This window comes from Streptomyces sp. NPDC002835 (assembly GCF_053591995.1).
In genome coordinates this window covers 114,502-172,172 of sequence record NZ_JBSFUW010000008.1, presented here as the reverse complement: position 1 = coordinate 172,172, position 57,671 = coordinate 114,502, and the positions used below count along the sequence as shown (strand labels likewise).

Here is a 57,671-nt window from a genome sequence, read left to right as displayed (position 1 = left end):
CACCGTCCAGTCCTGCAGATATCCCCACAACTTCCCGGCCAGCGGCAGCGTCTCCCGGCGGCGCCGGTTCTTGGCCAGCAGCACCTCCCGGGCGTCCGCGTCCTCCCCGCTGTTGCGCAGCACGGTCGCGAGCCGTTCGTACGGCTCCGGTGAGTACTCCGGCGTCGCGGACGCCACCCACTCCAGCCGCCGAGACAGCGGGAACTCCTCGTACGGCACCAGGTTCTCGTAGACGAAGCCGCCCATCGCCAGGCCACCGGGGCCGGGCCAGCTCGCCGCCAGGTCGATCAGGGTCACGACCTTGGCGCCGTTGAGCACGACCCGTCCTTCCTCCGGGCGCTCCGCGTTGAACCGCAGCTCGGGCGTGGAGATCCGGCGCAGCGACAGCTCCTCGCGCGGACTGAGCACGAACCGCGCCCGCTGGAGGTCGACGGCGTCGCCGAACCGGCCGTCGTCGAGGCGGACGCCGCCGTGGCACTCGAAGGGCTGGAGCCGCGAGCCGCGCTCCGGGTTGCCGTACGACGTGGTGGTGCCGAACGGGGGAGTGGCGCCCTGGTTGCCGGTGGCCACGCTCACCCAGGCCCCCGTCATGTAGAGCGTGCGCTCCACGCTCAGCTGCGGCGCGTTCAGCGCGCGGCGCTCCGCCGCGGCCCGCAGCCGGCTGCCGCGCAGACTGAGGGACACGCCGACCTTCGCCCCGCGGAGGCTGAACTCGCCGTATGTCTCGATCAGTTCGGCCTGCAGGTCCTGGGCGACCGACAGGCCGTCGGCGGTGATGGCCCGGCCCCGGCGGTCCGGCCGCACATGGATCTGGTTGATCAGCAGGTCCGTGCCGATCTGGGCGTCCGTGAGCCGGATGCCGTGGTCGACGCGGCAGCGCGGCAGATGGAGATCGCCCTCCGTGCGCAGCCTCGCCGCCTCGATCCTCGGTATCGCGCAGCCGACCATGCGCACGGTGGTGAAGTGCGCCTCCGGCATCAGCAGCTCGTTCTCGAAGCGGCAGCCGTGCAGCTCCACGTACGGGGCGATGCTGCCGCCGGCCAGTTTGAGGGTGCCGGTGATCTGCACCCCGCGCAGTTTGAGCGCGGCGACCCGGCCCGGCCTGGCGGCCGGGGCGTTCAGCAGCAGCCGCGCCACGATGGACGCGCGGACGATGCGCTCCGGGCCCCAGGGCAGGGGCGAGAAGGGATCGTTCAGCAGGGGATCGGTGTCGCTGAGGTCGTGCGTGCTTCCGTTTCTGAAGGCGTTCCACATGTGCAGCTCGGTCGGGCTCAGCCCGTCCGGAGGCCCGTCGTCCAGCGGCTCGGTCACTGCCGCCCCTCCGCTTCGTTGGCTCGTACAGTTGTTCTTTCCCGCTGAGTGACGGCCTGAACGCTAGTGGTGATGGTCAACTCCTGGGTCCTGTATCAGCCACTGATACGGGAAACAAGCGTTGGTTCCGGTCTGCGAGAATTGGTTGCGTGATCTCTAGAATCGATCTGCGTGGCGACGCCCTCCCCGAGGGTGGCGCTCTGCGCGACCTGCTGCCCCGTGCCGAGTTCGACGTGGAAGCCGCCCTGGAGAAGGTGCGGCCCATCTGCGAGGACGTGCATCATCGCGGCGACGCGGCGCTGATCGAGTACGCGGAGAAATTCGACGGCGTGGCGCTGGACCAGGTGCGGGTGCCCGCCGCCGCCCTGACCAGGGCGCTCGACCAGCTCGACCCCGAGGTCAGGGCCGCCCTCGAGGAGTCCATCCGCCGTGCCCGCATCGTCCACCGCGCCCAGCGCCGAAGCGAGCACACCACCCAGGTCGTACCGGGCGGCACCGTCACCGAGAAATGGGTGCCGGTCGACCGCGTCGGGCTGTACGCGCCCGGCGGCCGGTCGGTCTACCCCTCCTCCGTGATCATGAACGTGGTCCCGGCGCAGGAGGCGGGCGTCGAGTCCATCGCGCTGGCCTCCCCGGCGCAGAAAGAGTTCGCGGGCCTGCCGCACCCGACGATCCTCGCCGCCTGCGCACTGCTCGGCGTCGACGAGGTGTACGCGGCCGGCGGCGCGACCGCCGTCGCGATGTTCGCGTACGGCACCGAGTCCTGCCCGCCCGCCAACATGGTCACCGGCCCCGGCAACATCTGGGTCGCCGCCGCCAAGCGCTACTTCACCGGCCGCATCGGCATCGACGCCGAGGCCGGCCCGACCGAGATCGCGGTCCTCGCGGACGGCACCGCCGACCCCGTGCACGTCGCCGCCGACCTGATCAGCCAGGCCGAGCACGACCCGCTTGCCGCGGCCGTGCTGGTCACCGACTCCGAGGAGCTGGCCGCCGCCGTCGAGCGGGAGCTGGCGCCGCAGGTCGCCGCGACCAAGCACGTCGAGGACCGGATCAAGCCGGCGCTCGCCGGCCGGCAGTCCGCGATCGTGCTCGTCTCCGGCATCGAGGACGGCCTCAAGGTCGTCAACGCCTACGGCGCCGAGCACCTGGAGATCCAGACCGCCGACGCCGCCGCCCTCGCCGCCCGGGTGCGCAACGCGGGCGCGGTCTTCGTCGGCCCGTGGGCCCCCGTCTCCCTGGGGGACTACGCGGCCGGGTCCAACCACGTCCTGCCGACCGGCGGCTGCGCCTGCCACTCCTCCGGTCTGTCGGTGCAGTCGTTCCTGCGCGGCATCCACATCGTGGACTACACGCGGGACGCGCTCGCCGAGGTCACCCACCACGTGGTGACGCTCGCGGAGGCGGAGGACCTGCCGGCGCACGGCGCGGCCCTCAAGGCCCGCTTCGGATGGAAGGTCCCGGGCCAGTGACCGACATCGGCATTGACGACCTCCCCATCCGCGACGAGCTCCGCGGCAAGTCCCCGTACGGCGCCCCCCAGCTCGACGTGCCCGTCCGGCTGAACACCAACGAGAACCCGTACCCGCTGCCCGAGCGGCTGGTCGAGCGGATCGCCGAGCGGGTGCGCGACGCGGCCCGCGAGCTCAACCGCTACCCCGACCGGGACGCGGTCGAGCTGCGCACCGAACTGGCCCGCTACCTCACCCGTACCGGCGGCCACCCGGTCGCCCGCGAGAACGTGTGGGCCGCCAACGGTTCCAACGAGGTCATCCAGCAGCTGCTGCAGACCTTCGCCGGACCCGGCCGCATCGCGATGGGCTTCGAGCCGTCGTACTCGATGCACGGCCTGATCTCGCGCGGCACCGGCACCGGCTGGATCTCCGGCCCGCGCGGCGACGACTTCACCATCGACACCGCCGCGGCCCGTGCGGCCGTCGCCGAGCACCGGCCGGACGTGGTGTTCATCACATCGCCGAACAATCCGACCGGCACCGCCGTCGACGCCGCCACGGCCCTCGCCCTGTACGAGGCCGCCCAGGTGGCGAAGCCGTCGCTGGTCGTCGTCGACGAGGCGTACGTGGAATTCAGCCACCGTCCCTCGCTGCTGCCCCTGATCGAGGGCCGCCCCAACCTGGTGATCTCGCGGACCATGTCCAAGGCCTTCGGCGCCGCCGGACTGCGCCTCGGCTACCTGGCCGCGCACCCCGCCGTGGTCGACGCCGTCCAGCTGGTGCGCCTGCCGTACCACCTGTCCGCCGTCACCCAGGCCACCGCGCTCGCGGCCCTGGAGCACACCGATACGCTGCTCGGGTACGTCGAGCAGCTGAAGACCGAGCGGGACCGGCTGGTCGCGGAGCTGCGGGCCATCGGCTACGAGGTCACGGAGTCCGACGCCAACTTCGTGCAGTTCGGCCGGTTCGACGGCGAGGGCGCCGCCCACGCGGTCTGGCAGCGGATCCTCGACCGCGGGGTACTGGTCCGCGACAACGGCGTACCGGGATGGCTGCGGGTCACCGCGGGCACGCCCGAAGAGAACGACGCGTTCCTCGATGCGGTTCGCGCGATCAAGAAGGAGCACAGTTCATGAGCGGCCGCGTAGGACGGGTCGAGCGGACCACCAAGGAGACCTCGGTCGTCGTCGAGATCGACCTCGACGGCACCGGCAAGGTCGACGTCGCCACCGGCGTCGGCTTCTACGACCACATGCTCGACCAGCTCGGCCGGCACGGCCTCTTCGACCTCACCGTCAAGACCGACGGCGATCTGCACATCGACACGCACCACACCATCGAGGACACCGCCCTCGCGCTGGGCGCCGCCTTCAAGCAGGCACTCGGCGACAAGGTCGGCATCTACCGCTTCGGCAACTGCACCGTGCCGCTGGACGAGTCCCTCGCCCAGGTCACCGTCGACCTGTCGGGCCGCCCGTACCTGGTGCACACCGAGCCGGAGAACATGGCGCCGATGATCGGCGCCTACGACACGACGATGACCCGGCACATCTTCGAGTCGTTCGTCGCCCAGGCCCAGATCGCACTGCACATCCACGTCCCGTACGGGCGCAACGCCCACCACATCGTGGAGTGCCAGTTCAAGGCGCTCGCCCGCGCCCTGCGGTACGCATCGGAGCGCGACCCGCGCGCGGCGGGCATTCTGCCCTCCACGAAGGGCGCCCTGTGACAGGCCTGTCGACCGTTCTCATCGTCGTCGGGCTGTTCCTGGCCGGCGGTGTGTACTCGTTCTCCAAGCAGAAGATGCCGAAGGGCCCGGTCGTGCTGCTCGCCGGGGCCTCCGTGATGTGTCTGGTCGCCGGCGTGATGCGGATTCAGGGGATCTGGGGATGACCACAACGACTCCACGCAAGAAGGTCGTCGTCTTCGACTACGGGTTCGGCAACGTCCGCTCCGCCGAGCGCGCGCTCGCCCGGGTCGGCGCCGACGTCGAGATCACCCGTGACTACGACCGGGCCATGAACGCCGACGGGCTGCTCGTGCCCGGCGTCGGCGCCTTCTCCGCCTGCATGGACGGCCTGAAGAAGGCCCGCGGCCAGTGGGTGATCGACCGCAGGCTGTCCGGCGGACGCCCCGTCATGGGCATCTGCGTCGGCATGCAGATCCTCTTCGCCCGCGGCATCGAGCACGGCGTGGAGACGGACGGCCTCGACGAGTGGCCCGGCACCGTCGGCCCGCTCAAGGCGCCCGTCGTGCCGCACATGGGCTGGAACACCGTCGACGCCCCGGCCGGCAGCGAGCTCTTCGCCGGACTGGACGCCGACGCCCGGTTCTACTTCGTGCACTCCTACGCCGTGCACGAGTGGGGTCTGGAGGTCACCAACCCGGCCATGCGCGCCCCCCAGGTCACCTGGGCCACCCACGGCGAGCGGTTCGTCGCCGCCGTCGAGAACGGCGCCCTGTGGGCCACCCAGTTCCACCCCGAGAAGTCCGGCGACGCCGGCGCCCAGCTGCTGACGAATTGGATCGAGACGCTCTGATGCCGAAGCTTGAACTCCTCCCCGCAGTCGACGTCCGCGACGGCCAGGCCGTCCGCCTCGTCCATGGCGAGTCCGGTACCGAGACGTCCTACGGCTCCCCCGTCGAAGCCGCGCTCGCCTGGCAGCGCGCCGGCGCCGAGTGGCTGCACCTCGTCGACCTGGACGCCGCCTTCGGCACCGGTGACAACCGCACGTTGATCGCGGAGGTCGCCGGGGCCATGGACATCAAGGTCGAGCTGTCCGGCGGCATCCGCGACGACGCCTCGCTGGCGGCCGCGCTCGCCACCGGCTGCCGCCGCGTCAACCTGGGCACCGCCGCCCTGGAGACCCCCGAGTGGGTCGCCAAGGTCATCGCGGAGCACGGCGACAAGATCGCCGTCGGTCTCGACGTACGCGGCACGACCCTGCGCGGCCGCGGCTGGACCCGTGACGGCGGCGACCTCTACGAGACCCTGGCCCGTCTCGACTCCGAGGGCTGCGCCCGGTACGTCGTCACCGACATCGCCAAGGACGGCACCCTCCAGGGCCCCAACCTCGAACTGCTGAAGAACGTCTGCGCGGCGACCGACAAGCCGGTCGTCGCCTCCGGCGGCGTCTCGTCCCTGGACGACCTGCGGGCCCTCGCGTCCTTGGTCCCCGACGGCGTCGAGGGCGCCATCGTCGGCAAGGCCCTGTACGCCAAGGCGTTCACGCTCGAGGAGGCCCTCGCGGCGGTGTCCGCATGACCGGTTCCGTGCGCCGGGTGAGCTCGGGCGGTCCCTGGGAGGAGTCCTTCGGCTACTCCCGCGCCGTCCAGCTCCCCAACGGTCTGGTCCTGGTCTCCGGCTGTACGTCGACCGTCGGCGGCGAGATCGCCGCCGACAGCCCGTACCAGCAGACGATCACCGCGTTCGGTGTGGCGATCGACGCGCTGAAGGAGCTCGGGCTCGGCGTCGAGGACGTCGTACGCACCCGGATGTACCTCACGCACGCCCGCGACGTGGAAGACATCGGGCGCGCGCACAAGGAGATCTTCGACGCGGTCCGGCCGGCCGCGTCGATGCTCGTGGTCTCCGGCTTCGTCGACCCCTCGCTGGTCGTCGAGGTCGAGGTCGAGGCGTACCGGCCGGCAGAGACCGATGGAGGTGCCGCATGACTCTCGCGGTACGGGTGATCCCCTGCCTGGACGTCGACAACGGCAGGGTCGTCAAGGGCGTCAACTTCCAGAACCTGCGCGACGCGGGCGACCCCGTCGAGATGGCCAAGCTGTACGACACGGAGGGCGCCGACGAGCTGACCTTCCTCGACATCACCGCCTCGTCCGGCGACCGGGAGACCACCTACGACGTGGTGCGCCGCACCGCCGAGCAGGTCTTCATCCCGCTCACCGTCGGCGGCGGCGTGCGCAGCGCGGAGGACGTCGACAAGCTGCTGCGGGCGGGCGCCGACAAGGTCGGCGTCAACACCGCGGCGATCGCGCGTCCCGAGCTGATCCGGGAGATCGCCGAGCGGTTCGGCCGCCAGGTGCTCGTCCTCTCCGTCGACGCCCGGCGCACCCCCGCGGGCACCTTCGAGGTGACGACGCACGGCGGCCGCCGCGGCACCGGCATCGACGCGGTCGAATGGGCCCACCGGGCCGCCGAGTTGGGGGCCGGCGAGATCCTGCTCAACTCGATGGACGCCGACGGCACCAAGGACGGCTACGACACCGAGATGATCGCCGCCGTGCGGGGGCACGTGACGGTTCCGGTGATCGCCTCCGGCGGCGCCGGCCGGCTCGCGGACTTCCCGCCGGCCGTCGACGCGGGTGCGGACGCGGTGCTCGCGGCCTCGGTGTTCCACTTCGGTGACCTGCGGGTCTCGCAGGTCAAGGACGCGCTGCGGGAGGCGGGCCACCCGGTCCGCTGAGGGTTTCCCGGCGACCCGGCCGCCGCGCGGCCGGGTCGCCAAGACCGGTGAACTTGCCGATGTGCGCCGACCGGGTGCGCCACGACGGTGGTACCGCCATCAACACGGCGGTATCCACCCGGTGCATCCCCCCGGCCCCTGGCGACGACGGGCCGGTCACTCCGGTGTGGCTCCGCCACGACCGAGAGGACCACCCTCGTGCAGCACCCCCACACCTCCCGGAGCCGCACCCGGAAGCTCCGTCACGCACTGGCCGCGGCAGCGGTGGCCGTCGGCCTGTGCACAGCGCTGGTCCCCGGCGCGCAGGCCGCCGACAGCGCGGGCGCCGCCACTCTGGCCGCCGACAACCCGTACGAGCGCGGCCCGGCCCCGACCGAGTCGAGCATCGAGGCGTCCAGGGGCCCGTACTCCGTCTCGGACACGTCCGTCTCCTCGTGGCTGGTCAGCGGCTTCGGCGGCGGCACCATCTACTACCCGACGTCCACCTCGGACGGCACGTTCGGCGCCGTGGTCATCTCGCCCGGCTTCACGGCCAGGCAGTCCAGCATCGCCTGGCTCGGCCCGCGGCTGGCCTCGCAGGGCTTCGTGGTCTTCACGATCGACACCAACTCGATCTACGACCAGCCCGACAGCCGGGGCCGCCAACTCCTCGCCGCGCTCGACTACCTGACGGAGCGCAGCTCCGTCCGCGGCCGGATCGACAGCTCCCGGCTCGGCGTCATGGGCCACTCCATGGGCGGCGGCGGCTCGCTCGAGGCCGCCAAGGACCGGCCCTCCCTGCAGGCGGCGATCCCGCTGACCGGGTGGCACACGGACAAGACCTGGCCCGAACTGCGCACGCCCACGCTGGTGATCGGCGCCGACGGCGACACGGTCGCCCCGGTCTCCTCGCACTCGGAGCCGTTCTACGAGTCGCTCCCCGGCTTGCTCGACAAGGCGTACCTGGAGCTCAACAACGCGAGCCACTTCACGCCGAACACCTCCAACACGACCATCGCGAAGTACAGCATCTCGTGGCTGAAGCGCTTCATCGACAATGACACCCGCTACGAGCAGTTCCTCTGCCCGCTGCCGCGGCCGAGCCTGACCATCGAGGAGTACCGGGGCAACTGCCCGCACACCTCGTAACGCCGACGGGTAACGGGGGGCTGCCGGTGGCGGGTTACCGCCACCGGCAGTGTGCTGTCCGGGGCCGGCCGCCACCGCTCGGGCCGCGCGGGGCCCCACCGGCAGCGCTGTGCGGGCGCACAGCGCGGAGCGGTCACCGCTGGGGCCCGGCCCAATGCGGCGGACGCGGCTCTTCCGGACCGTGTTTACGCGGCAGTAAGTTGCTCGCCGTGACCCCATCGACGACCGTGCACAGTCCCCACCGGCTGTACGGCCGGAACGGTGAACTCGCCTTACTGGACCGGATGCTGTCCCTCCTGCGACAGGGCTGCGGCAGCACCCTCGTCGTCACCGCGCCGCCCGGCCTCGGCCGCAGCGCGCTCGCGCGCCACGCCGTCGGGAGCCGTCGCGGCGGAGCGGTCCTGCACACCCGGGCCGCCCCCGCCGAGGCCACCCTGCCGTACAGCGGACTGCACGCCCTGCTCTGTTCCGCGACCGGACCGCTGCCGCCCGAGGCCGACGACGCGACCCTGCCGGGGCTCGCACCCATCGCGCTCCTCGGAGTGCTGCGGGCGCTGGGCGCCCGCGACCCGCTGCTGGTCTGCGTCGACGACGCGCACGCCTGGGACCACGACTCCCGCGTCGCGCTCGGCTTCGCGGCCCGCCGCCTCGCACTGGGCGACCGCGTCGCGGTCCTGCTCACCGCCACCGACGAACCCGGCGGCCACGACGCCTTCACCGGACTGCCGAGGCTACGGCTCGGGCCCCTCGACGACACGGCCGCCACCGCGCTCTTCGACCGGCTGACGGGCGACGACCGGACCGACCCCGTCGTACGGGACGAACTGTGCCGGGAGGCCGGCGGCAACCCGCGGCTGCTCACCGTGCTCACCCGCGGCCTCACCCCCGACCAGCTCGCCGGCCACGCGCCGCTGCCGCACCCCCTGCCGGGCGCGGAGGACGTCCTCGACGCGTACGCCGCCCGCGCCCGGGCGCTGCCCGCCGACACCCGCTTCCTGCTGCTGCTCGCCGCGGCGGCCCAGGAGCACGAACCGGAAGGCGCCGGCGCCGACGCGGCCCTGCTGCTGCGCGCCGCCCGGCCGGCCGGGCTCGACGCGGAACGGCTGCGGCCCGCGGAACGCGCGGGCGTCCTCCACGGCGACGGCGCGCGCATCCACTTCACGCATCCGCTGCTGCGCACCGCCGTGCTGCGCGGCGCGCAGCCGGCCGGCCGGCGCGCGGCACACCGGCTGCTGGCCGCCGCACTGGACGGGCCGCACCTCGTCCGGGCCAGGCTGGTCCAGCTGGCCTGCGCCTCGGGCGGCCCCGACCCGTCGCTCGCCGACGCCCTGGACCGGGCGGCCGCCGCGCCCGGGCCGCACCCCGACCGGGCCACGGCCCTCGCGCGGGCCGCCGAGCTCACACCCGACGACACCCTGCGCGACGTGCGCTTCGCGACGGCCGCCGAGCACGCCTGGCTGGGCGGTGACCCGGTCAGGGCCCGCGCCCTGCTGACCCGCGTCCGTGCCGCACCGGCCCTGGGCCACGCCCCGTACGTACGCGGCCTGCTCGCCCTCTGCGACGGCCCGGTCGCCGACGCCCACGAGTTCCTGCTCGCGGCCGCCGCGCTCCTGTCCGACCACGACACCGCCCGCTCGACCGCCGCCCTCCTCGCGGCGGCGGAGGCCGCCTGGTCCATGGGCGACGCCCCCGCCTACGCGGCGGCCCTGGCCCGCGTCCCGGCGGTCGCCGACGACGACACGAACCCCGGCCCGGCGACGGGCGCCGGTGATACCCAGGCCGCACGCCCGGCGACGGGCGACCGGGCCGCCGCGCCGGACACGTGCGCCGCGGTGCTGCCTTCCGGCGTGCGCCGGCCCGGGGGGCGGACCGCTCCCTGGCCCGTCCCGACGCCGGCCCGGAGGCCGGACCCGGCCGAGGGCGGCCCGGCTGTCGGCGGGGCGGATCGGGAGGGCGGTGCCCTGGCGGGCGCACGAGGTGTCGCGGCGGACCCGGCCGAGGCCGGGCCGGAGGCGCGGGGCGCCGGCCGGTCCGGGCCGGGGGCGGGCCCGGAGGCCGAGGGCGCCGCACCCGCCCGAGGCGTCGCCTCCGGCCCCGCCGCCCGGCCCGAGGGCCAGGACACGCTCAGCGTGTACGTCGCCGGGGTACTGGCGCTGTTCGCCGGGCGGTTCGACGAGGGGCACGGGCTGCTGCGCAGGTGCGTCGCGGCGGCGGAGCGGGGCGAGGAGCCGGTCGGGCTGCTGCGGTCCGCGGCCGCCGCGCTCGTCGTCGGTGACGTGGACGCCGCCTGCCGGGCCGGGGCCAGGGCCCTGGCCGCCGTACAGGTGCACGGGCCCCGGATGCTGCTGCCCCAGGCGCTGGAGCACCTCGCGTACGGGGAGTTGCGTGCCGGACGGCATCCGCGCGCCCGGGTGCACGCGGAGGAGGGGCTGCGGGCCGCCGGCCGGCTGGGCCGGCGCAACGCCGCCGCCCACCTGCATGCCGTGCTCGCCCTGACCGCGTCCGTCGAGGGCGATGCGGAGGCCTGCGCGCGGCACGCCGACGCCGCGGCGGCCGCCGCCGTGGCGCACGGTCTCGCCCAGGCCGGGAGCCTCGCCGTCTGGGCGGTCGGCCGCGCCGACCTGGCGGCGGGCAGGTGCGCGGAGGCCGCCGCCCGGCTGGGCCCGCTCGTCGTGCCCGGGCCGAGGCAGGGCCACTTCGCGGTCCGGATGCTCGCCGTCCCGTGCTTCGTCGAGGCCGCCGTTCTCGCGGGGCGGCCGGGCGGCGCGGCGGTGGCGGTGGGGGAGTTCCGGATGTGGGCGGCGAGCACCGCGGACCCGCTCGCCCCCGCCCAGCTAGCCCGCTGCCGCGCTCTCCTCGCACCGCCGGAGGAGGCCGCCGCGTGCTACGAGGAGGCGCTCGCGCACCACGACCGGGCGGGCGGCGACTTCGAGCGCGGCCGCACCCTGCTGCTGTACGGGCAGTGGCTGCGGCGCCGCCGCAGGACCAGGGAGGCCCGCGGCCCGCTGCGGGACGCGCTCGTCGCGTTCGAACACTGCGGGGCCCGCGGCTGGGCCGAGCGAGCCCAGGGCGAGCTGCGGGCGGCCGGCGAGGCGGTGACCGGTGACACCGGGAGCGGGCCGCTGGACCGGCTCACCCCGCAGCAGCGGCGCATCGCCCACCACGTGGCGGAGGGCGCCACCAACCGGGAGGTGGCCCTGCGGCTGTCCGTCAGCACCCGGACCGTCGACCACCATCTGCGGAACGTGTTCGCCCTGCTGCAGGTACGCTCCCGGACCGAGCTCGCCCGTCTCCTGGAACGCTCCGGATCCTGACCCCGCGGGGTCGCGTTGCTGGACCGTGATGAGAAGAATGCCGTAAACCCCTGGGTACCGACCGGGCGGTATGCCATTCTGCGAGCGTCAGGTAGATCCGGCGTGCCCGAGGTCAGGGTTCGCCGGAGCGAGCCGACTCTTGGTGGAGGCCGCCCATGTCGAATCTCGTCCGTTCGCGCGTCAGAGCGGTGCCCGCCCCTCATGCGGCCCCGCACCGCACCCGCTCCCTGCTGGACGCGGACGCGCTCGCCGTACTGCACCGTGCCGCACAGGTGCTGCTGGACGACGTCGTCGGTCTGACCACCACCCTGGTCGGCGAGCTGCGCGAGCAGGAGCCCGCGTACCGGGCGGCGATCGACGCCGACGCGTCCGAGGTGTGGCAGGAGGTGCACCAGTCGCTCCGGCACAACGTCGCCTCGCTGATCCGCCCCCGGGAGTGCCGGGAGATCGCCCGGCGCACCTCGCGGTCGATCGGCGCCTACCGGGCCGAGCAGGGCATCCCGCTCGACGCGGTGCTGCACGCGTTCCGGATCGGCGGTGCGATGGTCTGGCAGGGACTGGTGGACGAGACCGCCCGACGCCACCCGGAGGACGTACGGCTGCTCGTCCATGTCGCGGCGGACGTCTGGAACTTCGTCGACGAGCACTGCGCCGTCGTCACCGACGCCTACCGGGAGACCGAGCGCCGGATGGAGTGGCGCCGCGAGAACCGGCTGCGGCTGACGACCTCGGCGCTGCTCGACGGCACGGCCCGCATCACCGACCTGCCCGACGCCTCGGCGCTGCTCGGCGTCCCGCAGGACGGCCGCTTCGTGGTGATCGCGGCCGCCGCCCCCCACCCGCACCCGGCGGGCCCGCCGGTCACGCTGCCGCCGGGCGTCCCCGTGGTGTGGCACTCCACGCCGGAGGCGGAGCTGGGCATCGTCCACCTAGCGGACCCGGACCGCCGGCCGCCGTCCGGTGCCCCCGAGGGCGAGGAACCCGCCGCCGCATCCGCGGGGCCCCTGGACCCCGCCGCGCTCGCGGCGGGCGTGGAGGCCGCGCCCGGCGTCCGCGTGGGCATCGGCTCGGTCGTCGTCGGGCTCGCCGCCGTCGGCGAGGGCCGCAGACTTGCCGCCACCGCCCTGCGGGCCTGCCCCCGCACCGGCGGAGTGGTCCTTCTCGACGACCACCTCCCCGCCGCCGTCGTCGTCTCCTCCCCGGACCTCGGCCGCGCGCTCACCGAGCGCGTACTGGGACCGCTGTACGGGATCGACTCCGCCGACCGCGACCTCCTCGTCGACACGCTCACCGTCTGGCTCGACGCCGAGGGATCCGCGCAGCGCGCGGCCACCCGGCTCTATTGCCACCGCAACACGGTCCTCAACCGGCTCCGCCGCTTCGAGCAGCTCACCGGCCGCTCACTGTCCCGGCCGTCCGACGTCGTCGAGGTCTCCCTCGCCCTCACCGCCCGCCGACTGCTGGAGCCCTAGGGGCAGTTGGGGTGTGACGCCGCACACCCCCGACTGCCCGCGGCTGTGTACGGGCACCGAAGCCGGACCGGCCGCTGTACGCGGTACCGGCCCCACTGGTGATCTACCCGGCATGTCATCTGATATCCACCTGGTCGGACCCATGGCGTCGGGTGCCGGGTTCGAGGGCCGCTCCCTCGCCCTCGTCGTCTTCCTCGCGTTCGTCACGGTCTCGCTGCTGCTGTGCGGCCTGGCCGCCGCCGACCAGGACGACCCGGAGCACTTCTACGCGGGCGGCGCCACCCTCGGCCCGGTCGGCGGCGGCCTCGCCGTCGCCGGGGACTACGTCTCCGCCGCCACCCTGCTCAGCACCACCGGCTCCGTCGCCCTCGTCGGCGCGGACGGCATCCTCTTCGCCATGGCCACCGTCGCCTCGCTGGTCCTGGTGATGCTGGTGCTGGCGAAGCCGCTGCGCGGCGGCGGGATCTACACGCTCGGCGACTTCCTCACCGAGCGGCTCGCCGACCGCTCCGTCCGCGTGCCCCTCGGGATCGCCGCGATCGTCGTCCTGTTCCCGCTGCTCGTGGTCCAGCTCGCCGTCGCCGGCAAGATCATGACGTCCATGTTCGGCCTCCCGCCCGGCGCCCTCATCGGATGCACCGTCGCCGGCGGCGCCCTGATGATCTGCTACTCGGCCTTCGGCGGGATGCGCGGCACCGGCTACATCCAGATCCTCAAGACGGTCGTCGTGGTCGCCGTGGTGGTGCTGCTCGCGGGCATCGTGCTCAACCGCTTCGGCTGGTCGCCGTTCTCGCTGTTCGACGCGGCCCGGCAGAACAGCCCGGGCAGCTCGTACGCCCTGCCGGGTCTGCAGTTCGGGCGCGGCTTCTTCGGCTGGCTCGATCTCACCGGCTTCATGCTCACGCTCGTCCTCGGCGCCGCCTGTATGCCGCACATCACCATGCGGCTGCACCCCATGCGCGGCGCGCGCAGCGCCCGCCGCGCCGCCGGCTGGGCCGTCGGGCCCGTCGCCGTGCTGTGCGCCGGCGTCGTCGTCATCGGTCTCGGCGCGGCCGCTCTCGTCGGTCAGAAGAACATCGCCGCCGTGGACCCGGGAGGCAGCTCGGCGCTGCTCATGGTCACCACGGCACTCGACCCCGAGGCCGGCGGCCCCCGGCACAGCCTGCTGTTCGCCGTGGTCGCCTGCGCCGTGTTCATCACCACCCTGTCCACGGTCGCCGGGATCACCCTCGCCGCCGCGTCCGCCTTCACCCGCGACCTCGCCGGGCAGACGCGCATCGGCGGCCGGGGGCGGCGCTCCATGGCCGGGGAGGTGCGCCTGGCGCGCTGGGCGGTCGCCGTCGTCGGCGCCCTCGCGGTGTTCGCCGCGACGCAGACGATCGGACGCAACCCGCAGGTGCTGCTCTCGTTCGCGTTCGCCGGGGCCGCGTCCGTGCTGCCGCCCGTACTGCTGTACGCGATCTTCCGCCGGCACTTCACGGCCGGCGGGGTGCGCTGGGCGGTGTACGGGACGCTGCCGCTGATCGCCGTGCTGATGGTCTGGTCACCGGCGGCGTCGGGCACGCCGACGTCGCTCTTCCCCGACATGGACTTCCACTGGTTCCCGCTCCACACGCCGGGCCTGGTCACCATCCCGGCCGGCTTCCTGCTGGCGCTGGCCGGCTCGGGACTCCTGTGGCGGCGCCCCGCGCCACAGGCCGTACCTCCGGCGCTTCCGGCCACGGCCCCCGAACCGCAGGACGCGTACGCCGAGTGGGCCAGGGGCCGCTGACGGCACGGGAGCGGGGTGACCGGCTGAGCGGGGTCGCACTAGAAGCCGAGTGCGGCCCCGCTCAGCCGGGTGATCGCGTCCTTGTCGCCTTCCAGGTCGACCTGCGCGGCCTCCTGCCGGCCGAACGCGAACAGGGTCAGCTCACCCGCCTCGCCGGTCACCGTCACCACCGGAGTGCCCTTGTGGGCCACCACCGTCTGGCCGTTCGACCTGCGCAGCACCAGACCGACGGGCGACTTCCGGCCGAGCAGCCTGGCGGCCTTCTCCAGCCGCGACCACAGGGCGTTCTCGAAGACACGGTCCAGGGAGCGCGGCGTCCACTCCGGCTGCGCCCGGCGCACGTCCTCCGCGTGCACGAAGAACTCCACCGTGTTCGCGGCCTCGTCGATCTGCTTGATCCCGTACAGCGACATCCGCGGCGGGCCCGTCCGGATGAGATGGACCAGCTCGTCGTAGGGCTTCTCGGCGAACTCCGCCTGGATCCGCGCCGCCCGGTCCTTCAGCGCGTCGAGCAGTATCCCGCCCGCCGCGTCGGGCCGGCGCTCGCGCATCACCACATGGGCGGCGAGATCCCGGGCGCGCCAGCCGTCGCACAGGGTCGGCGCATCCGGGCCGACCGCCTCCAACAGGTCCGCGAAAAGGAGCCGTTCACGCTTGGCATGGGTCGACATGGCCGCCAGCGTACGGCGGGGGCACCGGGTCCGCCCAGTGGACGCACCGCCCGCCCACCGACTTCGGCACGGCACAATGGCGGGTATGACCAGCAGTGTCCCCGCCAGCAGCCTCGACCCGGCCGTCGCCGCCCGCCTCAAGCGGAGCGCCGACGGGCTGATCCCCGCCATCGCCCAGCAGTACGACACCGGTGAGGTGCTGATGCTCGGGTGGATGGACGACGAGGCGCTGCACCGCACCCTGACCACCGGCCGCTGTACGTACTGGTCCCGCAGCCGCCAGGAGTACTGGGTGAAGGGCGACACCTCCGGGCACGTCCAGCACGTCAAGTCCGTGGCCCTCGACTGCGACGCCGACACCGTGCTGGTCAAGGTCGACCAGGTCGGCGCCGCCTGCCACACCGGTGCCCGCACCTGCTTCGACACCGACGTACTGCTCGACAAGTAGGGTCTGGCGCCATGGATCTCGAGACGTTCCGCAAGCTCGCCGCCGACCGCCGCGTCATCCCCGTCAGCCGCCGGCTGCTCGCGGACGGTGACACCCCCGTCGGTCTGTACCGCAAACTCGCGGCGGAGCGCACCGGCACGTTCCTCCTCGAATCGGCGGAGAACGGCCGCTCGTGGTCCCGGTACTCCTTCATCGGCGTACGTTCCGACGCCACCCTGACCGTCCGCGACGAGCAGGCGCACTGGCTGGGCAACCCGCCGGTCGGCGTCCCCACCGGCGGTGACCCGCTGCGCGCGCTGCGCGAGACCGTCGAGACCCTGCACACCCCGCACGACCTGGCCTCCGGGATGCCGCCCTTCACCGGCGGCATGGTCGGCTACCTCGGCTACGACATCGTGCGGCGGCTGGAGCGGATCGGCCCCGGCGAGCGCGACGACCTGAAGCTCCCCGAGCTGACCATGCTCCTCACCTCCGACCTCGCGGTCCTCGACCACTGGGACGGCACGGTCCTGTTGATCGCCAACGCGATCAACCACAACGACCTCGACACCGGCGTCGACGAGGCCTACGCCGACGCGGTCGCCCGGCTCGACGCCATGGAGGACGACCTCGCCCGGCCGCTCGCCTCCCGGCCCGCCGCGCTGCCCGCCTCCGAACTGCCGGAGTTCTCCGCGCTGTGGGGCGGCACCGACTACCAGGCGGCCGTCGACGACATCAAGGAGCGCATCCGGGCCGGCGAGGCCTTCCAGGTCGTCCCCTCGCAGCGGTTCGAGACCCCGTGCACGGCGAGCGCGCTCGACGTCTACCGGGTGCTGCGGGCCACCAACCCCTCGCCGTACATGTACCTCTTCCGCTTCGACGGCTTCGACGTCGTCGGCTCCAGCCCCGAGGCCCTGGTCAAGGTCGAGGACGGGCACGCCATGGTCCACCCCATCGCCGGCACCCGGCCGCGCGGCGCCACGCCGCAGGAGGACAACGACCTCGCGGACGAACTGCTCGCCGACCCCAAGGAGCGCGCCGAGCACCTGATGCTCGTCGACCTGGGCCGCAATGACCTGGGCCGCGTCTGCGAGCCCGGCAGCGTCGAGGTCGTCGACTTCATGTCGATCGAGCGGTACTCCCACGTGATGCACATCGTCTCCACCGTCACCGGCAGGGTCGCGGACGGCCGTACCGCATTCGACGTGCTCACCGCCTGCTTCCCCGCGGGCACCCTCTCCGGGGCGCCCAAGCCGCGCGCCATGCAGATCATCGACGAGCTCGAACCGTCGCGCCGCGGCCTGTACGGCGGCTGCGTCGGCTACCTGGACTTCGCCGGCGACTCCGACACCGCCATCGCCATCCGCACCGCCCTGCTGCGCGACGGCACCGCCTACGTGCAGGCCGGAGCCGGTGTCGTGGCCGACTCCGACCCGGTCGCCGAGGACACCGAATGCCGCAACAAGGCGGCCGCGGTGCTGCGCGCCGTCCACACGGCCAACCGCCTGAGTGATCGGGCGGCCCGTAAGGGATAGTGGGGAGCGTGACTGCTGTACCCGTACCCCAGCCCCGAGCCGCAGCCGCGACGGCCGCCACGAGCAGCCGCCGCAGCCTGGCCGCCACTCTGTTCCTCGGCGCCGCCGGCGCGACCGTCGTCCTGCTCGCCGCCGGCCGGGTCTGGGCGGAGGGCACCGCGTCGGTGGGCGGCGGGTCCGTCCCCCTCGACGCCAGCGGCTCCGACGTCACGGGTGTCCCGACGGCGCTCGCGATCGTCGGCCTCGCCGCGCTGGTCGCCCTCTTCGCGGTACGCCGCGCGGGCCGTCTCCTCGTGGCCGTGCTGCTCTCCCTGAGCGGCGCCGGCGCCGCCACGGCCGCGCTGCTCGGCGCGTCCGGCTCCGGCGCGCTCGACGAGCAGGCCGCCCGCACCACCGGCGACGCGGCCGCCACCGTCGAGGCCCTGTCGCACACGGTCTGGCCGTACGTCACGGCCGCCGGCGGTGCGCTGATCCTGCTCGCCGGACTCCTCGCCCTCCGGTTCGGCCGTGCCTGGCCGTCCATGTCCGGCCGCTACGAACGCGACGGCACCCCCCGCGCCCGCAAGGAGCGTCCGGTCGACCCCGACCGCCCCGAGGACCTGTGGAAGGCCCTGGACCGCGGCGAGGACCCGACCCGCGAACGATGACCCCGGTTCCGGCGCCGCACCGCGGCCCGAACCGACCCCGGATCGGCCGACGCCCCGGCGTACGGAAGAATGACGGCGAGCGTCCGGCTCGGTACGAGCACCGGCTCACGACATCGCACTGGAAACGAGGAGCAACTCATGGCGGGCAGCAGCCACGGACACACCCCGGCCGCCTGGACCGGCAGCATCATCGCCTTCACCGGCTTCTGCGTCGCAGGCGTCTTCATGGTGGTGAACAGCCCGGTCGGCTTCTGGGCAGGCTGTGCGCTCATCCTGCTCGGCGCGGTCGCCGGCGGCGCCATGAAGATGGCCGGCCTCGGCACGCCGAAGGAGCCCACCGAGGTGGTGGAGGCCCGCAACCGCGCGGCGGCCCGTGAGAGCGAGAAGGCGACGGCCTGAACCACGCAGGGCGGATGTCGCACGACGGCGCAGCACGGCACGGCCGGGCTGCGCCGCTGCCGTTGAACGTGGACAATCAGCGCGTGGACGCCATGCCTTCTTCTCCCGCCCCCGTTCCCGTGGATCCGGCCCCCGCGCCCGGCGGGGCCGCGCCGCCCGTCAGCGCCGTCCCGCAGCCGTCCGGCCCGGGGACCGCACCCGGAGAGTCCCCGCCCGGCCCGGCGGGACCGTGGGCCGGTTGGGCCCCGCCCGGCGGACCCACCGGCCGCCCCGCGCTCCCACCGCCGCACCCGCCCCACGCGTCGCTCGCACGCCGCCTCGCCGCCCCGCTCGGCATGCTCGCCGGCATCGCCGCCGCCTTCGCGTACGTCGGGACCGTCGACCCGAACGAACCCGGCCACTACCCCGCCTGCCCGCTGCTGCGCTACACCGGCATCTACTGCCCCGGCTGCGGCGGACTGCGCAGCGCCCACGCGTTCATCCACGGCGACCTGGGCACCGCGTTCGGCGCCAACGCCGCCGCCACCGCCGGCTACCTCGTCTTCGCCCTCGTGTGGGTGGCGTGGCTGATTCGCTCCGTACAGAACCGCCCGCTGCGGATCAACGTCGCCGCCGGCTGGTGGTGGGCCCTCGGCGGGGTGCTGGTGATCTTCAGTGTGGTGCGGAACCTGCCGTTCGGCTCCGCGCTCGTGCCATGAAGTCCCAGGTAGTGGGACAGGCCGCGACCGGATGCGGGCCCTGGGCCCTGCTGCGGATACCATCGACATGGCTGATCCTGATCCATCAACACCGTCCCGGAAGGGGGCCGCTCGCGTGAGTGTGCTCGACGAGATCATCGAAGGTGTGCGCGCCGACCTGGCAGAGCGGCAGGCGCGCGTCAGCCTCGACGACCTCAAGGAGCGCGCCGCCAAGGCCCCGGCTGCCAAGGACGGCGTCGCCGCACTGCGCGGCGAGGGCGTCAAGGTGATCTGCGAGGTCAAGCGCTCCAGCCCGTCCAAGGGCGCGCTCGCCGCGATCGCCGACCCGGCCGGACTCGCCGCCGACTACGAGGCGGGCGGCGCGGCCGTCATCTCTGTGCTGACCGAGGAGCGCCGCTTCGGCGGATCGCTGGCCGACCTGGAGGCCGTGCGCGCCAAGGTCGACATCCCGGTGCTACGCAAGGACTTCATCGTCACCGCGTACCAGCTGTGGGAGGCGCGGGCGTACGGCGCCGACGTCGTCCTGCTGATCGTGGCCGCCCTCGACCAGGAGGCCCTGGTCTCGCTGATCGAGCGCGCCGAATCGATCGGCCTCACCCCGCTGGTCGAGGTGCACGACGAGGACGAGGCCGAGCGGGCCGTCGACGCCGGGGCGAAGATCATCGGTGTCAACGCGCGCGACCTCAAGACCCTCAAGGTCGACCGCTCCACCTTCGAGCGGGTCGCCCCCGAGATCCCGGCGCACATCGTCAAGATCGCCGAGTCGGGCGTCCGCGGCCCGCACGACCTGATCGCCTACGCCAACGCCGGCGCGGACGCCGTGCTCGTCGGCGAGTCCCTGGTGACCGGCCGCGACCCCAAGTCGGCGGTCGCGGACCTCGTGGCCGCGGGAGCGCACCCGGCCCTGCGGCACGGCCGGAGCTGATCCCGACATGACCACCGCCCGCCGCCGCCGTCCCGGTCAGACCCCGGGCTCCGCGCTGCGCCGGGCGGGCACCGGAGCTGTCTCCGGCGCGCCCCGCGACCCGTACGCACGCCTCGCCCGCGGCTGCCGCCCACGCGGCTGCCGCGCGCCGGCGCGGCGGGTGCACGGGCGGCGCGTGCGGTACGTCATCGGGGACGAGCCCGGCCAGGTCAACGGCATGCGATGGCGCGGCGCGCTTGCGCGCACTGGCCGCTAGGCCTTCAGGCGGGGGTGTTTCCCCTCCTCGCCCCTTCCCGCTGTACCGGACATGCGGCTCCGCCGCGTGGCGGGGCAGGCCCCGGACCCCGTACGGCCTTCGGCCGTGCCCTCAATCGCCGGGCGGGCTTGAGTTGCCCGGCAACTTCAGCCTCGCCGGCGATTGAGGCGCGGGTTCGGGGCGGAGCCCCGACGAGACCGGCCAGTTCCAGCCCCGCCTGGGGGCACCTCCCACGGCCGCCAGGCCGTAGGGGGAGTTTGAGGCGCGGGTCCGGGCAGAGCCCGGTCTCGGGAAGGGGCGGGTAGGGGAAGACGCCCCGCCCGCACACGCTTCGCTTCCGTACACCCGACACGTCCCGGGCCCACCGGCCCGACAAGGAGCTGCGTCGCCATGTCCAGCGACTACTTCATCCCCGACCCGGAGGGTCAGGTCCCGAACACCGACGGCTACTTCGGCGCCTTCGGCGGAAAGTTCATCCCCGAGGCCCTCGTCGCCGCCGTCGACGAGGTGGCCGTCGAGTACGACAAGGCCAAGTCCGACCCCGCCTTCGCCGCCGAGCTCGACGCACTCATGGTCGACTACACGGGCCGGCCGAGCGCCCTCACCGAAGTGCCCCGTTTCGCCGAGCACGCCGGCGGCGCGCGGATCTTCCTCAAGCGGGAGGACCTGAACCACACCGGCTCGCACAAGATCAACAACGTGCTGGGCCAGGCCCTGCTCACCCGGCGGATGGGCAAGACCCGCGTCATCGCGGAGACCGGCGCCGGCCAGCACGGCGTCGCGACCGCCACCGCCTGCGCCCTCTTCGGTCTCGAGTGCACCATCTACATGGGCGAGATCGACACCCAGCGCCAGGCCCTGAACGTCGCCCGGATGCGGATGCTCGGCGCCGAGGTCGTCGCCGTGAAGTCCGGCAGCCGCACCCTCAAGGACGCCATCAACGAGGCGTTCCGCGACTGGGTCGCCAATGTGGACCGTACGCACTACCTCTTCGGCACGGTCGCCGGCCCGCACCCCTTCCCTGCCATGGTGCGCGACTTCCACCGGGTCATCGGCGTCGAGGCCCGGCGCCAGATCCTGGAGCGGGCGGGGCGCCTGCCCGACGCGGCCGTCGCCTGCGTCGGCGGCGGGTCGAACGCCATCGGCCTGTTCCACGCCTTCATCCCGGACTCCGGCGTCCGGCTGGTCGGCTGCGAGCCCGCCGGCCACGGCATCGAGACCGGAGAGCACGCCGCGACCCTGACGGCAGGCGAGCCGGGCATCCTGCACGGCTCCCGTTCCTACGTCCTCCAGGACGACGAGGGCCAGATCACCGAGCCGTACTCGATCTCGGCCGGACTGGACTACCCGGGCATCGGCCCCGAGCACTCGTATCTGAAGGACTCGGGACGCGGCGAGTACCGCGCGGTCACCGACGACGCGGCGATGCAGGCCCTGCGGCTGCTGTCCCGCACCGAGGGCATCATCCCCGCCATCGAGTCGGCGCACGCGCTGGCCGGCGCGCTCGACCTCGGCCGTGAGCTCGGGAAGGACGGGCTGATCCTGGTCAACCTCTCCGGCCGGGGCGACAAGGACATGGACACCGCGGCCCGTTACTTCGGGCTGTACGACACCGACGCCCAGGTCGAGGCCGACGCCTCCGCCGACAACGGCGCCGCCGAGATCCAGGGGGACGCGAAGTGAGCGGCAACATCCGGCTGCTGAGCGACACGCTCGCCGCGGCGAAGAACGAGAAGCGCGCGGCGCTCGTCGCGTACCTGCCCGCCGGCTTCCCGACCGTCGACGTCGGGATCGAGGCGGTCAGGGCCGCGTTCGACGGCGGCGCCGACGTCGTCGAGGTCGGTCTGCCGCACAGCGACCCGGTCCTCGACGGGCCCGTCATCCAGACCGCCGACGACATCGCGCTGCGCGGCGGAGTCCGGATCGCCGACGTCATGCGCACGGTCCGCGAGGCCCACGCCGCCACGGGCAAGCCGGTCCTGGTGATGACGTACTGGAACCCGATCGACCGCTACGGCGTCGAGCGGTTCACCGCGGAGCTCGCCGAGGCGGGCGGCGCCGGGTGCATCCTGCCCGACCTGCCCGTCGAGGAGGCCGGACTGTGGAGGGAGCACGCCGAGAAGCAGGGCCTCGCCACCGTCTTCGTCGTCGCGCCCAGCAGCAAGGACGCCCGCCTCGCCAGGATCACGGAGGCGGGATCGGGTTTCGTCTACGCGGCGTCGCTCATGGGCGTCACCGGCACCCGTGAGTCGGTCGGCGAACAGGCCCAGGACCTGGTGCGCCGCACCCGGGCCACGACCGACCTGCCGGTCTGCGTGGGCCTCGGGGTGTCGAACCCGGCACAGGCCGCGGAGGTCGCGGCGTTCGCCGACGGTGTGATCGTCGGCTCGGCGTTCGTCAAGCGGATGCTCGACGCGCCCGACGACGGCGCGGCCGTCGCCGCCGTCCGGGAACTGGCGGGCGAACTGGCGCGGGGTGTGCGCGGCACGGCGTAGCTCGTACGAGTGGATCAGGGACCGGGGAGGCGCATGGGCGCCTCCCCGGTTCGTTTGCGGGGTGTGAGCGAGAACCAAGAGCCAAAGCGGGTCGCCCGCGAGCGACTCCAGCAGGAACGGGCGCGGGAGAAGGCGCGCGAGAAGCGACGCAGGACCCTCATCGTGGCGTCGGCCGTCGTGGCGGTACTCGGCCTGGCCGCGGTGATCGGCCTGATCGCCGCCAACAGCGGCAAGGACGACGACGGCGCGCCCGAGGCCGGGCCACTGCTCGCGCCGAGCGGTGCGCAGGGGGAGGAGCAGCTCGCGATCCCGGTCGGCGCGACCGACGCCCCGTCCACCCTCACGGTGTGGGAGGACTTCCGCTGCCCGGCCTGCGCCCAGTTCGAGAACGCTCTGCGGGAGCCGATCCACGAGCTGGAGCAGGCCGGCCAGATCAAGATCGAGTACCACCTCGCCACCATCATCGACGGGAACATGGGCGGCAGTGGTTCGCTGCGCGCGGCGAACGCGGCGGCGTGTGCGCAGGACGTCGGAAAGTTCGTCGAGTACCACGACGTGCTGTACATGAACCAGCCGCCGGAGCCGGACGACGCCTTCGCCGACAACGGCAGGCTGATCGAGCTCGCGGGGAAGGTCGAAGGGCTCGACACCCCCGCGTTCCGCAGCTGTGTCGAGGAGGGCAAGCACGACGCCTGGGTCGAGAAGTCGAGCGCGGCGTTCCAGGCGGGCGGCTTCCGGGGCACGCCGACCGTGCTGCTCAACGGAGAGTCGATCTTCCCGACGAAGGGCGAGGAGCAGATCTCCGTCGCCAACTTCAAGAAGTGGGTCAAGGAGGCCAACAAGAACAAGCCGCCGGGCAGCCGGCGCCCGGCGACGCCCGGCACGGACGGCGGGAGCCCGTCGGCCCCGGCCTCCTGACTCCAGGCCGGGGTCAGGGGCCGGCCCCTGACGGGCACGGGCTCGTTACCCAGAAGTTGCCGGGCGGGTTGCCGTCGGTCCCGCCCGGCAGGGTAGCGTCGGACCTGCCATGGACATCGCCTACATTCCCAGTCCGTCGACCGGAGTGATCCATCTTGGACCGCTTCCGCTGCGCGGCTACGCGTTCTGCATCATCATCGGCGTCTTCGTAGCCGTCTGGTACGGCAACCGGCGCTGGGTCGCCCGCGGCGGCAAGGCCGGGACGGTTGCCGACATCGCCGTCTGGGCCGTGCCGTTCGGCCTGGTCGGCGGTCGGCTCTACCACGTGATCACCGACTACCAGCTGTACTTCAGCGAGGGTGAGAACTGGGTCGACGCCTTCAAGATCTGGGAGGGCGGCCTCGGCATCTGGGGCGCGATCGCGCTGGGCGCGGTCGGCGCCTGGATCGGCTGCCGCCGGCGCGGCATCCCGCTGCCCGCGTGGGCCGACGCGCTGGCTCCCGGTCTCGCCTTCGCTCAGGCGATCGGCCGCTGGGGCAACTGGTTCAACCAGGAGCTGTACGGCCGCGAGACCGACCTGCCCTGGGCGCTGAGGATCACCGAGGGCGCGAACCGCGAGCCGGGCCTCTACCACCCGACGTTCCTGTACGAGTCCCTGTGGTGCATCGGCGTCGCCCTGCTGGTCATCTGGGCCGACCGGCGCTTCAAGCTCGGCCACGGCAGGGCGTTCGCGCTCTACGTCGCCGCGTACTGCGCGGGCCGCGGCTGGATCGAGTACATGCGCGTCGACGACGCCCACCATATCCTCGGCCTGCGGCTGAACGTCTGGACGTCCATCCTGGTCTTCATCCTGGCGGTCACGTACATCGTGATCTCGGCGCGGCTGCGGCCGGGGCGCGAGGAGATCGTGGAGCCGGCGGCGGTGGAGTCGTCCAATGAGGACGACGGCGCTTCGTCTTCGGAGACGGACGAGGCCGGTACGGCGCAGTCCGAGGACGCGCCTGCGGACGCGGCGGAGTCCCCCGGCAAGCCATAACGCCTGCGGCGGGCGTGTTCCCCGAACCGGGCTCCGCCCGGACCGCGCCTCAAACGCCGGCCGGGCTGACACAGTCAGCCCGGCCGGCGTTTGAGGCCACCGCGCGGAGCGCGGTACGAGGTTCGGGGCGGAGCCCCGACAAGACCGGAAGACCCAGCCCCGCCTGGGGGCACCTCCCACGGCCGCCAGGCCGTAGGGGGAGATTGAGGCGCAGGGGTCCGGGGGCAGCGCCCCCGGTTCGCGAAGGGGCGGGTAGGGGAACACGCCCCGCGCAGCGGCCCCACCCCCGTCACCCCACCTCCCGTTCCGCCAGCGCCAGCGTCCGCCGCGCCGTCGCGACCACCGCCGCGTCGACGAAGCGCCCGTCCGGCAGCGCCAGCGCACCCGCGTCGGACGCCGCCGCCTTGACGATCTCCTCCGCCGCCTGGATCTCGTCCCGCGTCGGCCTGAAGGCCCGTTCGATGACGGGCAGCTGACGCGGGTGGATGGCGGCGCGGCCCAGGAAGCCGAGGGACCGGCCGTGGGAGCAGGAGGCGTAGAGGCCGTCGAGGTCGAGGATGTCGGGGAAGACGGACTGGGACGGCGGCGCGAGACCGGCGGCCCGGGCGGCCATCACCAGGCGGGTGCGCGGCCAGTCGAGACCGGCGTCGCCGCGCAGGCCGAGGTCCGCGCGCAGGTCGGACTCGCCGAGCGCGATGCCGGCGACCGCCTGGTGCGCGGTGGCGATCGCGTACGCGTGCTCCACCCCGAGCGCCGACTCGATGAGTGCGTACAGCGGGACACCCGGTGCGCGGCCCGCGATCTGCTGGATGTCAGTGGCGTATGCGACCTTGGGGATACGCAGTGCACTGAGGCCCGGCAGCTCCGCGAGGGCCTCGACGTCATGGGGGGAGTTGATGCGGACATGGACGGGGAGAGGCTGCGGGTCCGACAGCAGGTCGACGGTGGCGTCCAGGGCGTAGGGCTTGCGCCCCTGGGCGACGGCGTCCTCCAGGTCGACGATCACGATGTCGGCGTCGGAGGCGAGGGCCTTGCGGACCGTTTCCGGGCGGTCGCCGGGGGCGTAGAGCCAGGTCAAAGGGATGGTCACAGCGCTCCCTGGGTGCGTAGTGCGGCGATGTCCGAGGGGGTCATACCGAGTTCGGCCAGGACGTCCTCTGTGTCGGCGCCGTGCGGCCGGCCGGCCCAGCGGATGGAGCCGGGCGTCTCCGACAGCCGGAAGAGCACGTTCTGCATACGCAGCGGGCCGAGCTCCGGGTCCGGGACCTCGGTGATGGTGCCCAGCGCGCGGTACTGGGGATCGTCCATGACGTCGCGGATGTCGTAGACGGGAGCGATCGCGGCCTCCGCCTTCTCGAAGGCACAGGTCGCCTCCTCGCGGGTGCGGCGGGCGATCCAGCCGCCGACGGCGGCGTCGAGTTCGTCGGCGTGTTCCGCGCGGCCGCTGCCGGTGGCGAACCAGGGTTCGTCGACGAGCTCGGGCCGGCCCACCAGGCGCATGACGCGTTCGGCGACGGACTGGGCGGAGGTGGAGACGGCGAGCCAACTGCCGTCGGCGGTGCGGTAGATGTTGCGCGGGGCGTTGTTGCGGGAGCGGTTCCCGGTGCGCGGCTGCACATATCCGAGCTGGTCGTACCAGAGCGCCTGCGGTCCGAGCATCGCCAGGATCGGTTCGATGATTGCCATGTCCACGACCTGCCCGCGGCCGGTGGTGGTGCGGGCGGCGAGCGCGGTCATGACGGCGTAGGCGGAGGCCAGCGCGGCGACGGAGTCGGCGAGACCGAAGGGCGGCAGGGTCGGTGGGCCCTCCGGTTCGCCGGTGGCGGCGGCGAAGCCGCTCATCGCCTCGGCGAGCGTGCCGAAACCGGGCCGGTGGGAGTACGGGCCGAACTGCCCGAAGCCGGTGATCCGGGTGAGGACCAGCCGCGGGTTGGCCGCGCTCAGCTCGTCCCAGCCGAGCCCCCATTTCTCCAGGGTGCCGGGGCGGAAGTTCTCCACGACCACGTCCGCCGTCGCCGCGAGCCGCAGCAGGGTGTCCCGGCCGCCGGGGGCGGACAGGTCGAGGGTGATGGTCCGCTTGTTGCGGCCGAGGACCTTCCACCACAGGCCGATCCCGTCCTTGGCGGGGCCGTGGCCGCGGGAGGGGTCCGGGCGGGTGGGGTGCTCCACCTTGACGACGTCGGCGCCGAAGTCGCCGAGCATCGTGGCGCACAGCGGACCGGCGAAGAGGGTCGCGAGGTCGAGGACGCGCAGTCCTCGCAACGGAAGGGAGGAGGACGAGGGCGCGCTCATGAGGCGGCGTCGATCTCGGACCGGTACGGCATGGAGGAGGACGCTCCCGGGCGCTGGACGGACAGGGCGGCGGCCGTGCTTGCCCAGGCCAGGCACTGCGCGACGGGCTTCTTCTCGCCGAGCGCCACGGCCAGGGCGCCGACGAAGGTGTCACCCGCCGCGGTGGTGTCCACGGCGGTCACGGAAGGAGCGGGCACGGTGATGGGTTCACTGCCGCGGGCCGCGTACAGACAGCCCGCCGCGCCCAGGGTGATCACCACCTCGGGGACCTGCCGCAGCAGTTCCTGCGCCGCGGAGTGCGGGTCGGCGACGCCGGTGAGGGTGGCCGCCTCGTGCTCGTTGGGGACGAGGAGGTCGGTGGCGGCGAGGAGTTCGGGCGGCAGCGGCTGCGCGGGGGAGGGGGTGAGGACGGTCCGCACCCCGTGGCGGCGGGCGGCCTCCGCGCCGTCGAGCACGGCGCTGAGCGGGAGTTCGAGCTGGAGGAGGAGGGTGTCGCCGCCGGCGATGAGGGCCTCCTCCCCGGGGGCGAGGGAGGTGACGGTGCCGTTGGCGCCGGGGATGACGACGATCGCGTTGCCGCCCTCGTCGTCGACGACGATGTGCGCCGTGCCCGAGGGGCCCTCCGCGGTCCTGAGCAGGTCGGTGTCGATGCCGCAGGATTCGAGCGTGTGCCGCAACTGCTGGCCGAACGGGTCGGAGCCGATCGCCCCGATCATGGCGACCTCGCCGCCGGCACGGGACGCGGCGACGGCCTGGTTGGCGCCCTTGCCGCCGGGGATCGTGCGGAACTCGCGTCCGGTGACGGTCTCCCCGCGCTGCGGCGCGTGCGCGACGAAGGCGACGAGGTCCATGTTGGTGCTGCCGAGCACCACGATGCCGGTCATGGGCGGAGGGCCTCCTTGAGCGTGAGTCGGGCGAGGGTGTCGAAGCCGACGCCGTCGAAACCGGCGACCGAGGTCGACAGCCGGTTCTTCAGCGGGGCGGTCCAACGGTCGGGCAGGGCCTCGGGGTGTCCGGCCAGCAGCCCCGCGAGGGAACCGGCCGTCGCGCCGTTGGAGTCGGTGTCGAGCCCGCCGGAGACGGCGCGGCAGATGGAGCCGGAGAAGTCTCCGTCGGCGTGGGTGAGGGCGGCGACGAGCAGCGCGGCGTTGGGCAGCACGTGCACCCAGTGGTAGGCGCCGTACGCGCGGTGGAGGCTGTCGACGGCGTCGGCGAAGTCGGTGTGCGTACGGGCCGCTTCGACGCCGAAGCGTACGGCCGCGGCGAAGCGCGAGCGGGGCGGCACGACGGTGAGGCCGGTGGCGATCGCCTCATGGACGTCCACGGCGCCGCTCGCCGCGGCGGCGAGGGCGGCCGCGATGAACATGGCGCCGTACACCCCGTTCGCCGTGTGGGTGAGCGCCGCGTCCCGGTACGCCTGGGCGGCGGCGGCCGTGGGGTTGCCGGGATTGGTCCAGCCGTGGACGTCGGCGCGGATGGCGGCGCCGATCCACTCCCGGAACGGGTTGCGGTGAGCGGCGGTGAGCGGAGGCTCGATGCCGCTGAGCAGGTTGCGGTAGGCGACGCGTTCGGCGGTGAACGTCCGCCCGGCGGGCAGCTCGTCCAGCCAGAGCCGGGCGAGGTCGGCGGTGGCGAAGTCCCTGCCGTGGCGGCGGAGCAGCAGCAGACCGAGCAGGGGGTGGTTGAGGTCGTCGTCCTCCGGCATCCCGTCGATGTTCTCAGCGAGCGAGTTCGCGGCGCTGCGCCGGTTCCAGGGGTGCGCGGCCGCCAGGTCCGCGGGCAGGCCCCTGGCGGTGAACCAGGTGGTGAGCGGCCAGTTCCCGGTGGCGCGGGCGATGTCGCGGATCGCGTGCAGCGGCAGCTTCTCGACGGGCTTGCCCAGCAGACAGCCGGCGGCGCGCCCGAGGCAGGAGGCGTGCAGCGCATCCTGCGACACCGGGACCGCGGCCGGGGCGGTGGGCCGCATCTTCTCCTCCGGCAGCCCGGCGGGCGCGGTCGCCCAGGCGGGGGCGGCGGCCCTGATCGCGGCGAGCGACGTGGGTTCGTCGCACGCCAACGGAGAGGGAAGGGCGTCCAGTTCGGACAGCAGCGTCTCCGCCAGCGCCCGCAGCGCCGGGGTCGCCCCGGCGGGCGAGGCGCCCGCGCGCTCCGGAGCGGGCGCACCGCCCGCCGCCAGCCAGCGGTCGCGGACGGCTGCCGCGTCCCTGCCGTCCTCCTCGGCCTGGCGCAGTTCGTGGCCGATCAGATCCTCCGGCTGCACCCAGGTCACCCGCAGCGCGCCGGTCATCGCGCGGTGACCGTCAGGGACGCGAACGCCGCCTCGTGGGCCCGGCGGCGTTCTGTGTCACGGGCGTAGATCTCCCTGGTCACTGCCGCCAGTTCGGCCGCCGGGGCGTGCAGGTCGACGCGGCTCGCCCCCGCGACCCGCTCCGCCCACTCCGCGGGCACGGCCGCCGCGCCGTGCAGGGCCCCGGCGATCGCGCCGGCCATCGTCGCGATGGAGTCGCAGTCCCGGCCGTAGTTGACGGAGGCCAGGACCGTACGCCGGTAGTCGCCGTCGCCCACCAGCAGCATGCCGAGCGCGATGGGCAGTTCCTCGATGGAGTGGAGACGCGAAGGGCGGCGGGCGCCCAGGGACGGGTTCCGGTAGTCGGAGCCGACGGTGTCGAACGGCGCGACCGCCGCCCGCAGCGGTGTCAGCGCCGACTCGAAGTCGGTGTACCGCGCGGCCGTTTCCGCGACCGACTCGATCGCCGCCTGGGTGCCGTCCTTCGCCAGCGCCGCCGCCGTCTCGACGACCGACGCGGGCGTGGCGCCCGGCAGGCACGCCGCGGCGACGGCCGCCGCGAACACGCCCGCCGCCTCCCGCCCGTACGACGACTGGTGCGCGCCCGCGACGTCGACGGCCTCGGCGTACGCGGCCGCCGGGTTGGCCGCGTTGACCAGCCCGACCGGCGCCATGTACATCGCCGCGCCGCAGTTGACGATGTTGCCCGAACCCGCCTCGCGCGGGTCGTGGTGCCCGTAGTGCAGCCGGGCGACGAGCCACTTCTCGGCGAGGAACAGCCGCTGCAGGGGGATCGCCTCGGCCTCGAGCTCCGGGATCCAGCGGGGGTTGGTGATGAGGTCGGGGACGAGATGGTCGGCCACGGCGTACGCGTCGAGGTGGTCGCGGACCGTGGCGTACACCCCGATCAGCGCGTGCGTCATCAAGGTGTCGTCGGTGATGTGGCCGTCGCCCTTGTGGTACGGGGCGATGGGGCGGGCGGTGCGCCAGTCGTCCCCGTGCCAGGGGCCGACGATGCCGGTGATCCGCCCGCCGTGGCGCTGAAGGATCTGCTCGGGCGAGTAGCCCTCGACGGGGCCGCCGAGAGCGTCACCGACAGCGGCTCCGACCAGGCTGCCGGTGATCCGGTCGTCGAGGGGGAGAGTCGGGGAGGCCGCCGTCTGCGCTGCCGTGCCGGGCGCCGCCGTAGTCGTCGTCATGCCCGAATTGTCCACCTGGGGCGGCCGTGTTCGGCGTACCGCGCGCCGGGTTTCTGCTAACGGGTGCCCGGCGGTGGGCCGGTCGCGGGTCCGGCCGCGTGCCCGGTCGCGGGGCGCCGCAGCGCGGCTTCGAGCTGTGCCGCGAGTGCGACGAGATCCGTTCCGGCCAGGCGGGGCAGGGCGCAGCCCGCGAGCGTCCGGCAGGCGTCCCGCCAGGTGGCGGGCAGAGACGCACCGCCGCCGAGCGCCCCGGTCAGCGCGCCCGCCAGAGCGGGCGCGGAGTCCGCGACACGGGAGAGGCAGACGGTTGCCGGCACCGCCTCGGCCACCCGGCCACGCGCGGCGGTGGCGACGGCGAGCGCGACCGGCACGGTCTCCGCGGCGGCGATGCCGTAGCTGTAGACGTGGTCGACGATCTGGTGCTCCAGCAGCGGTACCAGTTCGAAGGCGCCCGACGCGTCGCGGGCCAGCTTGACCGCGAGGTGCGCGTTGCGGCCGATCTCGGTGGCCTCGGGGAGTTCGGCGAGCGCGGCGTCGACGGCGTCGTCCACGTCCGCGCCGCCGAGCGCGGCGGCGACGGCGGCGGCCATGGCGCGGGCGCCGTGCACCCCGTCGCCGTCCTGTGTGTACCGCGCGTCGAACTCGGCGAGCACGGCGGCCCCGAGAGGGTCGCCCGGATGGACCGCGGCGAGTACGACGGCCCGTACACAGGCGGCGTCGTCGAAGTAGTGCGGGTTGTCGTGACCGGTCGCCGGGGGCCGCAGACCGGTCGCCAGATTGCCGAGCCCTGCGTGCACGGAGATCCGGGCCCGCAGGGGCAGCACGGCGGACTCGACCTCGGGAGCGCGCTCGGCGGCCGCGGCGACCAGCCCGGCGAGGGAGTTCCACGCGAGGTCGATCGCGGCGCGCAGCCGGCGGGCCGGGGCCAGGTGGAGGAAGGGCTCCCCGGCGGCGGCGAGCACGGTCCGGGCTGCGAAGGCCGCCCATTCCGCGTCGTCGGAGGGGCCGAGCCGCAGGGGCTCCGGCGGCTGGTTGAGCGCGATGGGGACGGGCAGCGTCGTCGTGGCGTTCTGCTCGGCGAAGGTGTCGAGCTCACGGGTGAGGCGCCGGGTCCACTCCGGCATACGCGCGGCCCGGTGCCGGGCGGCCGGCCACCCGGCGGCGTCACCGGCGGCCAGCCCGAGGAGCAGCCCCTCGATCCGGCGTGGACCGTCCGCGGGCGCCGCCTCCGCCGCGCCGGCGCCGCGCGTGATGGGCCGCGCGGTCGGGGAGCCTCCGACGGCCCGGTCCACGAGTGCCCGGTGCCCGGCCGCGGCAGCCCCGTCGTTGGCCACCGTGTCCCTGGCCCGTGTCCCGGTGTCGGTGATGCCGGCCTCCGCGCCGCCCGGCGCGGGGCCGGGGCCCGGCGTCACGGTGTGTCGCCCGGGTCTTCGTCCGGGGTCAGCAGGTCCGCGATGTCCAGGACGTGGTAGCCGCGCATCGACGGGAGGCAGCTGCCGCGGACCGGCGCGATCGCCGACGCCCAGCTCTCGGGGATCGCCGCCGAGCCGGCGACCGAACCGGCCAGCGCGCCCGCGACCGCCGCGGTGGTGTCCGCGTCGCGGCCCATGTTGACCGCCGTCAGCACCGACGCGCGGAAGTCGCCCCGCGCCGCCGCGAACGCGCCGAACGCGAGGCCGACCGCCTCCGGCGCCAGGTCCGTCCACGGGTAGCCGCCGATGACGACCGCCGAGCGGACCGCCCGCTCCATGGACAGGGCGTCCGGATACGTCCGGCCGGCGGCGACGATCGCGCGGCGCATCGAGCGGGCGGTCCAGGAGTCCATGGGGACGACGGACAGCGCCGCCCCGATCACCCCCGCCGGTCCCGCGCCGCCCATCGCCGCCGCCACTCCCGCCGCGACGGCGCGGCCGCCGTAGATGCCCTCGCCGTCGTGGCTGACGCTGCCGTCGATCGTGACCAGCCGTGCCGCTTCGGCGGGCCGGCCGGCCGCGAAGACGCCGAAGGGAGCGGCGCGCATGGCCAGGCCGTCGCTCCAGGCGTGCCGGTGCTGGGCGGAGATCGGGGCGGCGAGGCCCCGTCGGAGGTTCTCCAGGGTGCCGCGCTCGCTGAAGCCCGCGCCCCGGAACGGCCCTTCGTCCAGGTCGGCGATCCAGTGGTGCCAGGCCGCCTCGACATGGGCCACGGTGAGCGCGGAGCCGTGCCGGGCGAGCAGCAGGCCGGAGAAGATCGCGTACTCGGTGTCGTCGGTGCCCGCGGGGTCGTCGCTCACGAAGTCCTCGATACGGCCCCACCGGCGGCGGATCTCCGAGGGCCGCATGTTCTCCGCGGGGGCGCCGAGCGCGTCGCCGACCGCCAGGCCGAGGAGTGCGCCGCGGGCCCGGTCGGACCGGGTGGTGACGGGACCGGAACCGGACGCTGTCAGCACTTCCATGAAGGTCCCTTCGCGCGCGCGAGCCTTGTTCCCCGATCTGTGCCACGAGCCGCCCGACCTGAGTCGAAGAAGCGTTTCTGTCACCCACTTCGCCCACCCCCCGCGGGCCCAGGTAAGTAAAGCCTGCCTTGCTGGTACGCCCCTTACATTCGGCGTATCTTCGAGGACGTCGAAGGGGGGCGGGGCCGACCGGGCAGCCGCCGGAGAAGGGGAGAGCCGTGTCCATCATCGAAAGCGAAGCCGCACTTCACGTGGCGCACCGCGACAACCACACCCACCGTGATGTGAGCGGCGGGTGGCTGCGCCCGGCGGTCTTCGGGGCGATGGACGGACTGGTCTCCAACCTGGCGCTGATGACCGGTGTCGCGGGCGGCGCGGTCTCGCAGCAGACCATCGTGATCACGGGCCTGGCCGGGCTCGCCGCGGGCGCGTTCTCCATGGCCGCCGGCGAGTACACCTCCGTGGCCTCCCAGCGCGAACTGGTCGAGGCCGAACTGGACGTGGAGCGCCGCGAGTTGCGTAAGCACCCGGTCGACGAGATGGAGGAGCTGGCGGCGCTGTACGTCGCCCGGGGCGTGGAGCCCGCGCTCGCCCGCGAGGTCGCGATGCAGTTGTCGCGGGATCCGGAGCAGGCGCTGGAGATCCATGCCCGCGAGGAGCTCGGGATCGACCCCGACGACCTGCCCTCCCCGGTCGTCGCCGCGGTCTCCTCCTTCGGGGCGTTCGCGCTCGGCGCGATGCTGCCGGTGCTGCCGTATCTGCTCGGTGCGAGCGCGCTGTGGCCCGCGGTGCTGGTGGCCCTGGTCGGGCTCTTCGCCTGCGGCGCCCTCGTGGCGAAGGTCACGGTCCGCAGCTGGTGGTTCAGCGGGCTGCGTCAGCTGGCCCTCGGTGGTACGGCCGCCGCGGTCACCTATGGCCTCGGCACGCTCATCGGCGCCGCGGTGTAGGCCACCGGCCCTTCGGCACCGCACCGCACCGGCTCCCCGTGAGCCGGTGCGTTCGCATTTTCCGGCTCTGTCACGGACCCTGTGACGTACGTCCTGCCGCGAAAAGGCGTCCAGGTGAGACAGTATGCAAGGCGCAACATAAGTAGCCGTTACTCGGTGGTTTCGATTACGAAATCCCGGGGCATGAGCCGTAAGCGCTGTGGGCAACGAAGCCTGCTCTGCGCAGGCCCTCCGGACGTCGATCTGTCCGTTGCGGCCCACCTTCACCGCTTGGCGCGGTGTCCGCATGCTGGAATGAGCTATCCGCTTCGCGAGAAGCACTCCATCATGTAACCTGCACGAAATTTCGCGGAGGGCCAACGTCGTCCCTCGGCACTGCACATGCCACGACGACGACGGGAGAGCCAATGCGTTCCGACGCCTGGTCGCCCATGGACGGTCGCCCCGCCCCCCAGGGGATGTACGACCCCCGTAACGAACACGACGCCTGCGGTGTCGGGTTCGTGGCCACCCTCACCGGTGTTGCCAGCCATGAGCTGGTCGAGCAGGCGCTGACCGTACTGCGGAACCTCGAGCACCGCGGCGCAACCGGCTCCGAGCCCGACTCCGGCGACGGCGCGGGCATCCTGCTCCAGGTCCCGGACGCCTTCCTCCGCGAGGTCACCGACTTCGAACTGCCCGCGGCCGGCTCCTACGCCGTCGGCATCGCCTTCCTCCCGGCCGGCGCCGAGGACACCGACGCCGGCGTCTCGAAGATCGAGACGATCGTCGCCGAAGAGGGCCTCACCGTCCTCGGCTGGCGCGAGGTCCCCGTCACCCCGGACCTGCTCGGCAACGGCGCCCGCGCCACCATGCCGGCCTTCCGTCAGCTCTTCGTGGGCGACGGCAGCAGCGAGGGCATCGCGCTGGACCGCAAGGCGTTCGTACTGCGCAAGCGCGCCGAGCGCGAGGCCGGAGTCTACTTCCCGTCGCTCTCCGCGCGCACCATCGTCTACAAGGGCATGCTGACCACCGGCCAGCTCGAGCCCTTCTTCCCGGACCTCTCCGACCGGCGCTTCGCCACGGCCGTCGCGCTCGTCCACTCGCGGTTCTCCACGAACACCTTCCCGAGCTGGCCGCTGGCCCACCCGTACCGCTTCGTCGCGCACAACGGCGAGATCAACACGGTCAAGGGCAACCGCAACTGGATGCGCGCCCGTGAGTCGCAGCTCGCCTCCAAGCTGTTCAACTCCGGCGCCGGCAAGATCGACCGGATCTTCCCCGTCTGCACGCCGGACGCCTCCGACTCCGCCTCCTTCGACGAGGTCCTGGAGCTGCTGCACCTCGGCGGCCGCTCGCTGCCGCACTCGGTGCTGATGATGGTCCCCGAGGCGTGGGAGAACCACGACTCCATGGACCCGGCCCGGCGCGCCTTCTACCAGTACCACTCCACGATGATGGAGCCCTGGGACGGCCCGGCCTGCGTCACCTTCACCGACGGAATCCAGGTCGGCGCGGTCCTCGACCGCAACGGACTGCGCCCCGGCCGCTACTGGGTCACCGACGACGGACTCGTCGTCCTCTCCTCCGAGGTCGGCGTCCTCGACATCGACCCCGCCAAGGTCGTCCGCAAGGGCCGCCTCCAGCCCGGCAAGATGTTCCTCGTCGACACCGCGGAGCACCGCATCATCGAGGACGACGAGATCAAGTCGGCCCTCGCCGCCGAGAAGCCGTACCGGGATTGGCTGGAGGCCGGTGAGATCGAGCTCGAGGACCTTCCCGAGCGCGAGCACATCGTCCACACCCATGCGTCCGTCACCCGCCGCCAGCAGACCTTCGGCTACACCGAGGAGGAGCTGCGCGTCATCCTGGCGCCGATGGCCCGCACCGGCGGCGAGCCGCTCGGCTCCATGGGCACCGACTCGCCGATCGCGGCCCTCTCCGAGCGCCCCCGGCTGCTCTTCGACTACTTCACCCAGCTGTTCGCGCAGGTCACCAACCCGCCGCTGGACGCCATCCGCGAGGAGCTCGTCACCTCGCTGCACTCCTCGCTCGGCCCCCAGGGCAACCTGCTGGAGCCGACCGCGGCGTCCTGCCGCAGCGTCACGCTGCCCTTCCCGGTGATCGACAACGACGAGCTGGCCAAGCTCATCCACATCAACGCCGACGGCGACATGCCCGGCATGAAGGCCGCCACGCTGTCCGGCCTCTACCGGGTCTCCGGCGGCGGCGACGCGCTGGCCGCCCGTATCGAAGCCATCTGCGGCGAGGTCGACACCGCCATAGAGGGCGGCGCCCGCCTGGTCGTGCTCTCCGACCGGCACTCGGACGCCGAGCACGCGCCGATCCCGTCGCTGCTGCTCACCTCCGCCGTGCACCACCACCTCATCCGCACCAAGCAGCGCACCCAGGTGGGCCTGCTGGTCGAGGCCGGCGACGTCCGCGAGGTCCACCACGTCGCGCTGCTCATCGGCTACGGCGCCGCCGCGGTCAACCCGTACCTGGCGATGGAGTCGGTCGAGGACCTGGTCCGCGCCGGCACCTTCATCGAGGGCCTCGAGCCCGAGCAGGCCATCCGCAACCTGATCTACGCCCTCGGCAAGGGTGTCCTGAAGGTCATGTCCAAGATGGGCATCTCCACGGTCGCCTCCTACCGCGGCGCGCAGGTCTTCGAGGCCGTCGGTCTCGACGACGCCTTCGTCGACAAGTACTTCAACGGCACCGCCACCAAGATCGGCGGCGCCGGTCTCGACGTCGTCGCCAAGGAGGTCGCGGCCCGGCACGCCAAGGCCTACCCGGTCTCCGGCATCGCCGCCACGCACCGCGCGCTGGAGATCGGCGGCGAGTACCAGTGGCGCCGCGAGGGCGAGCCGCACCTGTTCGACCCGGAGACCGTCTTCCGCCTGCAGCACGCCACGCGCAACAAGCGGTACGACATCTTCAAGAAGTACACGGACCGCGTGAACGAGCAGTCCGAGCGGCTGATGACGCTGCGCGGTCTCTTCGGCTTCAAGTCGGGCCGCGAGCCGATCTCCATCGACGAGGTCGAGCCCGTCTCCGAGATCGTCAAGCGCTTCTCCACCGGCGCCATGTCGTACGGCTCCATCTCCCAGGAGGCGCACGAGACGCTGGCCATCGCCATGAACGAGCTGGGCGCCAAGTCCAACACCGGCGAGGGCGGCGAGGACCCGGAGCGCCTGTACGACCCGGCGCGGCGCTCGTCCATCAAGCAGGTCGCCTCCGGCCGCTTCGGCGTCACCAGCGAGTACCTGGTCAACGCCGACGACATCCAGATCAAGATGGCCCAGGGCGCCAAGCCCGGCGAGGGTGGCCAGCTGCCCGGCCACAAGGTCTACCCGTGGGTCGCCAAGACCCGGCACTCCACCCCCGGCGTCGGCCTCATCTCCCCGCCGCCGCACCACGACATCTACTCCATCGAGGATCTGGCCCAGCTGATCCACGACCTCAAGAACGCCAACCCGGCCGCCCGCATCCATGTGAAGCTGGTGTCCGAGGTCGGCGTCGGCACGGTCGCCGCCGGTGTCTCCAAGGCCCATGCGGACGTCGTCCTCATCTCCGGCCACGACGGCGGTACGGGCGCCTCCCCGCTGACCTCCCTGAAGCACGCGGGCGGTCCCTGGGAGCTCGGCCTCGCCGAGACCCAGCAGACCCTGCTGCTCAACGGCCTGCGCGACCGGATCGTCGTCCAGACCGACGGCCAGCTCAAGACCGGCCGCGACGTCGTCATCGCCGCGCTGCTCGGCGCCGAGGAGTTCGGTTTCGCGACCGCGCCGCTCGTCGTCTCCGGCTGCGTCATGATGCGCGTCTGCCACCTGGACACCTGCCCGGTCGGCATCGCCACCCAGAACCCGGTGCTGCGCGAGCGGTTCTCCGGCAAGGCCGAGTACATCGTGAACTACTTCCGCTTCATCGCGGAGGAGGTCCGCGAGATCCTCGCCGAGCTGGGCTTCCGCAGCGTCGAGGAGGCCGTCGGCCACGCCGAACTCCTCGACACCGAGCGGGCCGTCGACCACTGGAAGGCCCAGGGCCTCGACCTCGAGCCCCTCTTCCACGTGCCCGCGCTGCCCGACGGCGCCGTGCGCCACCGGACCGTCGAGCAGGACCACGGACTGGAGAAGGCCCTCGACAACGAGCTGATCGAGCTCGCCGCGGAGGCGCTGAACGCCGCCACCGCCGAGGACGCCCAGCCGGTCCGCGGCCAGGTCGCGATCCGGAACATCAACCGGACCGTCGGCACCATGCTCGGCCACGCGGTGACGAAGAAGTTCGGCGGCGCGGGCCTGCCCGACGACACCATCGACATCACCTTCACCGGCTCCGCCGGCCAGTCCTTCGGCGCGTTCGTGCCGCGCGGCGTCACGCTGCGCCTCGAGGGCGACGCCAACGACTACGTCGGCAAGGGCCTGTCCGGCGGCCGGATCGTCGTCCGCCCCGACCGGGGCGCCGACCACCTGGCCGAGTACTCGACCATCGCGGGCAACACCATCGCCTACGGCGCCACCGGCGGCGAACTGTTCCTGCGCGGCCGCACCGGCGAGCGTTTCTGCGTCCGCAACTCCGGTGCGCTGGTGGTCTCCGAGGGCGTCGGCGACCACGGCTGCGAGTACATGACCGGCGGTCACGCGGTCGTCCTCGGCGAGACCGGCCGCAACTTCGCGGCAGGCATGTCCGGTGGCATCGCGTACGTGATCGACCTCGACAAGGACAACGTCAACTCCGGCAACCTGTCGGCCGTCGAGGCTCTGTCGGACACCGACAAGGAATGGCTGCACGACGTCGTGCGCCGCCACTTCGAGGAGACCGGCTCGACCGTCGCAGAGAAGCTGCTGGCCGACTGGGCCGTGAACGCGGACCGGTTCAGCAAGATCATCCCGACCACGTACAAGGCCGTGCTCGCCGCCAAGGACGCCGCTGAGCTCGCCGGTCTCTCCGAGCAGGAGACCACCGAGAAGATGATGGAGGCGGCGACCAATGGCTGACCCCAAGGGCTTCCTGACCACCGGGCGCGAGGTCGCCGAGACCCGCCCCGTCGAAGAGCGCGTCAAGGACTGGAACGAGGTCTACGTCCCCGGCTCCCTGCTGCCGATCATCAGCAAGCAGGCCGGCCGCTGCATGGACTGCGGCATCCCGTTCTGCCACAACGGCTGCCCGCTCGGGAACCTCATCCCCGAGTGGAACGACTACGCCTACCGCGAGGACTGGGCCGCCGCCTCCGAGCGGCTGCACGCCACGAACAACTTCCCGGAGTTCACCGGCCGCCTCTGCCCGGCTCCCTGCGAGTCGGCGTGCGTCCTCGGCATCAACCAGCCGGCCGTCACCATCAAGAACGTCGAAGTCTCCATCATCGACAAGGCATGGGACACCGGCGACGTCACCCCGCAGCCGCCCGAGCGCCTCTCCGGCAAGACCGTCGCCGTCATCGGCTCCGGCCCGGCCGGCCTCGCCGCGGCCCAGCAGCTCACCCGCGCCGGCCACACCGTCGTCGTGTACGAGCGCGGCGACCGCATCGGCGGGCTGCTGCGGTACGGCATCCCCGAGTTCAAGATGGAGAAGGTGCACATCAACCGGCGCATCGAGCAGATGCGCGCGGAGGGCACCAAGTTCCGCACCGAGGTCGAGATCGGCCGCGACATGCAGGCCGACGCGCTGCGCCGCCGCTACGACGCGGTCGTCGTCGCCGCCGGTTCGACCGTCTCCCGCGACCTGCCCGTGCCGGGCCGTGAGCTGAACGGCATCCACTTCGCGATGGAGTACCTGCCGCTCGCCAACAAGGTGCAGGAGGGCGACTTCGTCTCCCCTCCGATCACCGCGGAGGGCAAGCACGTCGTCGTCATCGGCGGCGGCGACACCGGCGCGGACTGCGTCGGCACCGCCCACCGGCAGGGCGCGGCGTCCGTCACCCAGCTGGAGATCATGCCCCGGCCGGGCGAGGAGCGGAACGCCAACCAGCCGTGGCCGACCTTCCCCATGCTCTACAAGGTCACCTCCGCGCACGAGGAGGGCGGCGAGCGGGTCTACTCCGTCTCCACCACCCACTTCGAGGGCGACGAGGACGGCAACGTCCAGGCCCTGCACCTGGTCGAGGTCGCCTTCGAGGACGGCAAGCTCGTCCAGAAGCCCGGCACCGAGCGGAAGATCCCGGCGCAGCTCGTCACCCTGGCGATGGGCTTCACCGGCATCGACCGGTCCAACGGCATGGTCGAGCAGTTCGGCCTCGACCTCGACGAGCGCGGCAACGTGGCGCGGGACGCGGACTTCGCGACCAACGTCGACGGCGTCTTCGTCGCCGGCGACGCGGGCCGCGGCCAGTCGCTGATCGTGTGGGCGATCGCCGAGGGCCGCTCGGCGGCGCGCGGCGTCGACCGCTACCTGACGGGCGCGAGCGCCCTGCCTGCACCGATCCGCCCGACGGACCGGGCGCTGACGGTCTGACCGTCCGCCCCCTATATACGTCCCGTACAACGGCGTGCGGAACTGAACACGGCGCCTGCCATGTCCCCGACCGGACCGGCAGGCGCCGTGGCGCGTCTGGGCGGGCTGTTCACCGCCCCGGTGGCCGGCCCCGCCGGGTGGGGCGGTCCGGGCTCCGCGGCCTCAATCTCCCCCTACGGCCTGGCGGCCGTGGGTGGGGCCCCCGGGCCGGGCTGGATATGGCGGGCGACTTCAGCCTCGCCGGCGTTTGAGGCGCGGGGTTCGGGGCGGAGCCCCGACGAGACCGGCGAGTTCCAAGCCCCGCCGGCGATTGAGGCGAGGAGCCCCGACGAGAGCCCCCGTGGGACAGGCCCGGGGGGATATCGTCGGACCGCTCGTACGGTCCGACGAACGGAGCCCGCATGCCCGTCAGCCTCCACAAGCTCGAGCAGAGCGCCCCCGCCCTCGTCAGCCTCTACAAGACCGCCGCCGTCTCGCTCCAGAAGCACGGGCTGCACGGGCAGCGCGCCGCCGTCTATCTGGTGGTCGACTACTCCGGGTCGATGAGGGAGTACTACAAGGACGGCAGCGTCCAGGCCCTCGCCGACCGGGTCCTCGGGCTGTCGGCCAATCTCGACGACGACGGCATCGTGCCCGTCGTGTTCTTCTCGACCGACGTCGACGCGGTCACCGACATCGCGGTGGAGAACCACCGCGGCCGGATAGACGAGGTCGTCTCCGGCCTCGGGCACATGGGGAAGACCAGCTACCACCTGGCGATGGACGCCGTCATCGACCACTACCTGGACAGCGGCGCCACCGACCCCGCGCTCGTCGTCTTCCAGACCGACGGCGGGCCGATCAACAAGCTCGCCGCCGAGCGGTACCTCTGCAAGGCGGCAAGGCTGCCGTTGTTCTGGCAGTTCGTCGGCTTCGGCAACAAGCGCAGCTCGCAGTTCGACTTCCTGCGCAAGCTGGACGACCTGCCCGTCCCCGCCAAGCGCCCCGTCGACAACGCGGGCTTCTTCCACGCCGGGCTCGACCCGCGCCGGGTACCGGACGCGGAGCTGTACGACCGGCTGGTCGGTGAGTTCCCGCAGTGGCTGGCGGCGGCCCGCGCCCAGGGCATCGTCCGCTGAGCCGGGGCCGCCACCGGGGCCGGCGCTACCGGGACGGGAAGTCGTACCGGTGCACCGGCATCTCCTCGGGACGCGCCGCTGCCCCCGCGAACCCCTCGCGTTCGGCGAGGGGCGTCATCACCTTCGCGAACCTGTCCATCGCTTCCTCGGACTCCCAGAGGTCGTAGATCTCCAGACCCGAGTCCTTCGCCACGCAGACGTGCACCAGACACCCGGCGAACGTGTCGCCCGCTTCCGCGCGCAGCTTCGCGCTGAATTCGTCGTACTGCTCGGTCGTCACGTCGGGCAGCACGGCCCGTATGAGGATGGCCATGGTCGTCTCTCCTCGGCGCAAGGGTCCTGTGCCTCCCCGTCACCCCGTCGGCGGCCCGTACCCCTTCCAGCACAGCACGCCTCACCCGCACCGGCACGCCGCTGGAAAACACGACAGAAGATGTCCGGTTCACGCGCTTCCATGGAGGCATGACGTCTTCCACATGGGCTGCACTCCGGGCGGCCGAGCCCGCGTTCGCCGAGGTCGTGCAGCGCCGCTTCGAGCGGTATCGGCATCACGTCCTGGCCACGCTCCGCAAGGACGGTTCGCCGCGTCTGACCGGGCTGGAGGTGAACTTCCGCTTCGGTGAGCCGTGGCTCGGGATGATGCCGGGCTCGCTCAAGGCCCGGGACCTCGCGCGCGACCCGCGCTTCGCCCTGCACGCGAATCCGGGGCCCGGCGACTCGATGGACGGCGGGGACGTCCGGATCTCCGGACGGGCCTACGAGGTGACCGAGCCGGCGGCGAAGGCGCGCTTCGTCGCGGAAGTGGAGCCGCCGGAGCCGTTCCAGCTGTTCCGCATCGAGCTCCAGGAGGTCGTCAGGACGTCGGTGGAGGGTGATGAGCTGGTCGTACGGTCCTGGGGCCCCGGAGGCCCGCTCCGTACGAGGCGGCGCAGGTGATCCGGGTGCGATCCGGCCGGCCCGGCCGGATCGCGGCGATCATCCGGCGTGTCAGAATCGCCCTTCTGGGGCCCCGGCGTGCTACGGTGATGTAGTTGCAGTTTTGGTACCCATGAACTTTGTGTGCGCCTGACGGGAATGCTTCCTCAGGCGCACATTATTGTTTCCGGCTTCTCCGGATGGGAGTCAAGGCGCGACGGGAAGTCCACGAGGTGTGGATTTCCGGCTTGCCCCTGTTTTAGGAGAATGACATGGCTACTGGAACCGTGAAGTGGTTCAACTCGGAAAAGGGCTTCGGCTTCATTGAGCAGGACGGCGGCGGCGCCGACGTCTTCGCCCACTACTCGAACATTGCCACCTCGGGCTTCCGCGAGCTCCAGGAAGGCCAGAAGGTGACGTTCGACGTCACGCAGGGCCAGAAGGGCCCGCAGGCGGAGAACATCCTCCCGGCCTGATCGCCGGGCGCGTATCTCGCAGCTCTGCAGCCGGGGCCCGCACCTTCGTCGGTGCGGGCCCCGGCTCTTGCTGTCCACAGGCCCCAGGAAGGCACATTCCGCATGAACCGCTCCGAACGACCGGACCGATCAGCCGCCAGAAGCCGCACCAGCGGTGGCAATCGGCCCGGCGCCGGAAACCGACACGGCTCGGCCAAGAAATCCGGCTCCACAAAGGCGAGCAACCGCAGCGTGGCGGCCCCGCAGGAATTCACCCTGCCGGAGACCGTCACCCCCGCGCTGCCCGCCGTCGCGGCGTTCGACGAGCTGGACATGCCCGCCGCCCTGCTGAAGACCCTCGTGGCCCAGGGCGTCACCGAGCCCTTCCCCATCCAGGCCGCCACCCTCCCCAACTCTCTCGCCGGCCGCGACATCCTCGGGCGCGGCCGCACCGGCTCGGGCAAGACGCTGGCCTTCGGGCTCGCGCTCCTCGCCCGTACCGCCGGACGCCGGGCCGAGGCGCGGGCGCCCCTGGCGCTCGTCCTCGTACCGACCCGGGAACTCGCGCAGCAGGTCACCGACGCCCTCGCGCCGTACGCGACCTCGCTGCAGCTGCGGCTCGCGACCGTCGTCGGCGGTATGTCGATCACCAAGCAGGCCGGTGCGCTGCGGCGCGGCGCCGAAGTGGTCGTGGCCACGCCCGGGCGGCTCAAGGACCTCATAGAGCGCGGCGACTGCGCCCTCGACGCCGTCGCCACCACCGTGCTGGACGAGGCCGACCAGATGGCCGACATGGGCTTCATGCCGCAGGTCACCGCCCTGCTGAAGCAGGTCGAGCCGGACGGACAGCGGATGCTCTTCTCCGCGACCCTCGACGCGAACATCGACCGGCTGGTGCGGATGTTCCTCACCGATCCGGTCGTGCACTCGGTCGACCCGTCCGCGGGCGCCGTCACCACGATGGAGCACCATGTGCTGCACGTGCTGGACGAGACCGACAAGAAGGCCGTCGCCACGCGCATCGCCGCCCGTGACGGCCGGGTGATCCTCTTCGTGGACACCAAGCGCAGCGCCGACCGGTTCGCCAAGCGGCTGCTGGCCAGCGGTGTACGGGCGGCCGCCCTGCACGGCGGCCGGTCGCAGCCGCAGCGCAACCGGACCCTGGACCAGTTCAAGACCGGTCAGGTCACCGCGCTCGTCGCGACGAACGTCGCGGCGCGCGGCATCCACGTCGACGACCTGGACCTGGTCGTCAACGTCGACCCGCCCGTCGACCACAAGGACTACCTGCACCGCGGCGGCCGCACCGCCCGCGCGGGCGAGTCCGGCAGCGTCGTGACGCTGGTCCTGCCGGAGCAGCGCCGCGAGATGACCCGCCTCATGTCGAACGCGGGCATCAGCCCGCGCACGGCACGCGTCAAGTCCAGCGACGAAGAGCTCAGCAGGCTCACCGGAGCACGGGAGCCGTCGGGTGTGGCGGTGACGATCGAGATCCCGCAGCAGGCCGCCGCGCCCGCCGCGAAGAGCGGCGCGTCCGCGTCGCGCCGCCGCCGGCCCGCCCGGCGGCGGACCGAGGGAGCGGCGGAGACGCCGTCCCGCACGTCGCGGGGCACGTCGTCCGAGGCCAGGTCCCACGGCCGCGGTCCGTCGGGGGAGACGCCGCCCCGCACGCCGCGCAGGTCCACCGGACAGAGCGAGTCCGCGGGCGGCTCGGGCCGCCGTGGCGGCACCCGCGGCGGCCGCGGAGCCGGCCGGGGCGGATCGGCCTGACGCGACGGGCGCCGGGGACCGCTCTCGGCACCCCGGCCGTCCGGACGCCGGGGCGCGCCACTGGCCGGCGCGCCCACGTCAGGGCCGGCGGGGGAGTGTGCCGTGGAGACGCCTGCGCAGGCGTTCGTCCCTGAGGTGCCGTACCGCGCCGGCCGCCGTGTCGTGCGCGTAGCCCTCCGGGTCCTCGTCGGCGAGCAACCGAGCCAGCACCTGCTCGGCGCGCGGATCCTGCCGCATCGCGAGCCCCCTGGCGGCCTCCGCCACCGTCTCCGCGTCCCGGTCGCCCACCCGGGCGGCGAGCGCCTCCCGGATCTCGGGGGTGTCCGAGTCCACCCCGGCGAGCGCCGTGGTCGCCCAGTCCCTCACCGCCGGCTCCGGATCCCCGGTCAGCCCGATCAGGGTCCGGACCCCCTCCGTGTGGTCGCCGGGCACCAGTCCGCACAGGGCCAGGGCCACCCGGAGGCGCACCGCGGCGTCCGGATGGCCGGCGTGCCGCACGATCTCGGGGAGCGCGGCCGGGTCGCCGTGGTGACCGAGGCCGAGGACGGCCGCCTGGAGCACTTCGGGGTCCGTGGCCTGACGGGACAGCTCCCGCAGCAGCGGCAGCGCCCGCGCTGCGAACGGCCGGACGGTCTCCTCGCCAGTCCCCGCGGTGAAGCCGAGCCGGCCCAGCACGTCCGCGCCGAAGGCCCGCCGCAGTGGCTCGTCGCTCGCGCACCAGGCGGCCGCCGCCTCGAAGGTCTCCTCGTCGCCCCGGCGCCACAGCGCCGTGACCGCCTCGATCCACTCGTCGCGGTCCGGGCTGCCGTGGAGCAGGGCGCGTTCCGCGAGGTCCCCGCAGGGCGCGCGGATGCCGAGCCGCTCCTCGAGGATCGTGGCGATGGCGCCATGGCCGGTCTGCTGCTCGTTGCCCGCCGCGGGAACGCCGTCGCGCAGCAACTCGACGACGACGGTCGCCCCGCCGTCCTCCTCGACGTACCGCGACACCGTCTCCGCCCCGGGTTCGTAGGCCAACAGCCCGCTGCGCAGCTCGCGCTCCACGTCGAGCTCCATCCATCCGCGGGCCTCCTCCAGCGCCTGCTCCAGCGTCTCCGCCCGTGCGCCGGCCCCGTGCCGCAGCAGCGCCCGCACCGTCGAGGGCGAGCCGCGGCGGGACGCGAGCACCAGCGGCGGCTCGTCGCCGGGGCCGGGCAGATCGGGGTCGGCCCCGTACTCCAGCAGCGCCTCCACCGTCTCCGTACGGCCCTGGCGCACCGCCCAGACCAGCGGGGTGAAGCCGAGCAGCTCGGGCCGGTCGGGCGAGGCGCCCGCCGCGAGCAGCGCCCGTACGGCCTGCGTGTGTCCCCAGACCGCGGCCGCGCACAGCGGCAGGTCGCCGTCGTCGGGGCCGCAGGGCCGGTCGGGGTCGGCGCCAGCGGCGAGCAGGAGACGCACTATGCCCGGTTGGTTTCCGACAGCGGCCGCGTACAGCGCGGTCAGGCCGTCCTCGTCGATGCTCTCCGCGGGGGCGCCGGCCCGCAGCAGCCGAACGACGGCGTCTTCCTCGCCGCCGTACACCGCCTCGAACAGGTCGCTCGTCCGTGCTGCCGGTTCGTCCGCGAACGGTCGGTTCGTCATGGGTCCGACCCTACGGAAACGGGGTTGGGCACTGCTGGCCTTTGACTGTGCGTGAGTGTGTTCCGGCATGTGTGAGTGAGTGCGGGGTGCGGTCGGGGGAATGGCGCTCTGTTGTGGCGGGGGTGGGAACGGAAGTCTGTTTGTCGAATGCGTGACCTCTGGCGGGTGGTCGTCGTTGGGTGAAGTGGGCGGGTCGGCACGGTAGATCAGGGGTGCGAGAGGTGGGTGGTCTGCGGGAGTTGGCGGCGCCGTTCGTCGCGCCGGGTCCGTCGGGGGTGGCAATCCGCACGCGGTTCAAGCAGCTCACCGCCGGCGATGTGGAAGTGCTGCGCCAGGTGGGGGCGCATCTGGGCGCGCCGGCCTCCCGTGATCTGAAGGTGCGCTGTCGTGACGGGCTGGGGCATGATGCCGACGCGTGGGCGGTGCGTAAGCGGGAGCTGACGCCGGTGTCGTCGGCCCGGTGGGCGGGCGCGGTCACCAAAGCCACCCACGACCAGTGGGCGCTGGCCCGCCGCAGCGCGCTCGCCCACATCCATTCGTTGGAGGCGGGGTTGCGGACGGTGCGGCACCGGCCGTCACTGCCGGTCGGGCAGAAGGGCATGAGGAAGGCTCCGGCGGGTTACCGCAGTCGGCGGGAGTGGCATGCCAAGTCGCGGCGCCTGCATGTGCTGGAGGACCGGCTGGCATGGGAGCGGGCCGCCTGGAAGGCCGGAATCGTACGGGTGGTGCGGGGCGGCAAGCGTCTGGCCCGCACCCGGCATCACTTGCCCGCCCCCCCAGCTCACCGAGAGCCGGTGGCGCGAGCGCTGGGAGGCGGCACGCTGGTTCCTGCAGGCGGACGGGGAGTCCGGGAAGCGGTTCGGGGAACGAGACCATCCGTATCAGCCCCGACGGTGAGGTCAGCATCAGACTCCCCGCCCCACTCGCTTATCTGGCCAACGCTCCGCACGGCCGGTACGTCCTGACCGGCCGGGTGGTATTCGCGCACCGTGGGCAGGAAGGGGCCGATCGCGTCACGGCGAACCGGGCCGTCGCCCACCGCATCCACCACGACGTGGACCGTGGCCGCTGGTATGTGACCGCCTCCTGGCAGATCCCGGTGACGCGGACGATCCCCCTGGCTACGGCCTTGGCCGACGGGGTGGTCGGGGTCGACATGAACGCAGACCACCTCGCCGCCTGGACACCCACGGCAACCCGTGCGGTGAGCCGCGCCGCTTCCCCTACGACCTCACCGGCACCGCCGACCACCGCGACGCCCAGGTCCGCCACGCCCTGACCCGGCTGCTGCACTGGGCCACATCCTGCGGCGTGAAGGCGATCGCAGTCGAGGACCTCGACTTCACCGCCGAGAAGACCCGCGAGAAGCACGGCCGCAGGAAACGGTTCCGCCGGCTGGTCTCCGGGATGCCCACCGGCCGGCTCCGCGCACGCCTGACCTCCATGGCCGACCGGACCGGCATCACCATCATCGCCGTCGACCCCGCCTACACCTCCAAGTGGGGCGCCCAGCACTGGCAGAAGCCACTGATCAGCACCACCCGTAAGACGACCCGTCACGATGCGGCGAGCATCGCGATCGGGCGACGCGCCCAGGGCTGTCCGGTCCGGCGTCGGACGGCACCGCCCCGCACCCACCAGAGCGATGGATGCGGGCATCGGACCGTCCAGGCCCCACCGGACACCCCGGGGCGTGAGGAACCCCGCCCCCGTATTCCCGGACCACGGACACGATCCGTGCCACCGGACACGGAGCGAACGCGGGCGACCAGGACACCCAAAACCGTTCGCGGCGTCCGCAGTGTGCAGGAATGGGTCCAAGACCCACTCCTGCACACTGAATAGGAACGGTTAGGTATCGCATTCGAGAATCGTCCCGCACAGGCCGCAGCGAGCCCGCACCCGCCCCCGTACCGGCACCCGGATGCGCTGGTGGCACGTGGTGCACGGGAAGGAGACCCGCAGCCCGTCCGGCCCCTGCTCGAAGGCGTACGCGAACGGTCCCGGGGCCCGGTCGGCCGGGTGCTCCCGTGCGTGGCGGCGGTCCTTGGCGTAGCGGAGGCGGCCCAGGCGGCCGGCGGTGGTCAGCGGGGGCCGTTGCGCGTCGAGCAGCGCCCGGGCGCGGCCCTTGGTGTACGCGTGGTACGCCTGCGGGCTGGTGAACCAGGTCCGCGGGTCCTCGCCGAAGGCCATCGCCCGCCCGGCCAGGACGTAGCCGAACTCCTCCGGGGTCAGATAGCCGAGCTTCTGGCTGGAGAGGGCGTCCTCGCGGAAGGCGTCCAGCAGCAGCCACCCGGCGCCCAGGTACGTGGTCACGGTGTCGGTGAGGATCTCGTTGTCGCGGGTGCCGGGGAACGACAGCCCGAGGCGGTGCAGCAGCACATGCGTGATCTCGTGCGCGAGGGCGGCGCCGATGTCCCGCCGGTGCGTGCGGAACCGGTTGTTCAGCTCGATGAAGTACTCGGGCCCCGCGGTGAGTTCGACGCTCGCCGCGTGCTCCATCTCGCGGAAGCTGACGATCACCCGGGCGTCCGGCAGCCGCAGATGGTGCACCAGGGCGCGGGCCACGCGCTGCGCGCCCAGATACAGGTCGTCGTCGTCCGCGAAGGCCACGTCGGCGGGGAGGACGCTGGGCGCGTACGTCAGCACGCTCTCGGGGGAGAGCCGCCGGTACAGCGCCGTGATCGCCGACCGCACGGTGTCCAGATGCGGAAAGCCGTGCACGACCTCGCTGACGTTCGCCACGTCCCGTACCCCCATGCACGCCCGGCGGTTGCTGCGCCTGCCCTGTCCGGCGGGCCCTGAGGCGGAGGCCGCGGGTCCGGCGGTCCTGAGGCTCCATGGTGCTGAGCTCCACGACGTGGCAACTCTACGGCCGGGACGGGGCCGCGCGGCGTCCGCGACGCCGGGGGACTGGCCGAAAGGTGCTTCTTGTGCGTCCGCTGAGCCGGTCCCATACTCCGGACAACGCCTTGTCGGGCACATGTCATACGCGAGCCGTGCCGACCGGTGTCTGTCGGGCGTTCCCCTCAACCCCCCCACGAGAGGCACTCCGTTGAAGCTCATGAGCACGCTCAAACGATGTCTCGCGGCCGGTGCGGTCCTGCTCGCCGCCGTCAGTCTCCAGCCCGCCTCCGCCTTCGCCGCCCCCACGGAACCCCAGCCCGTCGTGGGCGGCTCCCGCGCCGCCCAGGGTGAGTTCCCGTTCATGGTCCGGCTCTCCATGGGCTGCGGCGGCGCCCTCTACGCCCGGGACATCGTGCTCACCGCCGCCCACTGCGTCGGCAGTTCCGGCAACAACACCGGCATCACCGCCACCGCCGGCGTCGTGGACCTCCGCAGCTCGAGCGCGGTCAAGGTCCGCTCCACCAAGGTCCTGCGGGCCCCGGGCTACAACGGCACCGGCAAGGACTGGGCCCTGATCAAGCTCGAACGCCCCATCGACCTGCCCACCCTGAAGATCGCCGACACCACGGCCTACAACAACGGCACCTTCACCGTCGCCGGCTGGGGCGCGGCCCGCGAGGGCGGCGCACAGCAGCGCTACCTGCTCAAGGCCCAGGTCCCCTTCGTCTCCGACGCCGTCTGCGGGCGGGCGTACGACGATCTCGTCGCCGGCGAGGAGATCTGCGCCGGCTACAACCAGGGCGGGGTCGACACCTGCCAGGGCGACTCCGGCGGCCCCATGTTCCGCAGGGACGACGCCGGCGCCTGGATCCAGGTCGGCATCGTCAGCTGGGGCTACGGCTGCGCCCGGGCCGGCTACCCCGGCGTCTACACCGAGGTGTCCACCTTCGCCTCCGCGATCAGGTCCGCCGCCGCGAACCTGTAGAGCGGCCGGCGCGGGGAGGGGCGGGCCCGGCGGCCCGCCCCTCTGCCCGCACCGCGCCGTCCGCCGCAGCCCTCGGTGGCCGGCGTACTCGCGGCCGCACCGCGCCGTCCGCCGCAGCCCTCGGTGGCCGGCGTACTCGCGGCCGCACCGCGCCGTCCGCCGCAGCCCTCGGTGGCCGGCGTACTCGCGGCCGCACCGCGCCGTCCGCCGCGGCCCCGGCGGCCGCCACAGCCCCCGGAGGCTGCCGCACCCGCGTCCCGCACCCTGAACACCCGCCGACCCTCCGCTCCGCCCGACGTAAGCTCGCTGACCATGACCACGAGGGACATCGACGACAACGTGCGCGCCGAGCTCGACCGCCTGCGCGAGAGCATCGACAACATCGACGCGGCCGTCGTCCACATGCTCGCCGAGCGCTTCAAGTGCACCCAGCAGGTCGGCCATCTCAAGGCCGAACACCGGCTGCCGCCCGCCGACCCCGACCGGGAGACCCGCCAGATCGCCCGGCTGCGCCGGCTCGCGGAGAGCGCGAAACTCGACCCGGCGTTCGCGGAGAAGCTGCTGAACTTCATCATCGCCGAGGTGATCCGCCACCACGAACAGATCGCCGACCAGCCGAACCAGCACGATCCCGGTGTGCGCTGACAGCGCAATCACCACCCCGTGTGCTCGCCCGGGACCATCAGGCAGCATGGGCGCATGTCCGTACTGACGCGCGACGAAGCGCAGAACCGAGCCCGGCAACTCGACGTACAGCGGTACACGATCGATCTCGATCTCACCACCGGCGACGAGAACTTCGACTCCCGGACCGTCGTCCACTTCACCGCGAAAGCGGCCGGTGACACCTTCGTCGAGATCAAGCCCGTCGAACTGCGCTCCGTCACGCTCGACGGACAGCCCCTCGACCCCGCCCGGCTCACCGGGAACCGGCTCCCGCTCACCGGCCTGACCGCGGGCGAGCACGAGCTGCGCATCGACGCCCGGATGAGCTACTCGCGCACCGGCGAAGGCATGCACCGCTTCACCGACCCCAGCGACGGCGAGACGTACGTCTACACCCAGCTCTTCATGGACGACGTCCAGCGGGTCTTCGCCGCCTTCGACCAGCCCGACCTCAAGGCCGTCTTCCACCTCACGGTCACCGCACCGGAGAACTGGACCGTCCTCGGCAACGGCGTCGCCACCCACCGTGGCGAAGGCCGCTGGACCTGCGCGCCGACCCCGCTGATCTCCACCTACCTGGTCGCCGTCGCCGCCGGGCCCTGGCACTCCGTACGCGCCGAACACGCCGGACTGCCCTTCGGCATCCACTGCCGGCGCTCCCTCGGCCCCTACCTCGACGCCGACGCCGACGAACTCCTCGACATCACCCGGCAGTGCTACGACCGGTACCACGAGAAGTTCGAGGAGCCGTACCCCTTCGACTCCTACGACCAGGCCTTCGTCCCCGAGTTCAACGCGGGCGCCATGGAGAACCCCGGCCTCGTCACCTTCCGCGACGAATTCGTCTACCGCTCGGCCGTCACCGACACCCAGCGCCAGACCCGCGCCATGGTCATCGCGCACGAGATGGCCCACATGTGGTTCGGCGACCTCGTCACCCTCAAGTGGTGGGACGACATCTGGCTGAACGAGTCCTTCGCCGAGTACATGGGCTACCAGACCCTCACCGAAGCCACCCGCTTCACCGACACCTGGACCGACTTCGCCATCGCCCGCAAGTCCTGGGGCTACGACGCCGACCAGCGGCCCTCCACCCACCCCGTCGCCCCCGACCCGGAGGCCGTCCCCGACACCGCCTCCGCGATGCTCAACTTCGACGGCATCTCCTACGCCAAGGGCGCCTCCGCCCTGCGCCAGCTCGTCACCTGGCTGGGAGAGAAGGACTTCCTCGCCGGCATCAACACCCACTTCGCCCGGCACCGGTTCGCCAACGCCACCCTCGCCGACTTCATCGACTCCCTCGCCGCGGCCACCGACCGGGACGTGCACGCCTGGGCCGCATCATGGCTGCGCACCACCGGCGTCGACACCCTCACCCCCGCCGTCGCCGACACCCCCGGCGGGTGGACGCTGACCGTCGCCCGCGACGGCAGCCGCCCCCACCGCATCGCGGTCGGCGCGTACGACACCGACCCCATCGACCCCGGCACGCTCGTCCTGCGCGAACGCTTCGAGACCGACGTACCGCACGACGGCGAGCCGCCGGTGCGCCCCGGACGCCGGCCCGCGCTCGTCGTCCTCAACGACGGCGACACCAGCTACGCCAAGGTCCGCCTCGACGCCGCCTCCTGGCGTACCGTCCTCGCCTCGCTGGCCGGCATCCCCGACGCCCTCACCCGCGCCGTCGTGTGGAACGCCGCCCGCGACATGGTCCGCGACGGCGAACTCGCCCCCACCGCCTACCTCGACGCCGCCCGCGAGCACCTGCCGCGCGAGCACGACCTCGCCGTCGTCCAAGGCGTCCTCGCCTTCGCGGCGGGCCAGATCGCCGACTGCTACCTGCCCGCGGAGCAGCGCCCCGCCGCGCTCGCCACCCTCACCCGCATCTGCCGCGACCTGCTGCGCCGCACCGAGGACGGCAGCGACCCCGGGCTGCGCCTGACCGCCGTCCGCCACTACATCGACGCCGCCTGCCAGCCCGAGCCCATCCAGGAGTGGCTCACCGAGGGCAGCGTGCCCGGCGGGCCCGAGCTCGACCCCGAACTGCGCTGGCGCGTCCTGCGCCGCCTCGCCGTCCTCGGCGCCACCGACGAGACGGCCATCGCCCTCGAGCTGAAGAACGACCCCAGCGCCACCGGCCAGGAAGGCGCCGCCCGCTGCCGCGCCGCCCTCCCCACCCCGGAGGCCAAGGCCGCGGCCTGGGCCCGCCTCTTCGCCGGCGACGACCTGTCCAACTACCTGTTCGCGGCGACCGCGCAGGGCTTCTGGCAGCCCGAACAGGCCGACCTGGTACGCGAATACGTGCCCCGCTTCTACCCCGACGCCGTGGCCCTCGCCACCCTCCGCGGCCCGGCCATCGCCGAAGCGTGCGGCCGCTACGCCTTCCCGGCGCACGCGGTCGACGCGGAGGCGCTCCGGCTGGGCGAGGCGTGCCTGTCCCAGCCGGACATCCTCCCGGCGCTCCGCCGCAAGCTCGCCGACCAGGTCGACGACTTGCGCAGGGCCCTGCGGGTCCGGGAGCCGTGACCTTCCCCCACCCCGCCCCTTCCCGAACCGGGGGCTCCGCCCGGGCCCGGTACCGCGCTTCGCGCGGTGGCCTCAATCTCCCCCTACGGCCTGGCGGTCGTGGGTGGGGGCACCTCCCACGCCGCCAGGCGTAGGGGGAGTACCCCCAGGCCGGGCTGGAAATGCCGCTGTGCGGCAACCAGCCCGCCGGGCAGGCCTGACTTCGCTGCGCGAAACAGGGACGGCCACGGGGGCAACTCCGGCCTCGCCGGCGATTGAGGCGCGGGGTTCGGGGCGGAGCCCCGACATGACCGGCCAACCCAGCCCCGCCGGCGTCTGAGGCGCGGGTCCGGACGGAGCCCCCACGCGGCGGAGCCGCAAATCCGGTACAGCGGGAAGGGGGCGGGTAGGGGACTAGCCCCGCGCAGCGGCCCTATACCGCACACGCACCCCCCACCCACCCCCTCCCGCAAGGCAATACCACTTTCGGGTTCTGATCGTTGAGATCTGCGGGCGCCCCACCGGCCCCCTCGTCACCGTTGCGGTGACCATCCCGCGTCTCGCCCAAGGACCCGCCCCATGCCGCACACCCCGCCCCTCGCGGGAGGAATCTCCGGCCCCGACGCCCTGCGTCCTCTCCTCGCCCTCGTGCTCGACGCCCTCGGGGAGGGCGCCGTCGCGCGCGGCGGGCCGGTGCCGGCCGGCGGGCCGGGGGCGGTCGCCGCACAGGTGCGGCACGCCACCGGCGACGTACTGCCCGAGTACGGCGACGGTGCCGCCCACGCCCTGCGCACCCTCGTCCGCGCCGTCGCCCACGGTGCCGCCGACCCCGCCGACCCCCTCTGCGCGGCGCACCTCCACACCCCGCCCCTCGCGCTCGCCGTCGCCGCCGACCTCGCCGCCTCCGCGCTCAACCCGTCGATGGACTCCTGGGACCAGGCCCCCGCCGCCTCCGAGCTGGAGGCGCGGGTCACCCGGGTCCTCGCCCGCGAGGTGTATCCGGACGGGACCGCCCCCGACGCCCTCGTCACCACCGGCGGCACCGAGTCCAACCAGCTCGCCCTGCTCCTCGCCAGGGAGCGCCACGGACCGGACCGGACCGTGCAGACCGTCTGCGGCGACACCGCCCACCACTCGGTCCGCCGCGCCGCCTGGCTCCTCGGCCTCCCCGAACCGGTCACCACCGACGTCCACGACCCCGCCGCACTCGACGCGACCCTCGCCGCCCTGGCCGCCGCCCACGGCCGCAAGCTCCTCGTCGTCGCCACTGCCGGCACCACCGACACCGGCCGTATCGACCCGCTCCCGGCGATCGCCGACACCGCCGACCGGCACCGGGCCGAACTGCACGTCGACGCCTCCTACGGCGGCCCGCTCCTCTTCAGCGCCGACCGCCGCCCGCTGCTCACCGGCCTCGACCGCGCCCACTCCGTAACCCTCGACCTGCACAAACTCGGCTGGCAGCCGGTCGCCGCCGGACTGCTCGCCGTACCGGACACGGCCCGCCTCGCACCGCTGGACCACACCGCCGAGTACCTCAACGCCGGCGACGACACCGACGCCGGCCTGCCCGACCTCCTCGGCCGCTCGCTGCGCACCACCCGGCGCGCCGACATCCTCAAGATCGCCGTCACCCTCAGAGCCCTCGGCCGCAACGGACTCGGTGCCCTCGTCGACCGCACCTGCGCCGTCGCGAACGACCTCGCCGACCTCGTGGAGAAGCACCCACGGCTCGAACTGTACGAACGGCCCACCCTCTCCACCGTCCTGTTCCGGCCCGCCGGAGCCACCGACGGCGAGACCGCCGAGATCCGCCGCACCCTCCTCGTCCAGGGCCGCGCCGTTCTCGGCCGGGCCCGCGCCGACGGCCGGCTCTGGCTCAAGGCGACTCTGCTCAACCCCCACACCACGCCCGAGGACCTCGACACCCTGACCCGACTCGTGGAAGGCAGCACACCCCGATGACCGGCACGCCCCCGAACGACCAACTCGACCGCCCCCACGACCTCGTGGGCATCGGCATCGGCCCGTTCAACCTGTCCCTCGCCGCCCTGGCCGACGGCGTCCCCGGCGGCCTCGCCGCCACCTTCTACGAACAGCGGCCCGCCTTCCGGTGGCACCCCGGCCTCCTCATCGAGGGCGCCACCCTCCAGGTCCCGTTCCTCGCCGACCTCGTCACCCTCGCCGACCCGGCCAGCCCCTGGACGTTCCTCAACCATCTGCGCGCCCGCGACCGGCTCTTCCCCTTCTACTTCGCCGAGCGGTTCCACATCCAGCGAGCGGAGTACGACGCCTACTGCCGCTGGGTCGCCGACAGCCTCCCCGGCCTCCACTTCGGCCACCAGGTCGACGCCGTCCGCTGGAATGCCGAATGCGGCCTGTTCGAAGTCGACTTCACCCAGCTCGACGCCGACGGCGAGGCCGAAGCCCTCGGCCGCGCCCACACCCGCAACATCGCCCTCGGCGTCGGCACCGAGCCCTACGTCCCCGAGCCGCTGCGCCCGCTCGCCGACGCCCCCGCCGTCCCGGTCGTCCACTCCGCCGACTACCTCGAACACCGCGACCGGCTCCTCGCCGCCGAGCACGTCACCGTCATCGGCTCCGGCCAGTCCGGCGCCGAGGTCTTCCTCGACCTGCTGCGCGCCCGGCCCGCCGGAGCCGAGAAGCTCCACTGGCTGGCCCGCACCGAGGCCTTCGCGCCCATGGAGTACTCCAAGCTCGGCCTGGAGCACTTCACCCCCGACTACACCCGCTACTTCCACGCCCTGCCGGAAAAGGTCCGGGACGATCTCGTCCCCCGCCAGTGGCAGCTCCACAAGGGCATCGACGCCGACACCATCACCGCCATCCACGACGAGCTGTACCGGCGCAGCTTCCACGGCGGCTGGCCCGACGCCGCCCTCACCCCCGGCGTCACCGTCCGCACCGCCGGCCGGGTCGCCAACACCCGGGTCGAACTCCACCTCGAACACGTCCAGCAGGGCACCCGCTCCCGGCTCACCACCGACGCCGTCGTCCTCGCCACCGGCTACCGCGAACGCCCGCTCGGACCCCTCCTCGCCGGCCTCGACCCGTACATGCGCCGCGACAGCGCCGGACGCCACCTCGTCGACGCCGAGTTCCGGCTGAAACTCGACCCGGCCGTCACCGGCTCCGTGTACGTGCAGAACGCCGAACGCCACACCCACGGCGTCGGCGCGCCCGACCTGGGACTCGCCGCCTGGCGCAGCGCGAGCATCCTCAACTCCCTCACCGGCAAGGAGCCCTACCCGCTGCCGCGCCGCACCGCCTTCACCAGCTTCGGCCTCGAACGGCGCGAGGCGCCCGGCATCCCCGGCCAGGCGGCCGCACTCGTTCCCCTCGAATCGGAACGCTGACCGGTTCCGGGAACGGGTCCTGGAACCGGCCACGAGAGCCGGCCCGAGATACCCGGCCCGAGACGCCCGGCCCTAGAAGACGGGCACGCCGTCCCGCGTCAGCTGCCAGCCCACCGACGCGAACTCCGCCGGATCGACCGCCCCCTTCGCCTGCACCCAGGTGATGATCGTGTTTCGGATCTCCTCCGAGTTCGCCCACAACTGCCGGGCCGTGGCCACGTGCGGGAAGTTCCCGCCGCCGCTCGCCCGGTAGTTGTTGACGGCCAGCACGAACCGCGCCGCCGGATCGAGCGGCGCGCCCTCGAACGACAGATTCACGATCCGGGAACCCGCCGGCTTCGCGATGTCGATGTCGTACGTCAGCCCGGACACCGCGTCGTAGTTGTAGTCCGGCGTCCCACCCGCGTTCGTCAGCTTCGACGTGTCGACCGGTGCACCCGCCGGGGTCTGCACGTAGTACCGCGCGGAGAACTCCAGGTACTCCTTCAGCTGCCCACCCGTCATCAGCCGCGCCTCGAGGGTGTTCTCGAACGGGTACAGCCCCGCCGCGTCCTTGAGCGTCACCTCGCCGCCCGGGATCACCGCCGAACGGGAGAAGCACGACGCCTGCGACAGCACCGGAAGCGCCGCGTGCTCACCGCCGGCCAGCGCCGCTCTCACCGTCTCCGCCTGGACATGGTTGATCAGGTCGATGATCGGCTCGTCCTTCCACGGCGCCTGTTCCGTGGACATCGAGGCGGTCGACGTGCCGATGACCTGATTGACGTACGCGACGACCTTCGAGTGCTCGTCGCTGAGCAGCCCGGTGATCCGCGGGTCCTCCGCGACCGTGTTCGAGTTCAGGACCTCGGCCCCGACCCTCTCGACCGTCCAGCGGCCCTTCTCCCACACCAGGTCGAAGTCGAACAGCGTCAGCCGCTGGCCCCACTTCAGGGGCTCGG

48 protein-coding genes and 1 pseudogene (2 of these 49 only partly in view) are annotated in these 57,671 nt (G+C 73.1%); 36 read left to right on the top strand and 13 right to left on the bottom strand.

The genetic code is table 11. From position 1 onward, the window contains the following. Nucleotides 1-1,311 carry the 5' portion of an oxidoreductase gene (locus ACWD01_RS11615; protein ID WP_451160573.1) on the bottom strand. 294 nt of this gene lie to the left of the window's left edge, so the window shows 1,311 of its 1,605 coding nt (coding positions 1-1,311); it begins with the start codon at nt 1,309-1,311; its stop codon lies beyond the left edge, outside the window. A gap of 149 nt (nt 1,312-1,460) precedes the next feature. Between ACWD01_RS11615 and hisD the strand changes: the two genes are divergently transcribed. From hisD to ACWD01_RS11555, 12 genes are all read left to right on the top strand, one after another. Next, nucleotides 1,461-2,783, top strand: coding sequence for a histidinol dehydrogenase (hisD, locus tag ACWD01_RS11610; protein ID WP_451160571.1), 1,323 nt, complete (start codon nt 1,461-1,463; stop codon nt 2,781-2,783). Beyond that, nucleotides 2,780-3,901: a histidinol-phosphate transaminase gene (locus ACWD01_RS11605; RefSeq protein WP_451160569.1), complete on the top strand. Its 1,122-nt coding sequence runs from the start codon at nt 2,780-2,782 to the stop codon at nt 3,899-3,901. Before hisD ends, ACWD01_RS11605 begins: the two co-directional genes overlap by 4 nt. Further along, complete coding sequence (hisB, locus tag ACWD01_RS11600; protein ID WP_451160567.1) at nt 3,898-4,494, top strand: imidazoleglycerol-phosphate dehydratase HisB; 597 nt, start codon at nt 3,898-3,900, stop codon at nt 4,492-4,494. The genes ACWD01_RS11605 and hisB overlap by 4 nt, the downstream gene beginning before the upstream one ends. Then, complete coding sequence (locus ACWD01_RS11595; protein WP_451160565.1) at nt 4,491-4,658, top strand: hypothetical protein; 168 nt, start codon at nt 4,491-4,493, stop codon at nt 4,656-4,658. The genes hisB and ACWD01_RS11595 overlap by 4 nt, the downstream gene beginning before the upstream one ends. Further along, the gene (gene hisH, locus ACWD01_RS11590; RefSeq protein WP_451160563.1) at nt 4,655-5,305 is read left to right on the top strand and encodes an imidazole glycerol phosphate synthase subunit HisH; all 651 of its coding nucleotides are present in this window, start codon (nt 4,655-4,657) and stop codon (nt 5,303-5,305) included. Before ACWD01_RS11595 ends, hisH begins: the two co-directional genes overlap by 4 nt. Continuing rightward, on the top strand, nt 5,305-6,030 hold the full coding sequence (gene priA, locus ACWD01_RS11585) for a bifunctional 1-(5-phosphoribosyl)-5-((5-phosphoribosylamino)methylideneamino)imidazole-4-carboxamide isomerase/phosphoribosylanthranilate isomerase PriA (protein WP_451160561.1): 726 nt from the start codon (nt 5,305-5,307) through the stop codon (nt 6,028-6,030). Before hisH ends, priA begins: the two co-directional genes overlap by 1 nt. After that, nucleotides 6,027-6,440, top strand: a complete 414-nt coding sequence (locus ACWD01_RS11580) for a RidA family protein (RefSeq protein ID WP_451160559.1) — start codon at nt 6,027-6,029, stop codon at nt 6,438-6,440. The genes priA and ACWD01_RS11580 overlap by 4 nt, the downstream gene beginning before the upstream one ends. After that, nucleotides 6,437-7,192, top strand: coding sequence for an imidazole glycerol phosphate synthase subunit HisF (hisF, locus tag ACWD01_RS11575; protein WP_451160557.1), 756 nt, complete (start codon nt 6,437-6,439; stop codon nt 7,190-7,192). Before ACWD01_RS11580 ends, hisF begins: the two co-directional genes overlap by 4 nt. 198 nt (nt 7,193-7,390) lie before the next feature. Beyond that, a complete protein-coding gene (bdeA, locus tag ACWD01_RS11570) occupies nt 7,391-8,320 on the top strand; it encodes a bis(hydroxyethyl) terephthalate hydrolase (protein WP_451160555.1) in 930 nt (309 codons plus the stop codon). A 209-nt stretch (nt 8,321-8,529) separates the two neighbouring features. Then, nucleotides 8,530-11,634 carry a LuxR C-terminal-related transcriptional regulator gene (locus ACWD01_RS11565; RefSeq protein WP_451160553.1) on the top strand — a complete coding sequence of 1,035 codons (3,105 nt, stop codon included), beginning with the start codon at nt 8,530-8,532 and terminating at the stop codon, nt 11,632-11,634. Nucleotides 11,635-11,789: 155 nt separating this feature from the next. Then, nucleotides 11,790-13,106 (top strand): PucR family transcriptional regulator, encoded by a 1,317-nt coding sequence (locus ACWD01_RS11560; RefSeq protein ID WP_451160551.1) that lies wholly within the window; start codon nt 11,790-11,792, stop codon nt 13,104-13,106. Nucleotides 13,107-13,218: 112 nt separating this feature from the next. Next, nucleotides 13,219-14,877 carry a sodium/solute symporter gene (locus ACWD01_RS11555; RefSeq protein ID WP_451160549.1) on the top strand — a complete coding sequence of 553 codons (1,659 nt, stop codon included), beginning with the start codon at nt 13,219-13,221 and terminating at the stop codon, nt 14,875-14,877. A 38-nt stretch (nt 14,878-14,915) separates the two neighbouring features. Here ACWD01_RS11555 and ACWD01_RS11550 read toward each other — a convergent pair whose 3' ends face one another. Further along, the gene (locus ACWD01_RS11550) at nt 14,916-15,548 is read right to left on the bottom strand and encodes a TIGR03085 family metal-binding protein (protein WP_451160547.1); all 633 of its coding nucleotides are present in this window, start codon (nt 15,546-15,548) and stop codon (nt 14,916-14,918) included. An 85-nt stretch (nt 15,549-15,633) separates the two neighbouring features. Here ACWD01_RS11550 and hisI point away from each other — a divergent pair, with 85 nt between their 5' ends. The 11 genes from hisI to lgt all read left to right on the top strand — a co-directional run bounded on the left by hisI (nt 15,634) and on the right by lgt (nt 24,884). Continuing rightward, on the top strand, nt 15,634-15,996 hold the full coding sequence (gene hisI / locus ACWD01_RS11545) for a phosphoribosyl-AMP cyclohydrolase (protein ID WP_264242792.1): 363 nt from the start codon (nt 15,634-15,636) through the stop codon (nt 15,994-15,996). Nucleotides 15,997-16,007: 11 nt separating this feature from the next. Next, nucleotides 16,008-17,510: an anthranilate synthase component I gene (locus ACWD01_RS11540; RefSeq protein WP_451160544.1), complete on the top strand. Its 1,503-nt coding sequence runs from the start codon at nt 16,008-16,010 to the stop codon at nt 17,508-17,510. Next, nucleotides 17,510-18,157, top strand: a complete 648-nt coding sequence (locus tag ACWD01_RS11535; protein WP_451160543.1) for a TIGR02234 family membrane protein — start codon at nt 17,510-17,512, stop codon at nt 18,155-18,157. The genes ACWD01_RS11540 and ACWD01_RS11535 overlap by 1 nt, the downstream gene beginning before the upstream one ends. Nucleotides 18,158-18,295: 138 nt before the next feature. Further along, complete coding sequence (locus ACWD01_RS11530; protein WP_451160541.1) at nt 18,296-18,556, top strand: HGxxPAAW family protein; 261 nt, start codon at nt 18,296-18,298, stop codon at nt 18,554-18,556. 83 nt (nt 18,557-18,639) lie between these two features. Continuing rightward, on the top strand, nt 18,640-19,254 hold the full coding sequence (locus ACWD01_RS11525; RefSeq protein WP_451160539.1) for a DUF2752 domain-containing protein: 615 nt from the start codon (nt 18,640-18,642) through the stop codon (nt 19,252-19,254). Between the two features lie 115 nt (nt 19,255-19,369). Next, on the top strand, nt 19,370-20,179 hold the full coding sequence (gene trpC / locus ACWD01_RS11520) for an indole-3-glycerol phosphate synthase TrpC (RefSeq protein ID WP_451160537.1): 810 nt from the start codon (nt 19,370-19,372) through the stop codon (nt 20,177-20,179). Between the two features lie 7 nt (nt 20,180-20,186). Further along, entirely contained in the window at nt 20,187-20,435 is a 249-nt protein-coding gene (gene trpM, locus ACWD01_RS11515) for a tryptophan biosynthesis modulator TrpM (protein ID WP_451160535.1), read from the top strand. 390 nt (nt 20,436-20,825) lie between these two features. Further along, nucleotides 20,826-22,118 carry a tryptophan synthase subunit beta gene (gene trpB, locus ACWD01_RS11510; protein ID WP_451160533.1) on the top strand — a complete coding sequence of 431 codons (1,293 nt, stop codon included), beginning with the start codon at nt 20,826-20,828 and terminating at the stop codon, nt 22,116-22,118. After that, the gene (gene trpA, locus ACWD01_RS11505; protein WP_451160531.1) at nt 22,115-22,930 is read left to right on the top strand and encodes a tryptophan synthase subunit alpha; all 816 of its coding nucleotides are present in this window, start codon (nt 22,115-22,117) and stop codon (nt 22,928-22,930) included. Before trpB ends, trpA begins: the two co-directional genes overlap by 4 nt. A gap of 33 nt (nt 22,931-22,963) precedes the next feature. Then, nucleotides 22,964-23,848 carry a DsbA family protein gene (locus tag ACWD01_RS11500; RefSeq protein ID WP_451160529.1) on the top strand — a complete coding sequence of 295 codons (885 nt, stop codon included), beginning with the start codon at nt 22,964-22,966 and terminating at the stop codon, nt 23,846-23,848. Between the two features lie 109 nt (nt 23,849-23,957). Then, nucleotides 23,958-24,884, top strand: coding sequence for a prolipoprotein diacylglyceryl transferase (gene lgt, locus ACWD01_RS11495; RefSeq protein WP_451160527.1), 927 nt, complete (start codon nt 23,958-23,960; stop codon nt 24,882-24,884). Nucleotides 24,885-25,173: 289 nt separating this feature from the next. Here lgt and ACWD01_RS11490 read toward each other — a convergent pair whose 3' ends face one another. The 7 genes from ACWD01_RS11490 to ACWD01_RS11460 are packed head-to-tail and all read right to left on the bottom strand — an operon-like array spanning nt 25,174 to nt 33,096. Continuing rightward, nucleotides 25,174-25,974, bottom strand: a complete 801-nt coding sequence (locus ACWD01_RS11490) for an HpcH/HpaI aldolase/citrate lyase family protein (RefSeq protein ID WP_451160525.1) — start codon at nt 25,972-25,974, stop codon at nt 25,174-25,176. After that, on the bottom strand, nt 25,971-27,176 hold the full coding sequence (locus ACWD01_RS11485; RefSeq protein WP_451160523.1) for a CaiB/BaiF CoA transferase family protein: 1,206 nt from the start codon (nt 27,174-27,176) through the stop codon (nt 25,971-25,973). Before ACWD01_RS11485 ends, ACWD01_RS11490 begins: the two co-directional genes overlap by 4 nt. Then, entirely contained in the window at nt 27,173-28,060 is an 888-nt protein-coding gene (gene rbsK / locus ACWD01_RS11480; protein WP_451160521.1) for a ribokinase, read from the bottom strand. The genes ACWD01_RS11485 and rbsK overlap by 4 nt, the downstream gene beginning before the upstream one ends. Beyond that, on the bottom strand, nt 28,057-29,463 hold the full coding sequence (locus ACWD01_RS11475; protein ID WP_451160519.1) for an ADP-ribosylglycohydrolase family protein: 1,407 nt from the start codon (nt 29,461-29,463) through the stop codon (nt 28,057-28,059). Before ACWD01_RS11475 ends, rbsK begins: the two co-directional genes overlap by 4 nt. After that, nucleotides 29,460-30,662 carry an ADP-ribosylglycohydrolase family protein gene (locus ACWD01_RS11470; protein ID WP_451160517.1) on the bottom strand — a complete coding sequence of 401 codons (1,203 nt, stop codon included), beginning with the start codon at nt 30,660-30,662 and terminating at the stop codon, nt 29,460-29,462. The genes ACWD01_RS11475 and ACWD01_RS11470 overlap by 4 nt, the downstream gene beginning before the upstream one ends. A gap of 56 nt (nt 30,663-30,718) precedes the next feature. Further along, nucleotides 30,719-32,074, bottom strand: coding sequence for an ADP-ribosylglycohydrolase family protein (locus tag ACWD01_RS11465; RefSeq protein WP_451160515.1), 1,356 nt, complete (start codon nt 32,072-32,074; stop codon nt 30,719-30,721). Next, nucleotides 32,071-33,096, bottom strand: coding sequence for an ADP-ribosylglycohydrolase family protein (locus ACWD01_RS11460; protein WP_451160513.1), 1,026 nt, complete (start codon nt 33,094-33,096; stop codon nt 32,071-32,073). Before ACWD01_RS11460 ends, ACWD01_RS11465 begins: the two co-directional genes overlap by 4 nt. Before the next feature lie 218 nt (nt 33,097-33,314). On the opposite strand from ACWD01_RS11460, the gene ACWD01_RS11455 reads away from it, so the two are divergent. From ACWD01_RS11455 to ACWD01_RS11440, 4 genes are all read left to right on the top strand, one after another. After that, on the top strand, nt 33,315-34,043 hold the full coding sequence (locus tag ACWD01_RS11455) for a VIT1/CCC1 transporter family protein (RefSeq protein WP_451160511.1): 729 nt from the start codon (nt 33,315-33,317) through the stop codon (nt 34,041-34,043). 407 nt (nt 34,044-34,450) lie between these two features. Continuing rightward, nucleotides 34,451-39,022: a glutamate synthase large subunit gene (gltB, locus tag ACWD01_RS11450; RefSeq protein WP_451160509.1), complete on the top strand. Its 4,572-nt coding sequence runs from the start codon at nt 34,451-34,453 to the stop codon at nt 39,020-39,022. Continuing rightward, nucleotides 39,015-40,475 carry a glutamate synthase subunit beta gene (locus tag ACWD01_RS11445; RefSeq protein ID WP_451160507.1) on the top strand — a complete coding sequence of 487 codons (1,461 nt, stop codon included), beginning with the start codon at nt 39,015-39,017 and terminating at the stop codon, nt 40,473-40,475. Before gltB ends, ACWD01_RS11445 begins: the two co-directional genes overlap by 8 nt. Nucleotides 40,476-40,876: 401 nt before the next feature. Next, nucleotides 40,877-41,593, top strand: coding sequence for a vWA domain-containing protein (locus ACWD01_RS11440; RefSeq protein WP_451160505.1), 717 nt, complete (start codon nt 40,877-40,879; stop codon nt 41,591-41,593). A 25-nt stretch (nt 41,594-41,618) separates the two neighbouring features. Here the strand turns inward: ACWD01_RS11440 and ACWD01_RS11435 are convergent, their stop codons facing one another. Then, nucleotides 41,619-41,906 carry a hypothetical protein gene (locus tag ACWD01_RS11435; RefSeq protein WP_451160503.1) on the bottom strand — a complete coding sequence of 96 codons (288 nt, stop codon included), beginning with the start codon at nt 41,904-41,906 and terminating at the stop codon, nt 41,619-41,621. A gap of 149 nt (nt 41,907-42,055) precedes the next feature. On the opposite strand from ACWD01_RS11435, the gene ACWD01_RS11430 reads away from it, so the two are divergent. From ACWD01_RS11430 to ACWD01_RS11420, 3 genes are all read left to right on the top strand, one after another. Beyond that, a complete protein-coding gene (locus ACWD01_RS11430) occupies nt 42,056-42,529 on the top strand; it encodes a pyridoxamine 5'-phosphate oxidase family protein (RefSeq protein ID WP_451160501.1) in 474 nt (157 codons plus the stop codon). Nucleotides 42,530-42,780: 251 nt separating this feature from the next. Then, nucleotides 42,781-42,984, top strand: coding sequence for a cold-shock protein (locus tag ACWD01_RS11425; RefSeq protein WP_005318814.1), 204 nt, complete (start codon nt 42,781-42,783; stop codon nt 42,982-42,984). Nucleotides 42,985-43,086: 102 nt separating this feature from the next. Continuing rightward, a complete protein-coding gene (locus tag ACWD01_RS11420; RefSeq protein WP_451160499.1) occupies nt 43,087-44,733 on the top strand; it encodes a DEAD/DEAH box helicase in 1,647 nt (548 codons plus the stop codon). A gap of 78 nt (nt 44,734-44,811) precedes the next feature. Here ACWD01_RS11420 and ACWD01_RS11415 read toward each other — a convergent pair whose 3' ends face one another. Beyond that, nucleotides 44,812-46,350 carry an ankyrin repeat domain-containing protein gene (locus tag ACWD01_RS11415; protein WP_451160497.1) on the bottom strand — a complete coding sequence of 513 codons (1,539 nt, stop codon included), beginning with the start codon at nt 46,348-46,350 and terminating at the stop codon, nt 44,812-44,814. Between the two features lie 221 nt (nt 46,351-46,571). Between ACWD01_RS11415 and ACWD01_RS11410 the strand changes: the two are divergent. Next, a pseudogene (locus ACWD01_RS11410) lies at nt 46,572-48,195 on the top strand (IS200/IS605 family accessory protein TnpB-related protein). 6 nt (nt 48,196-48,201) lie between these two features. Here the strand turns inward: ACWD01_RS11410 and ACWD01_RS11405 are convergent. Continuing rightward, a complete protein-coding gene (locus ACWD01_RS11405; RefSeq protein ID WP_451160495.1) occupies nt 48,202-49,110 on the bottom strand; it encodes a hypothetical protein in 909 nt (302 codons plus the stop codon). Nucleotides 49,111-49,414: 304 nt separating this feature from the next. On the opposite strand from ACWD01_RS11405, the gene ACWD01_RS11400 reads away from it, so the two are divergent. The 5 genes from ACWD01_RS11400 to ACWD01_RS11380 all read left to right on the top strand — a co-directional run bounded on the left by ACWD01_RS11400 (nt 49,415) and on the right by ACWD01_RS11380 (nt 56,730). Next, on the top strand, nt 49,415-50,182 hold the full coding sequence (locus ACWD01_RS11400; RefSeq protein ID WP_451160493.1) for a S1 family peptidase: 768 nt from the start codon (nt 49,415-49,417) through the stop codon (nt 50,180-50,182). A gap of 312 nt (nt 50,183-50,494) precedes the next feature. After that, nucleotides 50,495-50,827: a chorismate mutase gene (locus tag ACWD01_RS11395; protein ID WP_451160491.1), complete on the top strand. Its 333-nt coding sequence runs from the start codon at nt 50,495-50,497 to the stop codon at nt 50,825-50,827. A gap of 54 nt (nt 50,828-50,881) precedes the next feature. After that, a complete protein-coding gene (gene pepN, locus ACWD01_RS11390; protein WP_451160489.1) occupies nt 50,882-53,374 on the top strand; it encodes an aminopeptidase N in 2,493 nt (830 codons plus the stop codon). Nucleotides 53,375-53,932: 558 nt separating this feature from the next. Then, nucleotides 53,933-55,318, top strand: coding sequence for a pyridoxal phosphate-dependent decarboxylase family protein (locus ACWD01_RS11385; RefSeq protein WP_451160487.1), 1,386 nt, complete (start codon nt 53,933-53,935; stop codon nt 55,316-55,318). Beyond that, the gene (locus ACWD01_RS11380) at nt 55,315-56,730 is read left to right on the top strand and encodes a lysine N(6)-hydroxylase/L-ornithine N(5)-oxygenase family protein (protein WP_451160485.1); all 1,416 of its coding nucleotides are present in this window, start codon (nt 55,315-55,317) and stop codon (nt 56,728-56,730) included. The genes ACWD01_RS11385 and ACWD01_RS11380 overlap by 4 nt, the downstream gene beginning before the upstream one ends. A 72-nt stretch (nt 56,731-56,802) precedes the next feature. On the opposite strand, the gene ACWD01_RS11375 is transcribed toward ACWD01_RS11380, so the two are convergent. Next, a protein-coding gene (locus ACWD01_RS11375) for a bifunctional metallophosphatase/5'-nucleotidase (protein WP_451160483.1) crosses the window boundary here: on the bottom strand, nt 56,803-57,671 show its final stretch. It continues 943 nt past the right edge of the window; only the last 869 of its 1,812 coding nucleotides appear in the window; its start codon lies beyond the right edge, outside the window; the stop codon is at nt 56,803-56,805.

Coding starts and splice junctions, on each gene's coding strand:
- ACWD01_RS11430 (WP_451160501.1), top strand. CDS start 42,056: ATGACGTCTTCCACATGGGCTGCACTCCGGGCGGCCGAGCCCGCGTTC.
- ACWD01_RS11420 (WP_451160499.1), top strand. CDS start 43,087: ATGAACCGCTCCGAACGACCGGACCGATCAGCCGCCAGAAGCCGCACC.
- ACWD01_RS11425 (WP_005318814.1), top strand. CDS start 42,781: ATGGCTACTGGAACCGTGAAGTGGTTCAACTCGGAAAAGGGCTTCGGC.
- ACWD01_RS11435 (WP_451160503.1), bottom strand. CDS start 41,906: ATGGCCATCCTCATACGGGCCGTGCTGCCCGACGTGACGACCGAGCAG.
- ACWD01_RS11470 (WP_451160517.1), bottom strand. CDS start 30,662: ATGACGACGACTACGGCGGCGCCCGGCACGGCAGCGCAGACGGCGGCC.
- rbsK (WP_451160521.1), bottom strand. CDS start 28,060: ATGACCGGCATCGTGGTGCTCGGCAGCACCAACATGGACCTCGTCGCC.
- ACWD01_RS11405 (WP_451160495.1), bottom strand. CDS start 49,110: ATGGGGGTACGGGACGTGGCGAACGTCAGCGAGGTCGTGCACGGCTTT.
- ACWD01_RS11550 (WP_451160547.1), bottom strand. CDS start 15,548: ATGTCGACCCATGCCAAGCGTGAACGGCTCCTTTTCGCGGACCTGTTG.
- hisB (WP_451160567.1), top strand. CDS start 3,898: ATGAGCGGCCGCGTAGGACGGGTCGAGCGGACCACCAAGGAGACCTCG.
- ACWD01_RS11540 (WP_451160544.1), top strand. CDS start 16,008: ATGGATCTCGAGACGTTCCGCAAGCTCGCCGCCGACCGCCGCGTCATC.
- trpB (WP_451160533.1), top strand. CDS start 20,826: ATGTCCAGCGACTACTTCATCCCCGACCCGGAGGGTCAGGTCCCGAAC.
- ACWD01_RS11560 (WP_451160551.1), top strand. CDS start 11,790: ATGTCGAATCTCGTCCGTTCGCGCGTCAGAGCGGTGCCCGCCCCTCAT.
- ACWD01_RS11485 (WP_451160523.1), bottom strand. CDS start 27,176: ATGAGCGCGCCCTCGTCCTCCTCCCTTCCGTTGCGAGGACTGCGCGTC.
- ACWD01_RS11395 (WP_451160491.1), top strand. CDS start 50,495: ATGACCACGAGGGACATCGACGACAACGTGCGCGCCGAGCTCGACCGC.
- ACWD01_RS11580 (WP_451160559.1), top strand. CDS start 6,027: ATGACCGGTTCCGTGCGCCGGGTGAGCTCGGGCGGTCCCTGGGAGGAG.
- ACWD01_RS11440 (WP_451160505.1), top strand. CDS start 40,877: ATGCCCGTCAGCCTCCACAAGCTCGAGCAGAGCGCCCCCGCCCTCGTC.
- pepN (WP_451160489.1), top strand. CDS start 50,882: ATGTCCGTACTGACGCGCGACGAAGCGCAGAACCGAGCCCGGCAACTC.
- ACWD01_RS11530 (WP_451160541.1), top strand. CDS start 18,296: ATGGCGGGCAGCAGCCACGGACACACCCCGGCCGCCTGGACCGGCAGC.
- hisH (WP_451160563.1), top strand. CDS start 4,655: ATGACCACAACGACTCCACGCAAGAAGGTCGTCGTCTTCGACTACGGG.
- hisF (WP_451160557.1), top strand. CDS start 6,437: ATGACTCTCGCGGTACGGGTGATCCCCTGCCTGGACGTCGACAACGGC.
- priA (WP_451160561.1), top strand. CDS start 5,305: ATGCCGAAGCTTGAACTCCTCCCCGCAGTCGACGTCCGCGACGGCCAG.
- ACWD01_RS11500 (WP_451160529.1), top strand. CDS start 22,964: ATGGGCGCCTCCCCGGTTCGTTTGCGGGGTGTGAGCGAGAACCAAGAG.
- trpM (WP_451160535.1), top strand. CDS start 20,187: ATGACCACCGCCCGCCGCCGCCGTCCCGGTCAGACCCCGGGCTCCGCG.
- ACWD01_RS11380 (WP_451160485.1), top strand. CDS start 55,315: ATGACCGGCACGCCCCCGAACGACCAACTCGACCGCCCCCACGACCTC.
- ACWD01_RS11400 (WP_451160493.1), top strand. CDS start 49,415: ATGAGCACGCTCAAACGATGTCTCGCGGCCGGTGCGGTCCTGCTCGCC.
- hisI (WP_264242792.1), top strand. CDS start 15,634: ATGACCAGCAGTGTCCCCGCCAGCAGCCTCGACCCGGCCGTCGCCGCC.
- ACWD01_RS11385 (WP_451160487.1), top strand. CDS start 53,933: ATGCCGCACACCCCGCCCCTCGCGGGAGGAATCTCCGGCCCCGACGCC.
- ACWD01_RS11415 (WP_451160497.1), bottom strand. CDS start 46,350: ATGACGAACCGACCGTTCGCGGACGAACCGGCAGCACGGACGAGCGAC.
- ACWD01_RS11475 (WP_451160519.1), bottom strand. CDS start 29,463: ATGACCGGCGCGCTGCGGGTGACCTGGGTGCAGCCGGAGGATCTGATC.
- gltB (WP_451160509.1), top strand. CDS start 34,451: ATGCGTTCCGACGCCTGGTCGCCCATGGACGGTCGCCCCGCCCCCCAG.
- ACWD01_RS11460 (WP_451160513.1), bottom strand. CDS start 33,096: ATGGAAGTGCTGACAGCGTCCGGTTCCGGTCCCGTCACCACCCGGTCC.
- ACWD01_RS11555 (WP_451160549.1), top strand. CDS start 13,219: ATGTCATCTGATATCCACCTGGTCGGACCCATGGCGTCGGGTGCCGGG.
- ACWD01_RS11445 (WP_451160507.1), top strand. CDS start 39,015: ATGGCTGACCCCAAGGGCTTCCTGACCACCGGGCGCGAGGTCGCCGAG.
- lgt (WP_451160527.1), top strand. CDS start 23,958: ATGGACATCGCCTACATTCCCAGTCCGTCGACCGGAGTGATCCATCTT.